The sequence below is a fragment of the Parabacteroides sp. ASF519 genome (assembly GCF_000364265.2).
In the GTDB taxonomy this organism is placed as follows: domain Bacteria; phylum Bacteroidota; class Bacteroidia; order Bacteroidales; family Tannerellaceae; genus Parabacteroides; species Parabacteroides goldsteinii.
Window position 1 is genome coordinate 6,632,063 of the sequence record NZ_AQFV02000006.1, and the last position, 57,671, is coordinate 6,689,733.

The following is a 57,671-nucleotide window of genomic DNA, read 5'->3' on the forward strand; positions in this document are numbered from 1 at the left end:
TACCGCAAGATCACAGGAATGAGCCTTCCGGCCGTTTAATACTCTTCCCTATATTTGCTTTCTTCTTTATCTTCCAGGATACTGAGATAGCTCTTATAGCGGGACTCGCTGATATAATGATCTTCAAGCGCTTGCAAAACAGCACACCCCGGTTCATGACGATGGCTACAGTTATTGAACCGGCAATCTTCGGAGAATTTGAATATCTCCGGAAAATAGTGGGAGATTTCAGCAGTCTCCATCTCTATCGTTCCAAAACCTTTGATTCCAGGGGTATCAATCAGGTAGCCTCCTTCCGGCAGCGGGATCATTTCAGAGAAAGTTGTCGTATGCATCCCTTTATTATGATATTCGGAGATATCGCCGGTCCGGAGATTAACGCCGGGAACTAACTTATTGATAATCGTTGATTTCCCAACTCCCGAATGGCCGGACAAAAGAGTTATCTTATCTTTCAACTCAGCCTTTAGCGCATCGAGACCTTCTTCCGTTTTAGCACATAGGGTAGAACAAGGATAACCGATCGTTGTGTACAAATTAATCAAGGCGTCGAGATATTCCTTATCTTCCCCTTTATAACGGTCGATTTTATTGAAAACCAACTTCACCGGCACACTATAAGCCTCAGCCGTGGCCAGAAAACGATCGATAAAAACAGTTGTAGTAATCGGATAATTGACAGTTACGATCAGCATGGCCTGATCGAGATTGGCCGCAATGATATGCGATTGTTTAGATAAGTTGGAAGCCCGCCGGATAATATAGTTCTTACGGTCTTCTATCCTGGTAATAAACGCCGTACCTTCATTATTGATATCGATATCAACCCGGTCACCGACAGAGACAGGATTTGTGCTGCGTATCTCCTTTAAACGGAAATTTCCTTTTACCTTACTTTCCACATCACGCCCGTCATCGGTGCGTACGGTATACCAGCTACCTGTATTCTTTATTACCAGTCCCTTCATATTAATTAAAAATTAAAAATTGAAAATTGAGAATTGAACAAACTACCGGACGATACGCGTCAAAGTAATTTTCAATTCTCAATTCTCAATTTTCAATTATTTATACTGTCATTATTTCTTTTTCTTTAGCAGCGTAGAGGTCATCTACTTTCTTTATAAATTTATCGTGCACCTTCTGAACTTCCGCTTCCGCATCTTTTGCCACATCTTCAGGAGTTCCGTCGGCTTTCACACTTTTCTTTATTGCCTCGATCGCATCGCGACGCGCATTACGAACACTGATTTTTGCCGTTTCGGCTTCCTGTTTGGATTGTTTAGCCAACGTGCGACGGCGTTCTTCTGTCAGAGGAGGAATCCCCAGACGGATTATTTCACCGTTATTTTCAGGAGTGATACCTACTTCCGAGTTCATGATTGCCTTTTCAATCTCTTTGATAAGCGGCTTTTCCCACGGAGTAATGATAATCGTTTTTGCATCCGGTGTATTTACCGAAGCCACGTTAGTCAGAGGAACAAGACCTCCGTAATAAGGAACCTTCACTCCGTCAAGGATCTTCGGATTAGCCTTTCCGGCACGGATATGAGCCAACTGTTCGTCAAGATAATCGATTGCGAACGTCATTTTCTCTTCTGCTGACTTTACATACTGCTTGATATCTGCCATAACTGATTGATATTTTGTTTTCTGTTTTTTTCGATAAACAAAAGTAGTAAAGTTTTTGAACCTAGCAAACAAATTACTTTTTTAGCACTATAATTCAACTGAAAGCGTAGCATAAACTTGCGGCCCCGAAGAAATCGACAAAGCAATCCAGAAAGAAAATTTGTATCATATATTATGATACTAAGATATCATATATTATAAAAATAAAATATCATATATTATGATACAGTTATATTACAATATATGATATTCTCATTACCTCATAAGGGATGCTTTATCACTTAAGCTTCGGACAAAGTAACATCAGATAGAGAACGCCTACACTCAGCACAATCACCGCCCCCAATTGCGAAGCCATTGCATCCGACAGGAAGCCCATGAAAAGAGGAAAGACAGTTCCTCCGAACAGCCCCATAATCATCAACCCGGATATCTCGTTCTTACGCTGGGGCATGGACTGGATTGCCTGCGAAAAGATGATCGAGAACACGTTCGAATTTCCGAATCCAATCAACCCTATACATATATATATGATCTCTTTGCCGTGGAACAAAGACAATCCGACCATTGCCAGCGCCATCATTGCAACGCTGAAGCCAAAGAATATCTTGGCCGACATGCGACTCAGAATAAAAGCACCCAGGAAACAACCGGCCGTACGGAAGATAAAATAAAGACTGGTGGCAAACGATGCATCATGTAATCCCATTCCCAAACGCTCCATCAGGATTTTCGGAGCCGTTGTATTCGTTCCGACATCAATGCCGACATGACACATGATGCCGATAAAACACAACAGAATAAAAGGCTTGCCCAGCAAGGCAAAGCATTCTCCGAATGTCGAAGGTTTCCCTTCCGGCTTCTCTTCGTCTATCTGCGTTGCTCCCAACAAAAGGATTGTAATAACTGCAACAACCATATAAACCGGGAAAAGCACCCGCCAGCCCAGGCCGAAAGAAGGAATCGCAGCCGTTGCGCCCCACATCGCGATATAAGGAGCCAGGAAAGAAGCGATAGCCTTTACAAACTGCCCAAAAGTCAGACTGCTGGCCAACTTATCCCCACTGATGATATTCGAGAGTAACGGATTCAAAGAAGTCTGCATCAAGGCATTACCGATACCCAGCAGAGAAAAGGAAATAAGCATCAGCATATAACCATCGCCAAAGATTGGGAGCAGCAAAGAGAAGAATGTAACGATCAGACTAAGTAATACAGTCTTCTTCCGTCCGATCCGGTTCATCAGCATTCCGGTTGGAACAGAGAAAATCAGAAACCAGAAGAATACAAGCGACGGAAAGATATTCGCCTCCGAATCTGTCAGATTCAAATCGGCCTTCACATAGTTGGAAGCAATCCCCACCAGATCCACAAATCCCATAGCGAAGAACGCCAGCATGACCGGGATCAACTTTATATATAAACCTTTTTCTTTCATGATCATTCTTTATTCGGATAAGGAGGCCATGCCCCTTCCTGTGTACAAACGAAAGCGGCCGTTTCGACAGCAAGCTGATGGGCTTCACGCAGGGATTTCCCTGTTAATATAGAATAGACAAACGCCCCGGAAAAAGAATCGCCTGCTCCTACCGTATCGACAACCTGTACTTTAGGAGTCGGGATAGTGGACTGCTCATCCGGCGAATAAATCGAACTGAAAGCGCTTCCGGCTGTCAGAATCACATATCTGAGGTTATATTTCCTCAACATCTTACGGCACACTTCCTCATCCGTACCTTCCAGATCACACATGCTGCGAAGCAATACCAGTTCCTCGTCATTCACCTTAAAGACATTTGCTTTATGCAACAACGCTTCAATCAGTTCCTTAGAGTAATACGATTGCCGGATATTGATATCGAAAAAGCGCAACGCATCTTCACGTGCATACGACAATAAAGACAGGATCGTTTCTCTCGACGCCTGCGAACGCAAAGCCAATGTGCCATAACAAATGGCATCCGCCCTCTTTACCAGGTCGATAGATTCCTGGGTTAGAGGAATATGGTCCCAGGCAACGCCTTCAATGATTGTGTAGGTCGGAATACCATCCTTCAGTTCCACCATCACACTTCCGGTCGGATATTCTACTGTTCCCAAGCTATTGGAGATATGGTTCTTTTCCAATTCCTGAACGATTTCCGTTCCTGACAAATCATTTCCTACTGCACTGACGGCATATCCCTCAGCTCCCATTTGTGTGGCGTGATATACAAAGTTGATCGGGGCACCTCCGGCACGCTTTCCGGTTGGCAGGACATCCCAAAGGAGTTCGCCGATACCGACTACTACAGGTTTATTCTTTTCCATGATATTTCAATTTTTAAAGTGCTAATTTATAAATATTCAACGAATTTACCCGGCAGGAACCATCCTTACTGTAAAAGTTCAGACAGTTGTAAGGTTCGTTCGGGAAAACAAGATTGGTCATAGCCACCTTTCCGCCATCGAGGAAGACTTCGACAGAGCATTTATCTACAAAAATCCGAAGCGTATGTTCCTGTGCCGGAGATAAGGGTCCCCAGGTCGCCAAAGCAAAATCGTCCACATAATTAATGGAGTTGGCGATACGGTTATCGTGCGCTTCCTTTTCATGCGGAACGCTATTCTTTCCAAAGTCCACGATACCGCTATGCACCCTGTCCATAACCAGCTTCTTCGCATTCAGGTCCAGATAAATATCCACATACTCACCTATCCCGTTCACCAGCTGAAAGCCTGCGATACTCGATTTACCGGTTGCTACATTCATATTTATCTCGAATGCGCCATCATTTCCGGCAAACAGCGTATCTATGCTGACAGCTTTATTCGCCTCAACCGTGAAAGCTGGAATCTCGCGTGTCTCTTTCCGGAGCGATTCCAGTTCCCTGACCGGATTCACTGCCATATACACCTCTTTCCCTTCGGAATACATAGTCAATTCGCGAGGCAAAGCATTGGCACTACGATACTGCTGCGTAGGAATAATATTCGCATACTGCCAATTGCTCATCCAGGGCACGGCAATGACACGGTCGCCGGTATTGGAAAAGCAGACTGTCGCATAATGGTCTTTTCCCCAGTCCATCCATTTGACTACTTCCGGTTTCGTATCGCAAACAAACTTTGTCCCGTCGAAATCCCCGATAAAATACTGCGTAGCCGACCCTCCGAACAAACAACCCGGATTGATATTGACAATCAGCGCCCATTTCTTGATATTCAAATCCCCATTTACCGGCAGTTGCACCATATCCGGGCATTCGAACTGACTCGGCTGCACACCGTACCCGTCACCGAAAGCACTCATATACGTCCAATCTTTTAAATCCCTGGAAGAATAAAACCGCATTTCCTTATCCGCCGACACAATCATCACCCACTTCTCTTCCGGAGCGTACCAGAACACTTTCGGGTCGCGGAAATCTTTCAGGCCGTCGAACGGGGTAAGGACAGGGTTCTTTTCGTATTTGGTAAACGTACGCCCGTTATCGTTACTATGAGCCATACATTGTATCTGTCCGTTCTTATCGCTGGCGGAAGTATAGAAGGAGACGATCGAACCGGCACCGTAACCGGCCGTATTATCCTTGTCCACAACGGAACTGCCGGAAAAGATATGCCCCATCGTATCACGGGCCAGGGCAACCGGAAGATGTTCCCAATGAACCAGGTCACGGCTTACGGAATGCCCCCAATGCATATTTCCCCATACCGAACCGTAAGGATTATACTGAAAGTAAAGATGATATTCGCCATCCTTATAAACCAGTCCGTTCGCATCATTCATCCAACCATACAACGGAGTATGGTGATAAAGAGGACGGAATTTATCACGGTTGGTCGTATCGAACGTGTCGGAGAGTTTCATCTCTTTCCAGCATACGGCATCCTTCGGCGTTTTGCGGATACGGACAACCGCCTCTTTTGCTCCGGCAGGCAGTTCGAAAGGGACGAAATAATCCGTTTCCTTTTTAGCCAGACGGATATCCATATCCGTATCCGCCGGATTCCCCGTCACAAGACACACCTGCCCTTCACCGGTATGTTCTTCCACCGGCAACAAGAGGTATTTGGCCGGATTCGTAATATGGACAAACGTTAGTGTATCGCCCTGCTGCTCCAAAGTAAATCCTTCTTTAGAGGCGGACTGGCAAGCGGCCAGGCTTACTGATACGGCACAGCCCATCAGGAAATTCTTACTGTTATTCAAAATCGTTGTTTTCATATGATAATAGATTAATTGTTAAAATGTAATGTTTGCACTAAATTCTACGGTGAAGGGACGGATATAGCTGCCGGCCATCCACTGCCCGTTATGCTTGGAGGCATCCTCCTTCTTATCCAGTTCGGCTCCCGAAATACTGCCACGTGCTCCGGTCTGGTTCAGGATATTCACGACTGTCGCTCCCAGGCTAAGATACTTATTTACTTTGTAATTAACACCTCCGAATGTTTCCCAACGACCATTAAAATAATAGGCATTGTTGATATTGGCATACGTCTTGCTGAAATAACGGGCGCTCAACCAAACCCGAAAGTCTTTATAGGTGTAACTCGGATCAATCTCCAGCAGGACTTTCGGTATTTCCGTCACGATATTGCCGGTAGCATTGATACCTGCGTAGCTGCCGTCCGAGAAATTCACGCCTGTTTCATACTTCTTATAAGTCGGATTCTGGTAAGTAAACAGGAAGTGCAGGTCGAAACCTCTGAACAACCTGGCAATCAGGTCAGTCGTCCACCCGATAGTTTTAATATCGTAGCTGAGCGGGGCTGCGTTGATATCTTTCGAGTTATTCGGATTGATCAGATTCAGGGTAGAGTTGTTGTTCGTCTTTCCGATATAAGAGAACAAAGACGTCAGGCTCAACCAGTTATTATTATAATAGATACCGGCACGTCCCAACGGAATGGATACTTTCTCCACATTCGGCAATTCGGACGGGGCAAAACTGGAGATGGCAGGATGCTGCGTATTATAAGTGAAATCGCCTGTAAAACCGAACTGCCCGGTCAGCTTGTAAGTCAGGGCAAACGTATAGACCTGATTGAACCAGTCATAATCGAAATCCTGCGGAGCGACGGTTCCGGTCTGTCCGTTCTTATTATAAGCCGCACCCAAATGATAGTTAGGGAAACGTCCCAATACGCTGTCATTCCTCAGATAGACCGCTGCATTCTGGCCGTGCATCTTCTGATATTCGAAGCGGGCACCGTAGTAGACATTGATTTTGTCGTTGATATCCCAATCGTGGGTAAAATAAAGGGCCAGTTTATTTTCATACCCTTTGTAATATTCGGAAGCATTCTTGTTGAAGTCGTAGTAAACGCCATCGGTATAACCTTCTTTCATCAGCCGGCTCGGATATTCTTCCACTGTATGGTCGTACATGGTGGTATTGGAGGCATAATCAATCTTATAATGCCACTGGTTCAACCCGATACGCCAGGTTCCGTTTTTATATTCGCGCGACAGTTCGGAAGTCAGGAAGGTTTCATCTATATTACCGCGATTCAGACAAGACATGCGGCTTTGTACATAGCCTTCATAAGGAGTCAGATTGCCTTCCAGGTCTTTCAGGGAATAGCCGTCTTCCGAAGTCTTCTTTTCCAGCGACATCGGCGTCTGATAGACATAAGAGCCGAGCGCATGGTCGTATTTGGCATTCACAATCCATTTCAGACCGTTATCCCATTTATAAGCATGATGCAGGCTAATCTGGTTGCCTTTATTCAGGGAGGCATCATAAAGGTTAGTCTTCTTCAATTCACCGGAACGCATATCCATATAAACCATCTCGCCCGTTGTCGGCAGGTAAGAGCTTGTACCCAGTTTAAAACCGGGAATCTCCTTCACACTTCCGTCGCCCACATACATAAAAGGGGCATTGGTCGCAGCATTCGAGGGCCAGCGGCTGTTGCTGTAATGATAAATAACCGATAATTCACCGCGGTCCTGATTATAACGTTTAGTGATAGCAGCTTTATAAATCTGTGTACGGTCCTGATTGGAAGCAAAACGCAACTTGAAAGTTCCCGGGTCGAAATCCTGATAAATACTTCCGCTGTAAAACCAACCTTTCCCGGCATTACCGCTGATATTCAGGTCGATTTGCTGCTTACCGAAATGATTTGTATTATAATTCAGTTTACCCCGGAATTTTTGCGTCCCGAGTTGCGTATGAGAGTTTACCGCATATCCAACAGTACCGGTTGTGATAGCCGTTTCCGAAATCTTCAATAATCCGACATGCCCCAGGCTGCCGTCACCGCGCCAATGGGTATTTACATTATGAGGATTGGAATTGTAGACGACAGGCAAACCATTTTCGAGGACATTAACATCACCACCGGGCAGTCCGATGGATATCTCGCGGGGACCATTCGCACTGGAGGCATTCAGCATCACATTGCGGCTGTTCGTTTCATTTGATTTTTCCTTATTCAGCTGAACGGTATCTTTTACCGCTTCCTGTGCATATGTTGCGGCTGACAAAGTACAGCCGGCAATTAATAAAAGGAAAGACTTCTTCATGGTAATCATGGCAACTGTTTTCATATAGAATGTTTTAATGTTGTTCTTGCTAACAAGTTTTCGGAAGCAAATGTAGAGGCACTGAAAACAATCGGATATAACAAAACGAGCCAATCCTGTCACATTCGTCACATACCCTGAAATTCATTCCAATAGTATAATATCCGTCAGATAAATGCGACAAATGTGATAGGAAAAAGAAGTTGTTTTTTTGAGGTCTCCTCAAAGCCTCCTTTGAGAGCTCGTTGAAGCAGGCTTTGAGACGTCCTCACAGCCTCTTGTGACCGGCACTCACAAAATGTTGCCTATTCTGATGTATTCTGATACTCTTTCGGGGTTTGGTTATAAACGGCCTTAAAGCATTTGGCAAAATAGGCGGGAGACGAAAAGCCTGTGCGGTAAGCAATCTCGTTGATATTGTATTGCTTTTGTTTCAGAAGAACGGCGGCCTTCTTTAAACGGTAGTTACGGAGAAAATCGACCGGGCTGGTTCCAGTCAGGTCTTTTATCTTACGGTGGAGATGGCCGCGCGACAAACCGAGCGTATCACTCAACTTCTCCACATTAAATTCAGAATCGGTATATATCTCTTCAATCTGTGTCAGGAACCGGCGAAGGAACAGGTCATCCATATTCTCCACCTTCTCCGGTTGCGCCATCAGCATATTACTGCTTTGCAGCTTTTTCAGAAATGCTTCGCGCAACTTTTTTTGTTCATCGAGGATACGGATTATACGGAGTTTTACAAAGTTCACATGGAAAGGCTTCTGGATATAACCGTCCGCCCCGCCCGATATGCCATACATACGCTGACGTTCATCCGACAAGGCCGTCAACAGGATAACGGGAATATGGCTGATGGCGATATCCGTTTTTATACTGCGGCAAAGTTCGAAGCCATTCATTTCCGGCATCATCACATCGGATAAGACAAGCGATATTTCATTTTCCTCCTGAAGAAGATTCAAAGCGACCTTTCCATTGGTAGCGGTAAATACGCGGAAGTTCTCCGATAATTCCTTTTCCAGGAACGCACGGACCTCATCATCGTCTTCAACAACCAAAACGGAATAAGGATATGTCTGTGCCAACAACGTTTTCTCTTCGGAATCATCCAGGTTCGAAGCATCATACGCCAAATGGGAAACAGGCAGTTCCGTGATATATTCGCCGTTCAGCTGCGTCTTATCTTTCCGAAGGCAAACGGAGAAAACGGTTCGCTGTCCGGGGACACTTTCCACTGTTACCTCTCCGTTATGCATCTTTACATATTCATGGACCAGATGCAAACCGATACCTGTCCCCACCCGGCTGTTCTCCGAATAGAAACGGTTGAAGAGATAAGGCAAATTCTCCGGTTGGATACCCGAGCCATTGTCTTCGACATGTATCGTCACCCATTCGTCCGACTCTTCCAGCGCTACCCCAATCTTTCCCCCTTCGGCCGTAAACTTAAATGCATTGGATAACAAATTCACCAAAACCTTCTCAATCATATCCGCATCTATCCAGATACGGCAGTTCTTCATGTCCGAGGCAAAAGTATAGGTAATATTGCGCACCTTCGCCATACTATTGAAATATGACTTCACCTCACTGCTGAACGAAACGATTTCCGTCTCACGTATCTTCAGTTTCTCCTGCTTATTCTCCACCTTCCGGAAATCCAATAGTTGGTTGATGACGCGGAGTAAACGCCCCGCATTCTTATGAATCAACTCCAGGTCTGAAAGGTAGGGGGAATCGTGCAATAAGTTAAGCAACCTGTCCAACGGCCCCAATATCAGTGTTAACGGAGTTCGTACTTCATGGGATATATTGGTAAAGAACTGGAGTTTGGAGGCTGTCACCTCTTCTATCTCCGCATTCAGGGATATCAGTTTACGGCGCTGTTCTTCCTCTTTCTTATTAATCTCACGCAGTTCGCGGTTTTTAAGCCGTATCTTACGGTTAATATAGAATACATAGACCGACAAAGAAATGAAGCCAACCATCAAAAGCGTGATAACACTCAATGAATCCCGGAGAAAATTAAAACGGTTCAGCAATTCATCCATACGGCTCCGCTGTGTCTCGATACGTTGTTGATAATTGCTCAACCGTTCAGATTGAAGCAACAAGGTCTGGGCAGCCGATTTATCAACCAAACCGCTCAACAAAGGAATATATTTATCCACCTTCTCCCCTCTAAGCAACTGCATGGCGGTCCGTATCACCTGTTCACCGCCCGTCGGATAAAGGAAAGAGACATTAATCCGTCCATCCGCCACCGCTTCCAGTCCGGCATTGGCCACGGCATCCATTCCTATAATATGTAACTCCTTACCACGCACCGGGTCTATTGCCTGAAAATGTTCACGGGCGGCAATAGCCATCATATCGTTATGAGCATAGACAAAGTCGATGGGTTGTGAAAAGTCTATCTCTTTCAGGCGTTTGGCTGCGACATCATACCGCCAGTCGCCTTCCACGGGGCGAAAGGTTAAATCCGTCCGTTCCTGCAAGGCATCCCGAAAACCATTGTGACGTTCCTGGGCGGGAGAAGAACCCATCATTCCCCAAATTTCAAGAATAGTGGCATGAGGCGGTAAATGTTTGGCAGCATATGTTCCGGCGGCAAAACCCAGATCATAATTATTCGCTCCGACAAAGGTGGTATATTGGTTCGTGTTTACTTTGCGGTCGGTGATAATCGTTGGGATGCCTGCACGGAATGCTTCTTCGGCCACATCTGTTATCGGCGCTGACTCGAAAGGTGAAATAATCAGGACATCGACCTTTTGTGCAATCAGTTCGCGTATCTGTTCGATTTGTCGGTCGTTATCATTATCGGCATCCTTAATAAGGACTTTAATACTATCATAATTGGATGCCTCAATCCCCACCTCCCGAATCATTTGCTGCCGCCAGGCATCATCCAGCATACATTGGGAAATTCCTATCACATATTTCTTTTCCCTATCGGCACGGTCGCAACCGGCAAGCAACAGGCATAAAAGGAATAATATGGATAGGAAGTGTTTCACATTTTTCTAATTATGTACCAACGTCCCAATATTCTCGCCGCTCATCACCTTCTTCAGATTCCCGTTGGTATCCATATCAAAGACAATGATAGGCAGATTGTTTTCTTTACACATGGTAGTCGCTGTCAGGTCCATCACTTTCAGGCCACGAGTGTATATTTCATCATAAGTAATATCTGAGAACTTAGTCGCAGTCGGGTCTTTTTCCGGATCGGCTGTGTAGATGCCATCCACACGTGTACCTTTCAGCATCACATCGGCTTCAATCTCGATACCTCTTAAAGAAGAACCTGTATCGGTCGTAAAGAACGGATTACCTGTTCCACCGGACATAATCACCACATTACCCTGTTCCAGCAATTCGATGGCACGCCATTTATTATAAAACTCACCGATCGGCTCCATCCGGATAGCAGTCAACACCTTTGCCTTTACTCCCTGTGCAACCAGCGCAGAACTCAAGGCCAAACTATTGATTACCGTTGCCAGCATCCCCATCTGATCACCTTTCACCCGATCGAACCCTTTAGACGCCCCACTCAGACCACGGAAGATATTACCTCCGCCTATGACAATGCCGATTTGGACACCCATCTCTGCAATCTCCTTGATCTGTGCTGCATACTCATTCAAACGAACTTCGTCGATACCATATTGTTTACCTCCCATCAGCGACTCACCGCTTAACTTCAGGAGAATTCTCTTGTATTGTGCCATCTTTCTGTTTTTTGATTTTTAATTGTTCTTCTGCAAAAATACAGTATTTCGATTAGCAAACAATATCGGAAGTCAATTAATCCGGTTTTATTTAATAAAACTGTATAGCCTATGTAGCAACTCTGTAATGCCGTCCCCCTACTTTTGCTACCGAAATGAAACACACTTTATTCCTTATTTTGAAAAACACTAAGAAAACAACCAAACCTTCTTCCTAACTTTAGCATTCCCCTCCCCTTTCAGCGGAAAGAGACAGGGGAATGTTACTTTACAATTTCATATATCTTTTTCACTTTTAAAGCCTGAACAATACAGCCTGACGCACTGTTTCATAAACAAAGAGACATTAAACAAAAAGAATCATTTAAAAATTAAGCAGTTATGAAAAATGTATTGATTGGTATTGCTGCCGGTATCGCTATCGGCTATGTGCTTCGCAAAATGGAAGACGACGGTAAATTCAAATGTATCCACGACGACATGAGCGAACTGGCCGACAGAGCAAAAAAGAAAATCAAAGATGTAGTCGACAAAGGTGTTAACGAAGCCGAATATATCGGTGACCGTGTCGAACATATCACCGACAAAGTCAAGAAAGGGGCAACAAATTAATAGCTATTCAAGGATTATCGCTACAATATGTCACCAATTCTGTCAAACATAGCTTAAACAAGTGACAAAAAGACAGAATTAGGCATTAAATCCAACTGGCACAAAGTTTGCTTATTGATAGCTGAACGAAGGGTTCGGAAAGAGCCCGGAGTTCAGTAAATTATTGAATGTGTAACTTAAAAATAGGAGATTTAATTATGATGCCGATCAGAAAAAATCAAAATTGGTTACCGAGTATCTTCAATGATTTCTTCGATAACGACTGGATGGAAAAAGCTAATTCAACAGCACCTGCTATCAATGTAATTGAAAGCGAAAAAGATTATAAGATTGAATTGGCTGCCCCGGGAATGACTAAGGAAGATTTCAATGTCCGTATCGACGATGACAACTGCCTGGTTGTTTCAATGGAAAAGAAAAACGAGAATAAAGACGAAAAGCATAACGGACGTTATCTACGTCGCGAATTCTCATATTCTAAATTCCAGCAGACAATGATATTGCCGGATGATGTTGACAAAGAAAAGATCAGCGCTAAAGTAGAACATGGCGTATTGACCGTAGATGTTCCTAAAAAAGTACCTGTAGAAACGGCCAAATTACAGAGAAACATTGAGATTAAATAAGTACCCTCATCATTAAATAATGATATCCCCCGACGGAATTTCCATCGGGGGATATTTTTTATCCGGCTTCTCTCTTCGCAGGGATACTGACAGATGAACTTTATTTTATTACTTTAGTATTAATACTACCACTTGTTCGCCCGTCGCAGGTTAATTGGCAGGTAGTAGAGACATTGCATACAATGTCTCTACCCGACCGCATGGTGGTAATTTTAGAATTATCTATTATTTTACGATTGCTTTTACAGCAGCTTCGCCTTCAACAGCCACAGTCACATAACCTGCCGGAGCAGAGATAGTAGCTTCGTTGGAAGTGATTACCGTATTAGCAATAGTCTGTCCAAGAACGTTGCTGATAACAACTTTCTTACCTTCAGCGCCTTTAACGATTACGGCTCCGTTAGTTGCAACTACTGATACTGTTGATGTAGCAATTGTTTCGTTATCTGTTGCCATATCATCTTCTGAACCTATCTCGATATTGAATACCAATGCATTATCACCACCGGTTCTTGCATTTTCAAATGTAGATGATTTTGAATCCGACAGAACCAAACAACCGTTCTGGCTCTTCAACCAAGCACCATTGATAGGAGCAACATCCAAATCGCTTGCTTTCTTGTCTGATTCAATCAGGAATGCAACATCCAAGTTTTCTGCTGTTGCAGCAGCTGCCTTATCCGGATTGATGTAACGGAATGACCAAGTATAATTCTTGTGAGCATCTTTCTTCAATTCAGATTTCAAATCAATGATATAGTCAGCGTCAATTTTAGCAGCTTTGTAAGCTGCCTTAATTTTTGCCGTATCCAAATCAGCATTAGCCAGTTCTTCGAAACCATTTGTCAAAACATACAAGCTATCACCAATATGCATAGCATCCACAAAACCGACACGAGTATAGTCACCAAACTGATATAACTTATCTGCATCTTTAGCCTTCAGAGAATCTGCGAAACTTACCAGATATTTAGCTCTTGTAAAGCCAGGTTTTGCAGGAATAGCGTGAGGACAAGTCCATTCTGTAATACCGTTCAGGTGTTCGTGATCCAGTTCACAAGGTTTAGCCGGTTCTGCAATTTTTTCACTCTGACTCACATAGATGAAATACTGCGGTTTGATCTTTCCATTAGGAGCATTATCAATTGTCGCTGTATCAACCACAAATGACAAACCAGCTTTCGGATTAACTTTATCTTCTCTTTCGATACCCAAATAGCAAACTCCTTCATTTTTGAATTTCTCATTGTTTTCATCCATCAGATATTCACCACGATAATATTCTTTGAACTTCAGAAGCTTAGCTGCATCTTCCTGGCCTTCTACAGCACCATCTAATGCAGTATTGAAACGACGATACAGAGGAGCGTTATTTTCTACAATTGCAAATGCAGAAGTTCTTGTTTCTTCCAGCACATTATCTTTCAAGATTACGCTCAGATCTTCATCAGCCGAACCAATCTTCGTTGAATCAGTTGCTGCGACATTGATGAATGCATAGTAAGGACGAGCTGCTTCTACAGATTCAGCTTTATAGAAATTATTTTCTTTCAGATAGAACTTCTTAGCTTTAGCTTCATCAGAAGTCATTTTGTATCTGCCCTCGCTATCTAATGTAATATAAAGATTACCCTTAGAAGTCTTCACATACGGAGTGTACATAACACGTTTCAACTGTTTCAAACCTGAAATTTTAGCTTTCAATGCATTATCCACAGTAATACCATAAGGAACTTCAGCTGTTTCTTTATTCATAAAGAATGACAATTCAGCATCTTTCACATACAGGATAGAATCCCCGTTCATACCGATGAATTTATCATCAGCATATGAATGCAGATAATTGAACTTGTAAGACATTACATCCAACACCTTGTTATCCAAGTTCAAATAACCTAATTTTTCATTACCTAATGCAGCAGCTGTTACAGGCTTGATATCCAGGGAGTCAATACTATGCAGACCACCTGCAACAAACTTGTAAGCACCACCTTCTTCCTGACGTAACTGAATGCTTTGTTTTACACCGGCAAATTCACGGTTAATAAGTGTTACAGTTGACAGCTCGGCAATTTCCGAAGTTTCTTCATGATCTTTTAAGATAACCCACTGGTAAGCCGGCATGTTCATCACTTCCTGCTCAGAAGCTTTTACAGTAACCCATTTCGGAGCATTAGTCCAAGCATTTACTCCATTATCTTTCTTCGTATTATAAATAGGAACAGCCAAATACTGGTCTTTATCATTCTTGATTACATAAACACCGTTATTTTCTGATGTACGGTTTGTTGTACCTTCACCCAAGAAGAAACGAACGTTTACAGGACCTGCATCTGCTAAAACAGTAATTTCACTTGTAGAAGTCAGTTTATTTAATGTAATAAGATGATTAACCGCATTTGTAGTTTGCCATTCAGAACCGGTTGCAGCATCAGCAGTACCTTTATCCATATAAGATTTAATGCTAACAGCAATACTGTCTGAAGTAGGATAATAATCAAACTTAAACATATAAGACTTGATATCACGGTTCTTAGCACCTGCACTCAAATAAGGAGCAGGAGTATGAGCTGTAGTTGTAAACTTATCACTTCCAAAACCAATTAGCTTCAGATTCTGGGAAGTACCATCAATATAAGCAGTATCTGCCAACAGATAAGTATCTTCATAAGGCTTATCATCCTTTGTTCCATCAACAATCTGTAGCAAAACATAACCATTTGCTTTTGTTATCTCAGGTACTAAACTAGCAGTTTCAGCATATAATTCAGAAGTATTATTCTCATTACCAATAATTGCCTCACTATTATTACCATTCCAAGCACGGAAAGTTTTGTCAGCAAAAACGTTTCCTAAAACACTATTATCACCTACTTTCAATTCCGGAGTTGCTCCCAGTTTGAAAGAATCACCTTCCGGATCAGTACCTAATTTGGTATTCAAGTCTTTTGCACTCAGAGTTACAGCACCTGCAGTAATAGGAGCCAGTCTCAAATGACGACCTTCCCATTTATCTCTGCTGGCATGAGCTTTTACCAAATAAACATCTTCTGAACTAGTATAACCATTGCCAGTTGCATTAGGAGTAGCAGTTGCGCCTGTTACCAAAGTAACAACAGAGTCTTTTGCAAAATAAGAAATTAAACCGCTTGTTCCGAACGGAGAAGACTGAGTTTCTGTTGAACTTTTCCATTTCCAGGAAGAAGCTGCTCCGTTCATTTTCACAAAACCATCTGCTGCTGCATAAGTTTTAGTTGCATCATACAAAGGAGCATCGCCAGGATTAACCATCAAAGGTATACCTGTTCCTTTATTTACAAATGTAAAATCAGGACCAGTAGCATTGTTGCTATAAGAATACTGAATAGACCACAGTGTTGAGTTTACATCTGTTACAGCAGTAACATCTTTCAGTTTCAGTGTGTAACCATTACCATCCGGTACCATAACAAGTACTTTGCCTGCAGTAGCGTCACCTAATTGATAAAACTTGTTAGTTTCAATCTTCGTTACATCACTTGTACCTTGGCTGATTGTTGCAGCCTGAGTAGAAGAGAACAAAGCCGAAGCCATACAAGCAATCGCCAAAGTAGAAAACTTTTTGTTCATAATCTAAATTTTAATATTAATAATAATGTTAATGAAATTGTTCTTATCCAACCTTTTACGTCCTTAGTCAAAGTATAATGACTAGAAAAAACGATCCTTTAATCTAGCCAGTATTTATAGACTATTTGATATTCGTAATCGAAAGCATTAATTTTGTACATACTTTGTTATTCTCTTGATAAGAAAGGAGATAGTTATGCAAAATTTATTTGGAAAAGAGTTGTGGTTTCAAAAGTTATAATTAATTTTGTTGACGTATTTAAAGGATCGTTTTTTTTAGTCACTACTTATTTTATATATAATTCTTATATTTCAATAGCTGAACCATATGTATATTATATTTCTTTCATAAAGAAAGTATATTATATTAATGTACACATGTACATTAATATATAGTTTTCACCGATTCAGTGTCAAAATAAAGAAAAAGATAATATAACACTATATATCAACATATTACAAGTGACGCTGAAATATTATTCGGCATCACCTATTTTTACATAGCAAAAATAAAGCTACTCTCTAATCTATCTCCTTTATACCGGCCTACAACAGTTAACCCATTATACTATAAGAACTAAAGCCTATTGTAGTAGACTTTAACCATCTTCTTTACTAGTATTAAATATGTAATCAGATAAGTACATAAATGTAAGTTCATATCTACATATATGTAAGGTATACCTTTCTTTTTTGTAAAGCATATATTTCATATTTAGAATAGGTATGAAAAGGACCTAATTGTACTATACTATATCCTTAAATATAATAGTGTGGCGACTTAAGCACCGAAGGAGCGATAAGCGACGCTATAAAACAACAATGGTGACGCTGAATAACACCTCAGCATCACCATCATAATTTACTCTTTCATAATGATATAAGCATCCGAAGTATAGCAAGTGACGCCACATTTCCGGAAACTTTATTTGTAACTACTCTTTAGGAATGAACATACTGATCCCTATCGGATAATGATCGGAAAGATAATCGTTGTCCGGACCGTTATAAATCTGTGCATCTACACAATCAGGACGCAGGCTGTCGGTTACAAATATGAAATCGATTCGCTCCTGCTGGCGGCGTAAAGCCTCTCCTTTCGGTGAACTGGTCAATATACGGGTAGGGTAAGAATAACGTTGGTTATCAGGAGTGAACATATAACAAATGTCATGCAATGAAGCTGCCATAAAAGTAGAAATCACAGCATAATTCTCCAGATGTTCATCCGTCCAGGAGGCATCGAAAGGGGAATGGGCATTCATGTCACCCATCAATAGGCAATTGGTTAACTGATTTTTATTGATGTAATCGATAATATTATCGGCCTCCTTTTTGCGTTTTAACCGATCATGAGGATTCAGATGCGTCACCAGGAAATCCATATTCAGAACTTTGCAATGTAACAGGCCGTGGCCATAACCGTCAATCTTTCTGTCGACAACCTTGATAGGCGTTTTCGAAGTGAGCCCGACCGGATAACCGTTTTCCTTTACAATTGCGGCATAAGGGTGACCGTAAGAAGCTGCCAGTTCTTTCAGTTTGGCCTCAGTGAAGCCGCAAAGTTCGTTCAAAGCCAGTACATCGGGGGATTGTTCTTTTACCCAGGCGGTAAAACGGGAGATACGATCCTTATCCGAACCGTTGCTGAAACCATCCATGATATTGTAGGAAATGATCTTTATCTTTTGACGGTCGGTGCGCCAGTCACGTTCATAGGAACTTGAAGTCTGAGCATTCAGACCGGAAATAAAGAATAATGCAAAAAAGAAAAGAATACATTTGTTATTAGATAACTGCTTCATTGTTATTTCTGATATTAGATTAATACTATGTTATTTAGAGAAGTGCCCCCCAAAGTGCTATTTTTAAGTGTTTACCACCGACACTTCCTTGAATGCATAGCGCCTCACTTCTCCGTTATCTGTTTTCAGAATCAGGTGTCCTGTGGGTTCTATTCCCAGGATACAAGCCTGGAAGACGCCTTGTTCATCCCGGTAAGGATGAAAGCCGTTACCGCGATACAGGGCTGCCATATAAGCACTCCGAATCTCTTCCTCCTTTTCCTGAAGCAGACCGAGGTAGCGGTCGTAAAGACGTTTCAGGAAACTGTTCAGGATTTCCTCCCGGTCATATTCCCGACCCGTTATCTGTACCAGTGAAACAGGGTTCAAAGCATCACTCAGAAACTCCCGCTGGTTTATATTAATACCGATGCCTATCACGGAACAATACAGGGAATGCCCCGTCAAGTCGTTCTCAATCAGCATGCCGCATATCTTTTGGTCATGCCAGTAAATGTCGTTCGGCCATTTCACCGTTATACCGTCCACATAAGCATCAAGCGTTTCCTTTACACTCAGTGCAGCTATCTGGGAGATTAAGAACTGGCGGTTAGCCGGAAGAAAATCCGGATACAGGATAATGCTAAACATCAGATTCTTTCCCGGTTCCGACTCCCAGGTGTTACCGACCTGGCCTCGTCCGGCTGTCTGATATTCTGTAACAACGATACTCCCTTCCGGTAAGGATTCTTTCCCTACCAGTCCGCGGAGATAATTATTTGTAGAGGTTGTTTCTTCGAGCCGGATAATACGCGGCTGTTCATTTTCTTCATTCATCGTATGCTTCTCTTATTTTCTTCGGTAGTTTGGCTATTACCTCACGATAGGAATGACGAATCCAGTGGCGGATATCGTCGTCGGACATGTCGCGTTCCAGATAAACTCCGTTCCAGTATTTCTTATTGAAATGATAAGCTCCTTCGACTGCTGCATAACGGTCGCGCAACTCTTCCGTATAATCCGGATTACATTTCAAAGCCAAATACGGTTCCTCTCCATCCAGAGGCAAAAGGGCAAACATCTTGTTCTCCACTTTAAAGACGAGCGAGACATCATCGAAAGGAAAACATTCGGTAACGTTTTTCAACGACAAACAATATTCACGGGCTTCTTCTATATTCATACGTTTTCTCAGTTTTCTATTTTATCGGGACGGAGCGTAGAAAGCATCGTCTATATGCTCGATCCGGAAACCATCCTTCTCTTTTACCAGGGTGATGATGTCGAAACGGACCGGCAAATCCAGGTTAAAATAACGGACATAGGCATCTGCCGCCGCTACAATACGCCTGATCTTTTTATTATCGACAGCTTCTTCGGGCGAAAGGAGATAATCTTCCGAGCGGGTTTTCACCTCTACGACAACCAGATCCTTCCCCTTGACGGCAACAATATCCAGTTCGTAATGATGCCATCTCCAGTTGGTATGCAAAATCGTGTAGCCCTGACGGATCAGATAATCGCGTGCCCTTGCTTCACCATCCCTGCCTAAATCGTTTTGTTCAGCCATCTTATTAATTTGCACAAATATACTGTTTTTCTTTTTTATTTGGGCTTTCACTTGTACATTTGCACAATATGGCATTAAAACGGAAATATTCACCACCCCAACCCAATCGCCCGAGGGTGCATAAGGTTACTTTTATGCTCAACGATGAAGAGCAGAAGGCTGTCGACCGCTATCTTGCCAGATATAATATCGAAAACAAATCCCGCTGGTACCGGGAAACAATCCTTTCACATATACTCAAGACACTGGAAGAGGATTATCCTACCCTCTTCAAAGAAACAGAAATGAGAAGATGAATCCATTTAACGACGAATATTTTATGAAACAGGCGTTGGTGGAAGCACGTGCTGCCGCCGACGAAGGAGAAGTGCCCGTAGGGGCCGTTGTTGTATGTAACAATCAGATTATTGCCCGTGCCCATAACCAGACAGAGCGGCTGAACGACCCGACCGCCCATGCGGAAATGCTAGCCATAACGGCAGCCGTAGGCGTACTGGGTGCCAAGTACCTGACTAATTGCAGTCTTTATGTAACGGTAGAACCCTGTATCATGTGTGCCGGCGCCATCGGATGGTCCCAACTCAGCACCATTGTATATGGGGCAAGCGACGAGAAAAGAGGCTTTCAGCAATATGCGCCGAAGGCTTTCCATCCCAAAGCGATAGTAAAAAAGGGAGTAATGGAGAAAGAGTGTGCGGAAGAGATGCAGAAATTCTTTAAGTCACGCAGATAAAGCAATCATCAACAAGATTAGCTCCTAAATAATACAATACTGCAAGCAGAAAGCCTCCCAATTTCAACTGGGTAGTGACACTACCCAATTCATATCCTTCTTTTTTAACTCAGCTATATTTTCGTGTTATTGATCAAAAGCTTACTACTTTACTTCTTCGAAATCGACATATTCGCCTTCGTCCTTAGTAAAGATCTTTTTGCGATTGGCGGCCGCATAATCTTCCTCAGCGGTATTATGCGACTGACGTTGTCCACCGGAGTAACTACTTGTCTGACGACGCTGTTCCCCTTTCTTTGCATTGCTGCTTCCGCTACCAAACAACATATTCTTAAATGTACGCAGGATAGAGAAACCCATCAGGAAGACTAACAGGATGAAGAAGAAAAACATTACAAACAAAAACTTAAACATAATATTATTCGTTACTTAGTTGGTTTATAAGAGAAACACATAGACCAGACCTCTTGTTTACTGCCTTTTGTTAAAAATAGACAAGAGGATATAGAGAAGAATTGTTCCCGCTATACCAAGCATACCGAAAAAGGCAACGAACAGGACTGCGCAACCCACTAATATATAGCGTCTTTCATTACCTTTCCATGCAACCGACTTGATCTTTAACGAGAACATAGGGATCTCAGACACAAGCAATAAGGAGGTAGCCAACGCTACCACCAGCGTAACCACTATAAATAAGACATTATTCGCCTGGCTCAAAGGAGACAATGAATATCCGACCGAAGCCCAGAATAACGCATGTGCCGGAACCGGCATACCGATAAATGAAGTTGTCTGCCGCTCATCAATATTGAATTTGGCAAGACGCAAACCGGAGAAAGCAGGAATCACAAAAGCCAGATAAGGAATATAACGTCCTATCTCGCCTAAAGGAAGGCTTGCCTGTCCCAGCATCGAGAATACGATCATACCGGGTGCCACTCCGAAACTCACCATATCCGACAATGAGTCCAACTCTTTTCCCATCGGAGAATAAGCCTTCAGCAAACGGGCGGCAAAGCCGTCGAGAAAATCGAACACGGCAGCAATGATGATCCATATGGCAGCCCATAAATAATTATCCTGCAAAGCCATCACAGTGGCGATGCATCCTGATACAAGACTCAGACAAGTGATTGTATTGGGGATATGCTTTCTTATATTCATTCTTTCGTATATTTTCCGGATTCTATTCGCACGGGCATTTGCTTAACCGTGCAATCGGTGTCTGGTTACCGGTCACCTTCTGATCCATCTCAATCAAGACTTCGGTTCCCACCGGCAAATAAACATCTACACGCGACCCGAATTTGATAAAACCCATCTGTTCATCCACGTGACATTTCTCTCCGACCTTGGCATACGTAACAATACGCCGGGCAAGTGCTCCCGCAATCTGACGTGCCAGTACATCCACCCCGTTCTTAGTCGTGATAACAACGGCTGAACGTTCGTTTTCAGTACTGCTCTTCGGCAAATAGGCCGCCATGAACCGTCCGTTATTATGAGAGACATGTTTCACGGTACCGTTTACCGGAAACCAGTTGGCATGTACGTTAAACACGGACATAAAGATAGATATCTGCAAACATTTCCGGTGAAGGATCTCATTTTCCATCACTTCCTCGATTGCTACGATCGTACCGTCGGCCGGTGCAATCACCAGACCTTCAGAGTCGTAAGGGAAACGACGAAACGGACTGCGGAAGAAATTCAGGATCAGCAGGAAAAGAATAGTCGAAACTGTCGCAACAGAATAGAACAGCACTCCCTTACCTACGGTATGGTATAATGCGACATTTACGACAAATAAAACCGTAAATAACGTAAGTAGCAGGCCTGTTCCTTCTTTATGTACTTTCATCCTTCTTCTTAAACTGCGTTTTTATTACAATTTGCAAAAGTATTCATTTTTACGGAATAACAAAACAAATAAGATGACAAATCGGTTGACTGCGGACAGATGCGAAGCCGGACTGTCAACCGGGAGTCATCAACTATCTACAGATTCGATAGTTCCCAGTTCCACATACCACAGGTAACCCTCTACCTTTTCATATCCCATCTGCCGGATCAGTTTCATATAATTCTTCACCTGGTTATGATATCTCTTATCCTGTATTTCACCGAATTTATAGTCGATCACCACGACTTTATCTTCCGATATCATAACCCGGTCGGGACGTTTGGACAATCCTTTTCCGAAAAGGATATCGACTTCATTCAGCACACGGGCCGTCCCGTCATACCAAGGATGTACTTCCGGCATTTCCAGCAATTCTTCCAGCCGGACAACCAGCGACTCTGCTTCATCCTTATTAATGACACCGGCCAAACGATAGCCTTCAACGGCTGCGGGGATATCCTTTTGTGTCCGTATCTGACTGAGCACCTCGTGCATCAGGGCACCGTGTTTACGACGGGCATTATCAAAGAAAAAGCCTTTGCCATGCAGACGAAGCTGTAAACGGTCGTCGGGAGAAATAGAGTTGATACGAGCCATCGCGATCTCCTCGGGACTCTGTCCATCCTGCTTGGCTGCCGCGGGATGCCACCAACTACCCAGTTCAAAGATCCCTTCTTTCGTATCAAAAGAAGAAGGCAATGAAACAAGCGTGTCTCCTTCCCGGGTATCCTTCACCTCCAGATACAAGCCTGCCCATAAAGCATCGGCCATGGAAGAGATCTTTTCAACTTCGCCGGTCTCTTCCTTTATCTTTTTCGGACGGGGAGCAAAAACGATCAGTTCGTCTTTGGAGCGGGTGAAAGCGACATATAATGTATTCAGATTATCAATGAAAGCATGCAATCGCTCACGGAAATAGTCTTCCGCAAAAATGGTATTCCCCAGCGACTGGCTATAGCGGACAGGAACCAGATGCAGCCGGTTGAACGGTTTGGTTTCCGGTTTACACCACAGGATAACCGGTTTGCTGGGCTTATGGTCTATCTCCCAGTCACCGAACGGGATAATGACGACCTTGAATCCGAGTCCTTTCGACTTATGGACGGTAAGGATACGGATGGCATTCTGCGCATCCGGGGTAGCGATTGTTTTACGGTATCCCGTCTCATCCCACCATTTCAGGAAGCGAGTCAGATCGGCACTTTCTTTTTGGGTATACTCCGATACCATATCGAGAAACGCCTGAACGAAGACCTGTTCGTTATTCTGAAATTCTCCGGAGAAAAGACGGAAAAGTCCTTCTGATATTTCATACAGCGACTGGCGGGAAAGAGTCTGCAACTCCGATGCAATCTCCGGCGGAAAAGCCAGGCCGGAAACGGTTACGGAATATGCCTCCGAGAGATTCTCGTCTTTCGTCGCTCCCTGTAAAATCCGGTAAGAGTACAAGGCTGTCTGTTCATTGATTTTATCTTCCGGATTTCTCAGATACCGCAACAGGGCAACCATAAAACGAACTGCCGGCGATCCGCTGACAAACAGGGCGTCGTCGGAGATTATGTCGTAATGATAACGGTCGGAAGGGTTTGCCTCCTTATAGGAAAGCAGCTTTTCAGCCACCATCGCCCCTTCCATATTGGTACGGACCAAAATGGCGATATCCTTCAGGACATAACCGTTATCCTGTAATTGTTCCACCACACCGGGCAGACGGTTCAGGGCTTCTTCTTTCCAGTCTTTATCTTCATCACCGGCAAGAAATTCTATTTTGACATGGCCGTCTTTCTGTTTGAACGGCGGCGGAACCTGTTGATAACTTTTCGTATAAGCCGACATGATCTTTGTCAGATAGGCGGCACGCTGTTCTTCACTCAGCGAAGAGGTCAGCAGGCTTTCGTTATATACGCTTTGCAAGACACCGGGGATAGCGGTAAAGAACGTATTATTAAATTCAACGATATTCCGGCAGCTGCGCCAGTTTTCCTTCAATGTTTCTTCCCGTACTTCTTCCTGCGAGAAATCGGTTTGCACCTGTTCATCCAGCAATTTCCAGTCGGAGTTGCGGAAGCGGTAGATACTTTGTTTTACGTCTCCCACAATCAGATTGGCCCGGTCGTGTGCCAGGCTTTCTTTGATCAGCGGACGGAAGTTGTTCCATTGCATGCCGCTGGTGTCCTGAAATTCATCAATCATATAATGATCGACGTGCGTACCGGTCTTTTCATAGATGAACGGGGCATCGCTGCCTCCGATCACTTTATTCAGCAGCTCGGTCGTATCGGCAATCAGCATGACATTCTTTTCCTCCCGATAGGAGGCGATCTGGCGGGAAACGTCGGTCAGGATACCCAGCGTATAATAATAACGTACGATTTCACGAGCCGTATTATAAGCGGTCAGATTAGAGAACAGGGCGATGATACGTTTGATACAATCATTCAGACCGTCTTCAAAAACACAACCGATGACCTGACGCATTCCTATCGGAGTTGTTTTGGTAAAACAGCCTTCCAGATTATCGGCTAGGCCGATAAAGGTGGCTGTCGGCTCTTTCATCTCACCTTTCGCCAGACGGTCCAGCAGGGTAAGCGGAGAACGGCTTCCTCCCTTAAAATCGGTTGTACGGATGGCATATTTATTGAGTAAGGCAAGACCGCTCTCGCCCAATCGCTTCGCTTCGGCTTCTACCGAACGGATAATACCAAAGAGTTCATTTTTATAGTTTTCGAGTGCTTCCTTATCCTCGATATCTTTGGCCACTTCTTCACTGGATGCCTTGTAGCTTTCCTTAAAAACTTCACGGCTCAGGGACATGATATCTTTACGGAGGTTCCATTCGCCTCCATTCTCTATCTTATCTTCGGCGAAACGAAGCAGCCAGCCTAACAGTTCCTTGCTTTCCGGCTTTTCAAGGTCAGCCAGCAGGTTATCGACAGCTGAAGTGAGCACCAGCTCCTGGTCCATTTCAATGCCATAGCCACCCTGCAAACCTATTTCACGGGTAAAAGCACGCATAGTCTGCTGGAAGAAACGGTCGATGGTGCTGATATTGAATGCAGAATAATCGTGCAGGATATCGGTTAATATCTTTTTTGCCTGTTTACGGACTTGTTCCTCGGTCAGTACATAGGTAGCCCGCAAAGATTCCACATAATCAGACTTACGACCGGAAGAGAGGTTGTAAAGTTCCTCCACAATACGGCTTTTCATCTCATCGGTAGCCTTATTGGTAAACGTCACCGCCAGGATACGGCGATAGGCTCCCGTCCCGCCAAACAGCAAGGTCAGATATTCACCGGTCAGCTTATGGGTTTTTCCGGCTCCCGCCGAAGCTCTGTAAACAGTCAGCATAGTTTTAATTATTAATGAGAGGTTTTAATATTGAATCTCCTCAAATAATCCGGCTCTTTACATAGCCTTCCTTTTGGAGGATTTCGAGTACTTTCTGACGCAAATCTCCCTGTACGATGATTTCTCCGTCCTTAGCGGAACCGCCTACCCCGCATTTTACCTTCAGGAATTTACCTAAAGCCTCCATATCCTCTGTCGTACCACGGAATCCGGTCACCAATGTAACGGCTTTACCACCCCGGTTCCGCTTGTCCAGCGAGATACGCAATTGTTGTTTCTCTTTGGGAAGTGTATCTTCTTCTACCTCATTCCCTGTATTATATTGAAAATCCGGATTGGTGGAATACATCACCCCCAAACGGTCTTTCCAGTCATTATTCTTCATAATTCATTACATTTTATTTGGTTCAAAACTACAAATTAACAGCGGGATAAGCAAAAGAACGGAGAATAATACATATCTTTGCTTGAAACAGACTGATTTTCATAACTATTTTAATTATCACACTAGTTCGTATGAAAAGACTTTTTTTCATATTATCCCTTATACTACTGATTGATCGTTCCATGTATGCCCTGCCGGACGATAAGGACGATTATATTTTAGTTATCCATTCCATCAACTTTAACGAAGTATGGACGCAAGGTATTTACGAAGCAATCAATAAGACTTTTACCCAGGAACATATAACAGTGCTTGGCGAGGAGTTATCTATCCCTGCTATAAAAGATACGACAGATGTAAATGAGAAACTGGAAATATTACGTAATAAATACCCCACCCCTCCCAAAGTCGTTGTTTGCATAGGCGATCCGGCCTGGTTGCTGTGCCGTCCCCTTTTCGATAATGAATGGAAAAATGTACCTTCCATCATCTGCCATTCGCAGGAACTGGTCCCGATAAAAATAGAATATTTACTGAAAAGAGACCTGGAAACTATCGAACATATGGCTCTTACGGAAGATGAGATAAAAGGATACAATACAACCAGACTGATCCAGCCCCTTTTCGTAAAAGAGACCATTGAAACAATAAAGAAGCTACAGCCTGAACTGAAAAAAATAATCTTTATTTGCGACAACCGCTACATTAGTTTATATACCAAACAGGAGCTTTCAAAAACAATACAGGCAAATTATCCCGAGTTAAAACTGGAAGTGTTGTCCACTCCAGCCCTCTCTACCGAAAATCTGTTGGACAGCTTAAGTATATATGACCAGAAAGCAGGTATCATCTATTACTCCTGGTTTGTCTTCAAGAGCTCCAAAGAGAATCATTACCTGATCGATAACATGCAAAAGATGACCAACAGTTTTTCCCTGCCACCAGTCTATCTTCTGGCAGACCTGAACATCGAGACTGGTAATTTTGCCGGGGGACATTATATCTCGGAAAATGATTTCAGCGAATCTGTTATTACCACCGTCCGGTTAATATGGCAAGGAACTGCAGCCCGGGATATCCAAACCCATATCGGAGGGGAACCGCACACCTATCTCAATTACCAGCATCTGCTCAATCACGGCATCGAACCGTCCCGCTTTCCACCCAACGCCATTTATTATCAGCAGCCACCGACATTCTTTCAGAAATATAAAATACATCTGTTCAGTGCATTTGCAATCATTATCCTGCTGGCAACAATTGCCGTCCTGCGCTTCCGGCTTTATATCCAAAAACTGAAACAGGAAGACGAACGTCGCGAAAAGGAAAAAGCGGAAGAGGCTAACCGGCTGAAATCTGCGTTTCTGGCAAACATGAGCCACGAAATACGCACTCCGCTCAATGCCATCGTCGGCTTCTCCAACCTGATCGCCCATTCGGAAAGTCCAGAAGACACTGCCGAATTCTGTAATATCATCGAAACCAATAACGAGCTATTGCTCCAACTGGTCAACGACATACTGGATTTATCAAAGATAGAGGCCGGTCAATTGGATTTTACCTTCTCCAACATCAATGTTTCTTCGTTATTCACCACACTGGCACAGACATTCAAAAGCCGGACAAAAGAAGAAGTAACACTGGAATGTTCAACCCCCGTACATCCCTGTTTTATCTATTCGGAAAAGACACGCCTGACACAGGTCATAACCAATTTTCTGACCAATGCCTGCAAATTCACTTTCAGAGGAACTATAAGAATAGGATATGAAGAAATAGAAGGCGGCCTGCGTTTCTATGTTTCCGACACCGGCAAAGGTATTTCCAAAGAAAACCTTCCGCACGTGTTCGAACGTTTTGCCAAATTTGACAATTTCATACAAGGTACAGGACTGGGATTATCTATCTGCCTGACAATTGTAAAACGTCTGAACGGAGAGATCGGAGTCGAATCGGAAGAGGGGAAAGGAAGTACCTTCTGGTTCACCATCCCCTGCGAAGTTCATCATAAAGACATTATCATTTCTGAATCAAGACAGTAGCATAAGCGGCTATCCCTTCCTGGCGTCCGGTGAAGCCCAGCTTTTCCGTGGTAGTCGCTTTGATGGATATATCCTCTGCATCTACTCCCATCACTTCGGCCAATGTCTGTTTCATCAGCGGGATATGCGGATTCAATTTCGGTTTTTCAGCTGCGATCGTTGCATCTATATTACCTAACGTATAGCCGGCATCACGAAGCAACTCCATTGTTTCATAGAGTAAAACTTTACTGTCAATACCTTCATACTCTTCAGCCGTATCAGGGAAATGATAACCGATATCACGCATATTGGCAGCCCCCAGCAAAGCATCACAAATGGCATGTATCAACACATCCGCATCGCTATGCCCTTGCAACCCCATTGAATGTTCGATTCGAATCCCTCCTAACCATAACTCACGGTCAGCGACAAACGCATGCACATCATAGCCGAAACCAACCCGTATCTTCATAATTTTCAGTTCTTAATATTCAATCTTCAATTATCTGAACAGGTTCTTTATCCCGTCCATATCAAACGACAGTGTGAAACGGAGTGTCTGGTCCAACGGGTTACTCTGAACGGTACTTACCAGATAGGCTGCATCCAACTGGAATACACTCATGCGGAAACCGGCTCCGACTGAGAAATACTGACGGTTACCCTTATTGGCATTCTCATAAAAATAACCTCCACGAAGAAAAAACTGCTCGTTATAACTATACTCGGCACCGATCGAGACCATCACTTCCTGCAATTCACCTTTGAAACCGTCAGGCGAATCACCGAAAGATTTGAAGATACCGGAGATACCGGATACATTATTATATTCTTCTTTTTTCTTATCGTATTCGGCTTTCTCTTCATCCGTATACCCTTCCTGCAAATAAGGCAGACTCGGAACCAGATACTTACTCAAATCCAGATACAAACCGATCCGGTTATAATCATCGATCGGATACAGCAAACCGGTACCCAGACGAAGTGTTGTCGGAATAAATTCATTATGCTCTCCCCCGTCATAAGAGATTTTAGTACCAATATTAGACACATTGAAACCGAAACTCCACAAACATTCACTGTTACCCAGAATCACATATTTCTCCAGATAACCCGCAATATCCGCAGCAAAGGCATTACCGGGCACGCGGCTTTCATCAGCCGGGTCGGTTCCCATATCCGAACGGATATAACGCATGGCCACAGCCATCGAAAAAGATTCAGACAATTTACGGCTATAACTTACATCGAAAGCCATTTCATACGGACTAACGGAATAATTACCTGTCGACTCTCCGGTAATAGGATTATAGGGTACATCTCCCAACGAGAAATAACGCAAGGAAGCACCGACAGCCTGCAAATCGCTATCTCCGATTTTATAGTAACCGGACAGATTCGCCAAAGCCACATCATTGACCAACTTACGCAACCAGGGAGTATATGATAAAGAAACGCCTGCCTTACTATACATAAACGCATATTTAGCAGGGTTCCAATATTGAGAGTTTATATCGGGAGTAGTCGACGCCCCGTTATCACCCATACCACCACCACGTGCATCAGGTGCAATTGATAGCGAAGGCACTGCAGTATTAACCGGAGCAAATGTATTTTTCTTCTGAGCCCACACGGATAATACAGCCAAAAGGCTGAATACTACTATAAATGTACTGATTCTTAATTCTTTTATCATACTATATCTGTTAAAAACGCGGTAAATAAAATTTACCCTACCAACATATAAACTGATTTTATATTACTTTATTGTGCGAGGATTATTAATTTCTTTGCGTCTGTTGCCTCTTTGGAGCCACTCGAGCTGATCGCCGCACGATAAATATACACCCCGGGACGAAGGCGTCCTCCCCGGTTATTCGTCAGATCCCAGGTTACCGTATAGGACTTGAACAGTTCGGAAGCGCCGGTCTCCTGATGCTTCCATTGCAGACGCCCCATCATATCGTACACCATGATACCGACTGTCAACTGGCTTTCCGGACGATTATGGAACAAATGGAACTCCACCTGTTCACGTGCCGGACTGGGCGATGCCGTCAACTCCAACAGATAAGGCTTCAATCCCTCGACTACCTCAAATTCAAATTCATATGTCGTCGAATTGTTCTGTATATCCCAGACTTTAAACTCTGCGGTATGGATTCCCGGCGTTAAGGCAGGGATCAGGTATTTCGCGATCCCTTCTCCGTCACTTCCCGGAATCAGTTCATAATAACTGTTCAGATTAAAGCTGAACGAAGGATCGCCGTCGATAATCAGCATCATATCATGACCGATGCTGCTACCCGTTATATTCACGCCACTCTTATCCCAAAGACGCGCCACAAAGAACGGGGTTGTATTGACCTGGTCGCCACTGACGAATGTCGAATCGTTCAGGTATAAAGCACGGATTTCAGGACCATCATAATCGTCTTCCGCGTTATCATCGGTTCCCCCGACCCGATAATTCAGATAAGCACCCTGTGCCTCCAGATTATTTGTCTCATCCGATGCGTAGAGATTCATCTTACCGAACTCATTCGAATAAGAAATATCCTTCGGCACAGTAAACGTGAAACTGAACTTTCCGGCACGGACTGAATCATTGCCGATAAAAAGTATATTCGAATAATCTGTATATTTGAATTTCGTTCCGGTCTTATTATTATCCAATGTCTCATAAGATAGGCGGCTGTCCATGACGGTCGGGTTCAGCAGACCATTAAAGCCGGTTGCAATATTTCCTCCCGGATCCAATACTTCACCTTCCACCGTTATCTTCTGCAATGCTTTAAAATCGATCGGTTCGTCCGTTACCGGATTCCCGTTTATAGCAGTCACCCGCATCCGGTACTCCGGATAAGCCAGCTTTAATGCGGGATCGCCGATCAAAGCGAATCCCAACTTATAGCGGCTGGAACCCAATGCCTGTTTGGTCGCTTTCATCACCTCACCCAACGTTAGCCGGCGTCCGTTCTTTTTCTCGAACAAGTTACGGATCAAGTTGTCATTAATAGAAAAGTTAGGACTGGAATAAGCCACACGAGTCGTAGTAAACAAACCGATGCCACCACTTACCTTATTCAGGAATACCTGCTCGCCGGCAGAAGTAACCGGAGCATCAAAACGGCAGAAGTCACAAGTCGCCGTAATCCACACAGGCAGACGGGTATAAGTAGACTTCGTTATATCACTTTCTGTCAATACCTTTTCATCACTCCAGGATACAGTATTACCATGACCTGTATAATTGATCAGCAACAATCCGTTCTTAAGCTGTTTCTGAAGATTCGTCTTTACATCGGGATAGGTACTTAAACCTCCGGAAAAGTCCTTTTTATAAGAATCAAAATAAATCTTATTTACCATGAACTCCGGATGACTGGTATTTATATATTCGCCCAGATCATCAGCCTGTTGAGCATGCTGTATCATGTAACCGTCCGCATTACTTCCGTCATCTGCGACAAAGCAGACGTTATTCTTCCACGATCCGGTCTCTTTATTATCCATATAGTTGATAACCTTATCCACCATATCGGTCGCCTCAGTCAATGTCCGGACAGGGAAACGTCCGATACCGATATCCACTCTGGCTGACACTAACCCCTTTCCGTTATTGCTGTCATCCAGAAAACCGAAATAGTCATCTACCACATATGATTTATCATCCAAAGATTCCTCAGTCTGATAAGTCAGCAGCATATTGTTCTTTGCCACATTCTGCCAACTTGAAGTAATGAAGCGATTGTCAAATGCCCCGTCACCGAAAAGAAGCAGATATTTGGGAGCATCGGCCTCCGAAGTCTGCCGGTCATAAAACATCTTCATAAAACGACGGTAGGCTGTCGCATCCGGGGTTCCACTGGAAAATTCATTATAAATAGCATCCGGAGAAACGACCTGGACAGTCAACCCGTCGCGGGTACGATGTGCTTCGGCCAGACGTTCTGCCTGCGAAGCCAAACCTGACTGGGCGATAATAACCATATCTGTCTGCGGCAAAGCATGCAAATCCTGATTCGCCACATCGCCTATCACTTCGGGGGACGGCAATGTCTGGTTTCGCTGCACCAGGGCAAATTCCCTCAACGTTCCTGCCGGAATAGAGAAAGACAATTCGCTTCCGCTCAATTCCGTTTCCATCCGTTTCGGGTTCAACTTATCGGTCACATCAAAGACCAACGTATTCGCATTCGCATTCTGAATAACGAAACGGGAAGCGTTATTTACCGAAGCCAGGCTACGGAAAAAAGTACAGGCGCCATAGGGTTGCAGTTCACGTTTCATCTGCAAACGGATAAAGTCCAGATGTACGTTCTTATGCCCTAACTGTCCGTATCTTACATTTACTTTTACATTTGTACTTTTGTCGCCTTTCCAATCGACGACCTCATATACCGAACGTGCCATAGTATACGTTTCACTACCACCCGTACTGCTATAAGAGATACTCCTTTCCAACACTTTGTTTCCATCCACGCTCATGGTCACACTTCCGTTACCACTTGTCGGCTTGGCGATAAAACGCAACGTTACCTTACCGTCATCATTGGTTATACCGGTTATACCGTTAAATGAAAAATCCCTTGAAAGGGTCATATCCATCGCTTCTCCAAAAAGCTCACGTCCTGAATTATTAACGGAAACAAGGTCTTTTTCATGCAGAAGATAATCATCATAAGTTGTCACTTTCAAAGAAGCACCGGCAGCAGACGCCACAGATTCCATTTCTTTTGTACCCGTCGCATCCGTCAGGAAGTAATAACCGTAATTGGAATAGGGGTTATTGGTATGAATAAAACTTCCCGTACTTTTATCATAATCCCATTTGATAACCCCGCAACCATAGAATAGCAGATAATCGTCACCACGCCAGACCGGCACGGCAGGAACATCATCGATATAAGGAGTCGAGAAATCTTCATCCAACATACAACCGCCATACCCATGTACGGAAACCTTGGCAGGATCAGAGAACCCCATTCCACGCAGGTCGGCATATGTCAGTTTATAAAATCCTCTGTCTTCAACCTGTACCTTCACCCATTTGCCGGACGACAATGCGGAACTGGCTGCATATTTGCTACCATCCGCCCAGGCAGAAGTAAAAAAGCAGATACTTATTATTAATGTATATAGTACTCGTAGCATAGTCATTCATTTCCCGTTATCTCACGTGGAAATCCAAAAGCTTCCGCTCGCCGATATAGCCCTGCAAATGATCATCGATCTTAACCGGTCCTACACCCACCGGCGTACCTGTAAAAATCAAATCTCCTATCTTCAGGGTAAAGAAACGGCTCACATAAGCGATAATCTTGTCTACCGGAAAAAGCATATCCGAGGTATTTCCCTCCTGCACTTTCTGACCGTTTATATCCAGATGGAACGGGATACGGTTGATATCCCCTACTCTGTCCAATGGCACAAACGCCCCGATAACAGCCGAATTATCAAATGCTTTACTGATCTCCCAGGGTAATCCTTTCGCACGCAACTCTCTTTGCAGATCACGGGCGGTAAAATCAATACCGACTGTTACTTCATTATAGTAACGATGCGCAAAACGTTCGGCGATGTTCTTACCCAGCCGGTCTATCTTCACGACAATCTCCGTTTCATAATGTATCTCCGATGAAAAATCGGGAATGAAAAACGGTTTTCCATCCTTCAACAGGGAGGAATCGGATTTCATAAAGATAGTAGGCTCCGATAATTCTAACGAATGATGCAGCTCTTTATTGTGTTCTGCATAATTCATTCCTACTGCTATAATCTTCATTTCAGTGATTAATTGAGTTCAAGCGATTAAACATGACAGCCAGATGGGCATACATGGAAGTGTTCTGTACCACAATATGTTCCGGGACACGGATACGGAACGGGGTAAAATTCCATAAGGCTTTGATTCCTCCGGCAATGATCTGTTCGGTCACCTCCTGCGCTTTATCGACAGGCACGGTAATAACACCGATCGTCGCCCCGAATTCTTTCTGCTTGGCAGGAAAATCATCCAAATGAAATACAGGAATGCCATTGACAACCGCTCCGGCCAGTTCCTTGCGGACATCAAATCCGGCAACGATCTCCAGACCGTACTGATTCAACCCGGTGTCCTGCAATAAAGCAGCTCCCAGGCTACCAACACCAAATAAAAAGGCCTTGTGCTGCGCGGTAAAACCTAAAAAATCCTCCAACACATCCACAAGGGCACAAATATCATAGCCTACCCTGGTTTTCCCCGAAATATTTACAAACGAAAGATCTTTCGCCACCTGGCTGGGATCTACATTAATTTCTTTAGCAATCTGGGTAGATGATACAAACGTCTCTCCCTTACCTTTCATCAGTTTCAGAAAAGCAAGATACCAGGGCAATCTCCGGAGTGTCGGCTCCGGAATTTTCCAGGCTTGTTTCAAGTCATCATTAGCCATTATTTTGTACTTTATTAATGTAGCTCACAAAAGTACAATTTTTTTCTTTCCTTTTTAGTTTATAGCCGATTTTATATGTTTGGACATTACCGCATCCAATGAGCCTACATAATAAAAAGGAACATTGATCAAATGGATTGATTTTCAGACACAAATATACTGATTTGTTTCAAAACATAGGCAAAGGCACTCGCTTTTTGTTTCAAAACATAGGCAAAACACTTCACTTTTTGTTCCAAAATATAGGCAAAAAGGCTGCATACTCCAAAACGGGAATGCAGCCTTTCGTATAAAGGGTAGATTTTCGTACTTAGATTCTTTCCAACGTAGCGACAATGAAGTCCCACACTTTTTGCACTGTCGCGATGTTCACCCTTTCATCCGGTGAGTGTGGGTGCTCCAGATCCGGACCGATAGAAATCATATCCATTGTAGGATAAGATTCCTGGATGATGCCGCATTCCAGTCCGGCATGCATGACCTTTACCGAAGGTTTCTTTCCGAACAATTCCTCGTATGTCTGCTGCATTACGTTCAGAATCGGAGAATTGATGTTCGGCTGCCATCCGCCATAAGAACCGCCGTATTCCACCTTAGCTCCTGCCAAAGCAAATATACTTTCCAGGCTTGAACAAACAGAGGCCTTACGGCTCTCCGATGAACTGCGGACCAATATCTTTATTTCAATCAATTCATTGGATGACTTGACGATGGCCAGGTTGGAAGAAGATTCCACCGTTCCGGGGAAATCACTCAACATGCTGATCACACCATTCTGGCAACCTTCGATCGCATTGATAATATCATCCTGAATCTCTTCCGGAATCAGTGTGCCGGGCAGATCAGTCATATCGGCAACAAAGCTGATATTATTCTCAATGCCTTTATATTCCTCCCGGAACATATCTTGATAATCGCTCACCAGCTCCCATAAAGCCTCCACATTATCACCGGGAATGGTAACAACGGCAAATGCCTCACGCGGAATCGCATTACGCAACGAACCGCCTTCGATAGATGACAAACGAGCCCCATAGTCGCAAACGGCCTCTTTCAGGAAACGGAACATTAATTTATTGGCATTGGCACGTCCCAAATGGATATCCACACCCGAGTGACCGCCTTTCAATCCTGTCAGGCTCAGCTTTACAGCCACATCACCTTCAGGAATATAAGTATCTTCTTTAAACTGGATCGAAATATTCAGGTCTGCACCGCCGGCACAACCGACAAACAATTCGCCTTCTTCTTCCGAATCGCAGTTAATCAATGTTTCTCCTTTCAGGAAACCGGGCTTCAAACCGAAAGCGCCATCCATTCCTTCTTCTTCATCGATCGTGAAAAGAGCTTCTATCGGTCCGTGCTTGATAGTCGTATCAGAAAGCACTGCCATAGCCAACGAAGCACCGATGCCATTGTCGGCACCCAATGTCGTTTCACGGGCTGTTACCCAGTCGCCATCTATATAAGCATCAATCGGGTCAGTCAGAAAATCATGTTTCACAGAAGAATTTTTCTGGGGAACCATATCCAGGTGAGATTGCAGGATTACTGTTTTGCGGCCTTCCATTCCGGGAGTGGCCGGTTTACGGATCAGAACGTTTCCTGCTCCATCCCGCAAAGTTTCCAATCCCAATCCTTTTCCAAAAGCTTCTACAAAACGAGTGACTGCTTCCATGTGTCCTGTCGGACGGGGGATTTGTGTGAGGTCATAGAAATAACCCCAGACATGCTGCGGGGAAAGATTCTTGATTTCTGCTGACATAGACTTAATGTTTAATTTTAAAAACTCTTATTTTATACATATAGTATCTATTCTGAAACAACGGCGGGTGTCTCTTTGTTCGTAAGCGGCAGAGCCACAATGCCGAACAGGCCGCACAACACCGTCCATACCGTCTGCACCGTATGAACCACCAGGGCAAAAGCGGCAGCATCATTTTCGTTGACACCAAAGCAGACCAGCGTAGCGATCACCATGAAATGCCAGGCACCTATTCCCGCCTGTACAGGGACGGCAACCCCGATGCTACTCATGGTAAAAGCAATCAGTCCGACCGTTATTCCCAGATCACGGGTAAAGTCGAATGCATAGAACGTTATATAGAAATAACAGAAATAGCCACCCCATATCATCAATGTCTGTGCCACGAAACGTCCTTTCTGCTTCAGCAGCCAGATGCTCTTCATTCCGTCCCATACATTCAGCAACAACGCCTTTGCTTTCTGCACCAGCGTAAAGTTACTCATATATTTGAAAACAAACCAAATTCCGACCACTAAAATTACTGCACCGACGTAAATCCATATCGAATCGAACATTTTCTGGAAACCTTCCAGCAGCGCGGGGTTCTTCGCAAAGAAGCTGACAAAGAAGTCGAAATTGAAAATAAAAATCAACAAAGTAATCAATCCCACTACGATCGTATCGCTCACACGGTCGATCAGCAAGGTTCCCAGCAACTTGGTAAACGGGATCTTATCATACTTGGTGATAATACCGCAACGCCAGACTTCGCCGACACGCGGCAGCACCATATTCACGGCATAGTTTCCCAGCACGGCATAAATGATATTACTCATTTTAAAGCGCTCGCCCAATGAGGAAATCAACAACCCCCAACGCAATCCGCGAACCACATTGGCAAACAGGCCGAACAGTAAAGAAACCAATATGATATCATATCTTACCCCCTCACGGATGACACGCCATATCTCGGTGACATCCATATGACTATATAAAAACCAAAGCAGCAAACAGCCAAAAGCTAAGGGTAAAAATATCTTGACAAACGTTTGTAGGATACTCTTAAAATTCATTCTACGTAGGATACTTTAAATTATTTGTTGTATTTTTGTGCACCCGCAAAGATAAGCATTATATTTTAATACGAACATTTTACACCAAAGAACTGGATGAGATTAGTTAAGCCAAAGAAAGCATTAGGACAGCATTTCCTGAAGGATTTACAAATCGCTCAGCGTATTGCCGATACGTTGTCGGACTACAAAGATTTACCGGTTCTGGAGATCGGTCCCGGCATGGGAGTGCTTACCCAATACCTGCTGGAAGCGGGCCATGACCTGACCGTGGTGGAACTGGATATGGAATCGGTAGATTACCTGGAACAAAACTTTCCGGCGCTCGAAGGGCGTATCCTGGCAGAAGATTTCCTGCGGCTGGACCTTTCCAAACTTTTCCCCGGCCAGTTCTGTGTGATCGGGAATTATCCTTACAATATTTCCAGCCAGATATTCTTTAAAGTCCTCGATTTTAAGGAACACGTGCCCTGCTGTTCGGGGATGATCCAGAAAGAAGTGGCCGAACGTCTGGCAGCCGGACCGGGCAGCAAGACCTACGGTATCCTCAGCGTCCTGTTGCAAGCCTGGTATACGGTAGAATATCTCTTTACTGTCAGTGAATTCGTATTCGACCCGCCTCCAAAAGTGAAAAGCGCAGTCATCCGCATGGTACGGAACGACCGGAAAGAGCTGGGATGCGACGAGAAATTATTCAAAACGGTAGTCAAGACCTCTTTCAACCAACGTCGTAAGACACTCCGGAACTCGATGAAACCACTGCTGGGAAAGGATTGTCCGGACTACGCACTGCCGGTTTTCGACAAACGGCCCGAGCAGCTCTCGGTTGAACAGTTCGTCGAACTGACACTAATTGCAGACCGGTGGCTGAAGCAGACGGGGACTATACAGAAGGAATAAAAACGGGGTTACAAACAACATGACCTATGATTGAACTGACGAAAGACTATATCGACAACCTGAAAAGTATCATCGCAGAAAAAGATGATGCCAAAGCACAGGCTTTACTTCACGATTTATATCCGGCAGATATTGCCGAACTATACCAGGAGTTGAATCTTGGGGAAGCAATCTATCTGTATTTGCTGATGGACGGCGACAAAGCCGCCGACGTCCTGATGGAACTGGATGAAGAGGACCGCCATAAATTACTGAAAGAACTACCCAACGAACTGATCGCCAAACGCTTCGTCGACAATATGGAAACCGACGACGCGGTAGACCTGATGCGTGAGTTGGACGAAGATACACAGGAAGAGATCCTTTCGCACATTGAAGACGTTGAACAGGCCGGCGACATCGTCGACCTGCTGAAATATGATGAAGATACCGCCGGTGGTTTGATGGGTACGGAAATGATCGTGGTCAACGAGAACTGGAGTATGCCTCAATGTATCGATGAAATGCGCAAGCAGGCGGAAGATATGGACGAAATCTATTATGTATATGTCATAGACGACGACGAACGGCTGAAAGGCGTACTTCCCCTACAGCGACTGATCACCAACCCGTCCGTCTCGAAGATCAAGCATGTCATGAAGAAAGAGCCGATCTCGGTCCGCGAAAGCGACAGTATCGAAGAGGTTGCCGAAACGATCGAAAAGTATGACCTGGTAGCCTTGCCGGTAGTAGACAGTATCGGTCGCCTGGTCGGGCGCATCACCATCGACGACGTAATGGATGAAGTCCGCGAACAGCACGAACGTGATTACCAGTTGGCATCCGGTATCTCGCAGGACGTGGAAACTTCGGATAATGTATTTACACAGACGGCCGCCCGCCTCCCCTGGTTGCTGATCGGTATGATCGGCGGACTGGCAAACTCAGTTATCCTCGGGGGGTTCGAAGGTAATCTGGCGAGTAATCCCAAAATGGCCTTGTTTATTCCCCTGATCGGCGGAACGGGAGGGAATGTCGGCATACAGTCGTCCGCCATCGTGGTACAGGGTCTGGCCAACAACTCATTGAAACAGGATAACATTCTTCCGCAGATATTAAAGGAAGGGATTGTTTCGTTGATCAATGCCAGCATCATCAGTCTGGTCGTATTCATATATAACTTCTTTATGCTGGGCGACAAAGGGATAACGGCTTCCGTCTCCCTGAGCTTGTTTGCCGTCGTTATGTTCGCCAGTATCTTCGGTACGCTTGTCCCGATGACGCTCGACCGCCTGAAGATCGATCCGGCATTGGCAACCGGACCGTTTATTACCATCACGAACGACATTATCGGGATGATGATTTATATGTTCATCTCTTCCGCATTGACATAAGGGGCGGTTCGGTAGGGGCGGTTCGCGAACCGCCCCTACGGGGATCATCCTTGTTTCTTTCTTCCCAACAGGAATCCCAGTAGATCCATAATAAATTGCAGGATCGTTTTCACCTTGTTTGTCTTCTCGCTCATACGCTGTCATTATTAAGATTATACACTATGGGAACCAGCGACTGTGCAATGCTCTCCAACATCTTGCAATAGGCCGCCCGGTTATCCCCGTTCACTTCACTGATATACCTGCTGTAAGCAATCTCACGGGCATACGCCCGGGGATAATGACTCACAGCTGCCGCCTGCTTATAGACCGTCGCTATCAGGCGGGCAAAATCCAGGAAACTGTTTTCAGGACTGTCGTAACGGCGAAACAGCAGACCGTCCGGCTTATCCAGATCAGTCTTGCCGCCATGCCAGTAAGCATTGGCAACACCATACCCCGTCAGTCCGAAAAAGTTATTGTAGCAGGTAGCCAGGGAACTCTCTCCCCAGCCGGTTTCGATAGCAGACTGAGCCAGGATCACTACCGGGTTCAATCCGTACAACTCACCCGCCATACGTGCGGCGGGGAGGTACTTACGGGTAAATGAATACTTATCCATACACAAAGGTTACAGAGATCATTCAATTTCAGGACGATCACTTCCACCGTCCGGTGTGGCAGGTTTCGATTCTTCGAGCTTGAAACGCTCGCTCTTGGCCGTCAGGATCAACTCACGCAACTTAGGACCGGGACGGAAGCGAAGGCGGGCGCGATACAACATATTCGAAGAGAACTCCTCAGCAGTCACACTCCCCGAACTGGTCTGCAACAGCTGGAAAGTACCCAGCTCGCCACACTGCACCACCTCCCCGCGGGCCAGGAACAGGAGCAGGAATTTGATCACACGGTCTATCACCACCTTCACATCACCGCTCGAAGCAGTGGAACTCTCTGCCACGATTTCGCACAACTCATCGAAGGAACACGTCCCCGTCGCCCGGGTCTGCGCATAGTAGAGTTTCTCTTTCCCCACCTCTACATTTTTACTAAGGTTCTTCCTCTGAACCAAATGAAACTGTAATGCCATACTTTATTCTTTTTAGTTGATTATTAATTACATATCAAAGATACGGCAAGCGCCTACCCACTTTGTAGACAGCGGTGACGTGGTGTGACGAAACGACATTTTATTTCCGATAAATATTGTAAAACCGCATTGAAATAATTTGACAAATCCATTGATTATTCGTATCTTAGATAGCACAAAAGCAATCTAACAATGAAACAAACAACCTTCGAAATACGAGCCTACGGAGTAGGTGAGCTGGCCGAGCTTTACAGCCCTCATATGAGTCACAGAGGAGCGATTATGCAACTTTGGCGGTGGATCAATTATCATGGCGTACTGAAAGCGAAACTGCTTGAACTGGGCTTCCGTCCCGGTATACGAAGCTTTACGCCCCGCCAGGTAGAATGTATTGTCGAACATCTGGGAGAGCCTTGAAGAAAAAGATAAGTGCCGCAGCTGTTTTTACCGGCTGCCGCACCCATTTCCGGTGGCTGCCGCAGTAAAATAAAATAGCTGCGGCAGCCAATCTGTCCGGGGGGCGGATGGGGGCGGCAAAAAGAGGGTTTTGAAAACTTTATAATAAGACGTTCCTTGTTCCTTCTACGATCAGATCGTAGAAGGAACAAGGAACACACTATACAGAAGTTTCCCAAAATGCCTTTTTGCCGCCCCCATCCGCCCCCGATCCTTAAAACGGAAGTGTTGGCTCAGGAGGTTCTTCCCCGTTATTATCCTCTCCGTCAGGCTGTTCCTCTCCATCTACCGGATCATACCCGAATCCCTTACGGCGGGCTTCTATCTGGTCATTCGTCAGTTCAATGACGGCAAAAAGACGCTTTCCATGTCGCTTTTGCGACTCAAAACCGGCACCTTTTAACACTTTTCCCAGTTGATTTACGCTCATTGTGGTCACGGAATAGCGTGTTCGTTCCGCTATTTGGGACATGATTTCGCTGGTGGAGAGCAAAATATACGCCTCGAAACGCACCGGTTTACGAAAATACGTGAAAAGCAATTCCGCTTCGGGACTCGATTGCTGGAAAGGTTCGTTGTTCTCGTTTATCTCCGTAATATCCTGGTCGGCAAACCAATAACGGAACCCCTGTTTATAAAGCGCCAGCGCCTGAGCATAAATGGCGGTATGGTCTATCCCGGAAGTATAATCGATGCGGAGCGTTTCAAAACAAAGGAAACGGCGCGAACCGGTACGGTCGGTCAGTATCTGGCTGTCGTTCACCGTAGCGGCAAACGAAGCACGGCGCACGAACGTCTCCGCATTGCGGGCATACGGACGACGTTCAAGGATAGAGTCTTTCGTGATCAACGCCTTCAACTGGTTCAACTCCACGCGGCTCTGTCCCGACAGTTCATCGAGGATGATCAGGAAACAATCGCTCATCAGCAACGACGAATCTTTTGCCGTAGGATCGAGATTGCCCGAATAGACATAGTTTCTAAGTGCGGGAGGCACCAGGTTACGCAACCAGGTAGTCTTGCCCAATCCCTGCGCTCCGCTCAGCAACAAGACCGTATGGTTTGCCTTCTGCTCGTTGATGGCACAGGCCACAACGGCCACCAGCCATTTCTTCAGGCACTTCCCCCAATATTCGGGGCAGGTGGTGTCGACAGTGGCGGCCAACTGCCCGATAGCGTCTGTCTTTCCGTCCCAGGCTGGCAGATTTTCAAAATAAGACCGGAATGGATTGTATTCGGGACTGAAATCGGAATGAATCACCGAACGCAGGTCAGACACACGGCAAAACACATCCGCTTTCTGCAAGGCACACCAGACAGAGTTTTCCCAATAATCGGTGACAGGCTGATAAACATCGTGTTTCGTCAGGCTCCGATACTCCACTATACGCCGGACGATATTGCGGCGAAGCTTGAAACTTTTGTTCAGAAACTCCTGTATCTGAACGACAAAACTATCCCCACGATGCGAACGAAGCGCCGTTTTCCCCGCACCATGCTCCTCCGTATGCATATAAGCGCTATCCACAGCTTGCAGACACTCTTCGGCCGGCAGGTCGGTAAAGGTTTTACAGGCATACTTCACAACTTCTTCTTTGGCCACTCCCAGACGGTTGCAGTTGGCGGCAAAGAGATGGACGTAATTGTTGCGGTTGCCCTCGGCATAAGCATACTTTCGGGTTGTCTGCTTACGGGCGGAAGAAATCAGTTGCATGACATCTTTTCCGATAACGACCTCTATCGGTGGCAGATCGCCGGGCCAAGTGCCCTCCCCTCTCAGCCAGGGTTCGAAACGGGGGGAAAGATAAAGTTGCGGATCGTACGAAACAATACAGAGACGCCCGGCATCGCTTCCCGAAGTATCGGCTTTAGTACCCAGCAGGCGTTGATACCAGTCTTTCACCCGCTTGTAGATAGCCGGATGACTCTGAGGCACCAGTTCAAGCCCGACCACCGGGTAGACAATGACTTTGATGCCATGCCCGCGCGGACTGATCCAGCAGGCCACCGTATAGACAGCCTCACGCACCAGAGCGAGCAGGTGGGGTAAATCCTCTTTTTTCAAGTCATCAAAATCGAGGATAATCAATGGATTGTAGGCTGTCATATATTCTACAAGGCGTTGCCCGCGATAGGTCGCGGAAATTGTTATAGCCGGCAATGCTTTTTTCTGCATATCGGCCGCTTCGAGATCACCCTTGTCCATACAGGCACGGATACGGTTAATAGACGTGGCATATTTGCCATTCCGGATATCAGAAAGGACGTCTATCAGGTTGACGTCGCCCATACAGGTTTTAAACCGGGCAAACACAGTTACTTTTATCATACCAGTTCGTTTAAAATTGAGGTTATTATTACTGCTTTCAAGGTCGGCAATTCTTTACAAAGGGGCCCGTTATTTTCTCTTTTATTATGATAAACACGGGCCCTGTAAATTCAAGCTCTTATCCGGGGAGATCGTCATCCCGGTGATTGTCGAGATATTCCTGTACGACATTCGTCAGTCTGCCCAACGCCAGGTAGTCTTTCTCCGGATCATAGCGTATATGAAAGACCGAGTCGAGCGAACGGAGGAAGGGTTGCACATCGTGCCGTCCGTTCACCGTCCATTTGCGGCTCATCAGCAAAGGGCCGATCAGTTCCACGAAATCGGCCGTCAGTCCGTTGAAGACGATAGGTTCTTCCGCTATCATATCTTCTTCCCAAACGGCATGTTCCAGCAGGTGTGCCAGTTTGTTACATTGTTTTTTCACTTCCCGAAGTTCGCCTTCGAGCTGCTCGCAGCGGAGCCTCAATTCTTGTGCCGCCTCTGTCAAAAGGCCGGCTTCCAGTTTTTTTTCATTTGGATTGTTTTTTATTAGTGATTGACTGGTTGTTGGTTCAGAATTTATCAGAAGTGAACTATCTAATTATTGACTGGTTGTAACTGGCTCCCCTCTTGAGAGGGGGAAGGGGGTGTGTCATAGTTTCGCCCTATAACTAGCTTTAACACACCCCTTATCCCCTCTCAAGAGGGGAATTGGTTACTCCCGGCACTATTAAGCAGATAGTTCATATTTTTCTAACAACGAAGCCCCGAAGGAAATCCCCCGGGGCTTGTTTTTGTCTGTCTTCGCTCTTCACAGAGATCGAACAGAAGAACTTTATTTCATTACTTTAGTATTAATATTGACCACTCGTTCGCCCTCACGGGGTAATTATCATTGTCCGAAGACAAGACACGCAGTCAAAATCTATTGATTATAAATAGTTTCTTATTTTACGATTGCTTTAACAGCAGCTTCGCCTTCGATAGCTACTACAACTACACCTGTAGGAGTAGTGATCTGAGCTTCGTTGGATGCAACTACTGTGTTAGCGATAGTCTGACCAAGTACGTTAGTGATTACCACGTTCTTGCCGGCAGCGCCCTTAACGATTACTGCACCGTTGGTAGCTACAACCTGGATAGAAGAGTTTGCAATACCTTCGTTGGCAGTTGCTTCTTCGTCGGTTGTTTCGAAATAGAATATACCGGACTGACCGATTCTTTCGCTAATATCGCTGGCAGCTCCTTCATGGTCGCCTGTTGATGTGCTATATTTAGCCAATACAGGAATGCCATTTTCAGATTTAATCCATGCACCATAGAATGAACCAATCTGCGATACACCCTTCATATAAGATTCCAACAAGAACGGTTCGCTCAATTCAACTGTACCTTCGTTGTCTGATCTTGTCTTACGCAAAGAGAATGTATGATTTGTATTTACATCTCCGGCAATTGAATGACGAGTTACATATTCATTCTTGCCGTCTACGTCAAGATTTGCCAAGAACTTAGGATCCAGAACAAAGCCTTTAGCCACATAAGTAGCCTGAGATTCAACACCGTTGTCCTTCACTGTCATCAAGTCTTTCAATGTGTAACCGTTATTTACAACATAGAAGTATTCATTGTCGCCATCTACCTGGTGGATACCTTCTACAAAGCCCAGACGAGTATAGCTATTGTATTTATACAAGTCTGCATCATGCATCATGTTGTTGTTTGCCGAAGAAATAGAGTCTTCCAGGTTAACAAGGAACCAACCGGCTGTATAACCGTTGTATTTTTCAAAATGAACTTCGCCATCATCTTCTGCTTCATTTTCCAATTCCCAGTAACCGTGGAGTCTGGATGAGTGGTCGCAAATGTATCCGTCAGAAATTGAGTCTACACGCACACCAAACAGATAACGCTGCATGTTAGGATTGTCTTTAACAACTTCGTCCACATATAATGTAGGTTTAGTTGTCAGACCTTTGCTTTCAAGACCCAAATAATGGAAGTCAGGATTGATGTCCTGGATTAACTGTACTTTGTTTGCATCATTGCCATCTTCAAACAGATAGTTCTTTTCTGCCAACTGCTGGAAGAATTTGATATTACTGTTCAGGTCGATATTATAATCACCAGCGATGTTGATATACTGGTTAACCGGATTACCGCTGAAATAGAATGCATCAGATACATCATTCGGCTGATCTTCCAGGTTGTTGTCGCGCAACATACGCATTTCAGAACCGGCTTCTACAGCGGCTTTCATCCAACCGTTCGTTTTTTCCAATGCAGTATAGCTAGCCCACTTGGTCTTATCGGCTTTGTCAGCAAATTTCGCAGGTTTATTGATATCCACCAATACATAGCAAGTATCAACCGGATTTGCACCATCCATGTGGATCTGATCAGCTTTCAGATAGAACACACCTAATTTCTTGTAATAGTTATCCATTTCTGACAACTTCATAGCTTTGTAATAATAACGTCCGTCATTATCACGAACAGAAGCCAAGAACAGTTCGTCATTATCAATCAGGTTATCGTCTTTTACCTTGATCAGATATGCTTTACGTTTCAGTTGATCCAATACAAGATCTTCATCCACTGCATTGCCCTCTTTGCAATCAACGATTTCTTTTAAAATTGCTCCGAATTCATTTTCAATAACACCCTGGTCAGTAGCTAAAGTAGCTTCAGCAATTTCGAAGATTGTTGCATCACCCTCTTCTACTGCGATATTATTGTCTTTCACATGTTTCAAAACAGCATCAACGTAACCATTGTTCCAGTTGATTTGGAAATTGTTTTCAACACCGTCGTTCAATACGTCTTTGTCAAACCATTTGTAACCGTGAGTTGAAGTATAAGCGATTTCTTCTTCTACTTCCTGAATGTCCATAATATCAACTACACGCAATGAGTTTTCTTTCAACCAACCAATATTTGATTCATATCCTGCACTATAGTCACCACTACGATCGATGAAGCGGTAAGCATCGATCTCGTTACCTTCTGCATCAAGTCCTTCTACTTTGTAAAGCTGTCCTTCGAACACAACACCCGGATATTCACGGTTCTGGATCTGTACGTAATTAGCCAGACCTTCTTCCGGACAACCCAGCTGCTTAACTACCCACATTGTAGCCGGCATCAACGAATAATCCTGATTCTTGGCTTTCGTGTCATACATCAACTTGCTTTCCATATTGTGTACGATACTCATACCTACATTGCGATTTCTTTCGTCAGCGTCTTTATTAGCCAAATTGATATAATACAATCCATCGGGAACAGTCGTACGAGTCAGATTTGCAAACGGACGATTGATAGTCAGTTTAACAAACTGCGTATTTGTATTATCATAAATCACTGTCAATACATCCTTACCAGAAACGTCGTCAATAGCCAAAGAGACTGTTCTTGAACCTGTTTTCGGGTTAACGAAGTCATTAACCAATGTATTTGCTTTTGAATACTGCATAGTAGCAAAAGACTTCGTACATTCAGAATCTTTCCAGTCTTTGCCATCTTCAAACGGAGCCTGTACGGCTGCATTCAACGGTTCCAACACGATACTGTCGTTTGTCGGGAAGTAAGTAGCACGGAAATAATAACGGGCTTTCATGAAAGCGTTATCTTCAGCCTTCCAGTTTTTCAATGCAAACTTAACTGCCGGAGAGCTCAAACTCTGATTTGATTTGTAATAAATAGCCGTATCAGCCAGCAGATAGGTACCTTTATGTTCTTTATCCTTACAGTCGAGCACTTTAAAGTTCAAGTTAAAGGAAGAATCCTTAACTGCATTAAAGTCCAAATCTGTACCATCATTAAAGCTCAGTCCGTTTACAGCAGCGTTCTTAACCTTCTTCAGGTCAACTTCTGCCAATTCTGCAGCATCTTCCACCGCTGTAAATTCCAGTTCATCTTCAGCCTTTTCGTTTCCTAAATAACCCAGGAAGTTGTCTGCACCTTCCATATTTTTTAATAACTTAAAGAAGAAAGACTTGTTGTTACCTTTATCATCAGCATCCATACGAGTATTGAACTGCTGAGCCGTCATATGGAATGGGTAAGCTACAACCGGTTTGATTGCCAAAGCTTCAGTAACGCTGCTAATATCATTACTTGACATTTTGACAACTTGAGCTTTGACCAATTTGCTATTCGCCTGATTTGCAAGGAATTTAAAACCATCACTGCTTAACTTAGTACGCAATGCGTCACCATTGTCAGTAGTCTTTTCATAAGCCAGATACATTACTTCTTCATATTTCTGGTTATGCAAAGATGCATACAATTTAGTATAATCTTTCTTCTCATTTCTGTTAAAGTCATACCAAGCCCAAACTTTCGTACCGTCTCTCATTTCAGAAACAGCAGCATTGTTTATAACAGAATGATCGAAAGTCAATTCCAATCCGGTTTCTTTGTTTACCAATGTCCAATGTCCACCGGTAGCTTCATCTTTTTTACCATACGTAAGTTTCCAAAGGGATGCATTCAACGGAGCATCGGCTTTTGCCACTGTACGCAGGTAAATCTTACCTGTTAGATAATCACGTTCCTGAATCAGGACATCGGCAATACCTGCAGTCTCTTTATTCTCAACTTCCAACTGATACCACAAACCATCTTCAACAACTTTTACATCTTTAGTAAATGTAGCATTGTTGTAAAGAGTTTCGCCATCAACAACAGAAGTCAATGCGTTATTCCAATTCGCCGACTTTGTCTCAAATGTACGATAGGCAGCCTGCGGATCTGAAGGTGTAGTATACTTCCAGTTTGTTTCCGTAAACTGAGCAGAAGCACTACCTGTCACCAGCGCAAGCGCCATAAGCGTAGAAAACTTTTTGTTCATAATCTTTCGTTTAATATTAATAATAGTGTTATTTAAAAAGTCTTTTAACCTCAGATCAGGAACGTTTCTAAGAGCAGATGACTAGAGAAAACGTTCCTTTTTTCTAGTCATTGTTTTTTGCCCATTTTGTCTTTGTGGTCAAAAGGATGATTTTCGTACTAGTTTTGCTATTCTGTTGATAAGAAAGGATATAGGAAAGGAAAAAATATTTTGAAAAAGATTGGAGGATTAAAAGAATGTAGTAACTTTGCTGGCGAGAAAAAAGGAACGTTAAAATTAGTCATTCACTTTTTATAATACATCCCTTATTATTCAACAGTTTATTTATTATTTTATCCTCTCATCATATACATAAATATGTCCCCACGCGCATTTCATAATACACTGTGTTCCAACACCTACTTTTTCAGTTTTTTGCCGAGAATTGTTAAAAGATAGGATTTAGCCTGTTTTAGGGGGAATAAGCGGGGGATTTTCATTCATACAAAAAAGGCTATCGTTTGAAACGACAGCCCCATCATTATTTTTAGAACGGTTTTTACAGATTATTGATTTCTTCTCCAGGTTTATTCATATTCTTTTGATCCAAAGGCTACAGTATAAACATTTCTTCCAATACATCAATCAGGCTTTCTCTTTCATCTTCGTTCAATACACCTGCTTGCTTTCCTATCCTCAATTTATCGACAGTCCGAATCTGGTCGGTGGCTATCATACCCTCTTTTCCGTCTAAAGTACACTTCACCCGCCAAGGATAAGGAGTGAGTGTCGATGTCAAGGGAATAATTATAACCGTATTCAAATGGCGGTTCAACTCATCCGGTGATACGACAACTGCCGGCCTAATTTTATTAATCTCACTTCCTTTTGTCGGGTTAAAGTCGACCCAATAGATACCAAATCTTTCTACCATTCCAGTCCCTCCATCTTCTCATTCTCTAATATATCCGGCATAATCAGGTTATCATCTCCGGCTGCATGCATCTGTGATGCGGCAGCTTCCCAATTCCTACGCGGGACAGGCTTGATAATAATACTGTTGTTCCTATGTGTGATTGTTACCGGATCTTTAGCCGACAAATTCAGGCGCTTTAGAATACTAGCTGGTAATATAACGCCCATACTGTTTCCGATTTGTACGATATTTCTTTCCATACTACCACATGTTATAACATTTATACTACACAAATATAGTAATAAAGATACCGAGTTATAACATAGCCCTGTTAAAGGTTGTTATCTAGCAGACTCATTCAACAAGTATTTATGTTAAATTACTATGTTGTAGAACATATTTCCTGCAAAGCTGTTATCTTTGCAGTGTCTATTTAAACAGTAAAGAGATATGCTAAAACAAGCATTTTACATTCTGTTCTTCTATTTTACCGGAGAGTTTATCAGCTCCTTTATCGACGGTTTCATTCCGGGAAGCGTGATCGGTATGATATTGTTATTCCTGGCATTGGTCTTTAAGCTGGTAAAGCCTGCCAACGTAAAAAAACTATCCACGATCCTCACTGAAAACATGGGGCTGTTCTTCCTTCCCGCAGGCGTCGGGCTTATGACGTCGCTGGGAGTCATATCACAATATTGGGCAGTTATTCTTACTGCCTCCGTGGTCAGTACGATCCTGGTGATAGCGAGTGTCGCACTTATCCAACAAAAACTCGGCAAGGAGGTCGGAAGCAATGAATAACCTCGCGCAATCGGAAGTATTTTCACTCACATTGGTGATCGGTACTTATATGGCGGCATTAGCTTTGTATAAGAAAACCCGTATCAGCCTGCTGCACCCGCTGTTGACATCTATCCTCGTTATTATTGCCGTACTGAAAATGATGGGAATCGAATATGAGTCTTTCCAGCGGGGAAGCCATCTGATCCATTTCTTGCTGGGACCATCGGTTGTCGCATTGGGATTTGTCTTATACGAACAGATGCAATACCTGAAAGGGAATGTGATCTCTATCCTCACCTCCGTATTCGTCGGAGCCATTATCGGCATCGTGAGCGTGATCGTGATCGGCGACCTGATGGGAGCCGACCAGGCATTGATCGCCACCCTCCAACCGAAATCCGTTACAACTCCTATCGCTATGGGTATTGCCGAAAAGGCCGGAGGAATGCCTTCGTTAACAGCCGTTATCGTTGTAGCAGTAGGTATATTCGGCAGTATTGTCGGCCCGTTCGTGATGAAAGTATTAGGTATTGAAAGCCGGATCGCCAAAGGGCTGGCATTGGGAGCATCATCACATGGACTGGGAACTTCCGTTGCCATACAGATCGGAGCTGTCGAAGGTGCACTGAGCGGACTGGCTATCGGCTTGATGGGAATTATGACCGCCATTCTGGTCCCGGTAATCAGTTTTATCATTTCCCTGTTTTAGGATAACACCTTCTTCTGTGCCTTCTGAAATCATATCAGACTGATTTGCAACCTATTTCTGAATAAAAACATAGGCATATATTGGTACTTTAAGAGGAAAACACTACTTTTGTACCCGAAAATGACCGAAGACAATTCAAAAAAACATTATAAATAAAAATATTCATATGATTAATTCACAAGACATTAAAAAAGGGACTTGTATACGTTTGGACGGTAAACTCTATTTCTGTGTAGACTTTCTTCACGTAAAACCGGGAAAAGGTAACACAATTATGCGTACTACATTGAAAGACGTAGTAAAAGGAGGCCAGATCGAACGCCGCTTCAATATCGGTGAAAAACTGGAAGATGTACGTGTAGAACGTCGTCCTTACCAATATACTTATGCAGAAGGCGAACATTACCACTTCATGAATCAGGAAACATTCGATGACGTAATCATCGACAAAGACTTGATTAACGGAGTAGATTTCATGATCGAAGGTCAGATTGTGGAAGTTGTTTCCGATGCATCTACAGATACTGTTCTTTTTGCTGACATGCCTACCAAAGTACAGTTGAAAGTAACTTATACAGAACCGGGTGTAAAAGGCGATACTGCTACAAACACATTGAAACCGGCTACCGTGGAATCTGGTGCAGAAGTTCGTGTTCCGTTATTCATCAATGAAGGTGAAATCATCGAAATCAACACAACAGACGGTTCTTACGTAGGACGTATCCGTGAATAATATTTATATATTGTAAGGGCGGTTTTATGGACTGCCCTTCTATTTTTTCTTATCCAAAACATATTGCTATGAAAATAAAAGAATGGGCAGAGGAAGACCGCCCGCGCGAAAAAATGTTACTCAAAGGTGTCGCCTCTCTCAGTGATGCCGAACTTTTAGCCATCCTCATTAGTTCGGGTAACAGCAATGAAACAGCCGTACAATTGTCGCAGCGTATCCTCAACACGGCAGACAATAATCTGAATGCATTGGCAAAACTGACAATCCGGGAACTGATCTCCGGCTTCAAAGGTATTGGTGAAGCGAAAGCGATCACAATATGCGCTGCACTCGAGCTCGGCAAACGCCGCAACCTGTCCGATCCGGTCCTGAGCCAGTCGATCCGAAGTAGCCACGACGCCTACTCTTTGTTTCACCCCTTGCTCTGCGATTTACCTCACGAAGAATTATGGATTGCCCTGACAAACCGGGCCGGAAAAGTGACCGGCAAAACCCGGATCAGCCAGGGAGGAACGGCCGAAACCTCCGCCGACCTGCGCATCATACTGAAAACAGCTATCAACGCACTGGCTGCCGGTATTATTCTCTGCCATAATCATCCTTCGGGAAACACTCACCCGAGTTCGCAGGATGACTCCCTGACCAAACGCCTGCATAAGGCCGCCGAATTACTTGAAATAAACTTATTAGACCATATTATCCTTGCCGACGGCAGCTACTTCAGCTATGCAGACGAAGGACGACTGGGGTTGTAAACATTTTATCTTTTCTATGGTTTACTATATAGAAGATATTAATGTATATTTGCATTCAAATTAAAAGAAGATGAACAACGAATTCCTCCAAACAGAAGAAGCGATTGTCGCCATGCTGAAAACGGTATATGATCCGGAAATACCGGTCAACGTATTCGATCTCGGCCTGATTTACAAAGTAGATATAGACGACGAAAAGAACGTCCGCATAGATATGACCCTGACGGCTCCGAATTGCCCGGCCGCCGATTTTATTCTGGAAGATGTCCGCATGAAAGTGGAATCGGTAGATGGGGTGAACAACGTGGAAGTCAACCTCGTATTCGAACCGGAATGGGATAAGGATATGATGTCGGAAGAAGCGAAACTCGAACTAGGTTTCCTATGAATACATCCCGGAAGAAAATATATTTTGCCTCGGACGCCCATCTGGGCGCCCGTTTTCATAAAGACCCGCTGGCCGTTGAGAAAAAGTTGGTGCGTTGGCTCGAGAGCATCAAAGACGAAGCTATGGCAATCTATTTTCTGGGAGATATGTTCGACTACTGGTACGAATATAAATATGTAGTACCCAAAGGATTTACCCGTTTCCTCGGCAAGCTGGCCGAATTATCGGACAGCGGCATCGAAATCCATATTTTTATCGGTAACCACGACATCTGGATGTTCGATTACCTGCCCAATGAAATCGGTGCAGTGATCCATCGGGACGTATTGACGACCGATCTGCTGGGCAAGCGTTTCTTTCTCGGCCATGGCGACGAAGTGGACTACCGCAGCAAAGCCTTCCGCTTTATCCGTGCCCTTTTCCGTAACAAATTCTGCCAGTGGCTTTATGCCGGCATTCATCCCCGCTGGACTTTCGGTTTTGCCCTCGGCTGGTCACTGAGCAGCCGTAAAAGCGGACTGGAAAAAGAAAATGCACTCGAATATAAAGGTGAGTCAGCTGAATATCTGGTTCTATTCGCTAAAGACTATCTGAAAACACATCCGGACATCAATTTCTTTATTTTCGGGCATCGTCATATCATGCTCGACCTGATGCTTTCACGCACCTCCCGCCTGCTGATCGCCGGCGACTGGATGACACTCTTTTCTTATATCGTATGGGATGGCGAAAATCTGTTCCTTGAACAGTTCGAACTAATTGAAGATTAAAAAAACTGCCCCAACCGGTGTCAGAGCAGTCTAAACACTAATCCTGTGTTTTGTAAGCTGTGAGGATTAGTTATTATTAACCGGATGCAAGTTACACAGTTTTCTCTAATTATAGACAAAAACAAGAGGATTATTTTTCCGAAGTCTTACCGGATAGCACAAAATCGCGTATCAGGCCAATGATTACCAACAAATAAAAAATAGTCATCGGTACTCCCAGATAATGAATCAATGTCTCGTTGAGCGAAGTACAAAGTGCATAAGAAAAGAAAGAGACAATAGGAATCCCCACTGCATAATAGAATTTCCGGGGGAAATACAACATATAAACAACAGCCAGCAAATCACCCGCATACATATATCGTTCATGCATTCCTGGCAAAATAAAAGGAAAAATCACAGCCGAAAGCAATGCCAACCGGACCAAATACTCGTTCGTCAAATTAACCGGACGTTTCCAGGCCAGATATCCACCTCCTATTAACGCGAACAAAAAAGTAAACAGTATTCCTATCCATTTTACCGGTTCGTAGTAATCATTGCTGATCCACATATAAATATTGGGAAACTGTAAAGAAAGTTCCTCATAATGCGATGACTGTTTTACAAACACAGACAATAAATCCATCAACGGCCGACCGGCTATATAAGAAGGAAAAACCGATACCAGATAAACAGCAGGAATCAACAAAAAATAATACCATTTAATCCTGTTCCTCAGCAACAAAACAAAGAAAAAAGGAAAGAGAAGTACAGCCTGTAATTTAAAGGAAAAAGAAATCCCCAGAAACAAAACGGAAAGAAGCGAGCGCTTCTTCATCACAAAATAAATACTTCCCAACAGGAAAGAGGCATAAATAGAGTCGCATTGAGCCCAGTAGGAACTATTAATCAGGACTGTCGGAAGAAGTGGCACCACGGCAAACGCACACCATCTCACCCAATTTTCCTTATATTTCTGATAAGCAATCGCCCCCACAAACCAAGCAGCCACATACTCAAAGAGAACAGACAACAATTTAATCCCCACTAAAGGAGCTACCCCAAGCTTAGCTATCAGTAATAAAAAATACAGATAAGCCGGTGTGTAATTAGCAAACGGATAACGGAAAGCCTCAAAATAACCGTTCGACTTGATAAATTCCACCCACGGCAGAAGGAAAAAAGTATAATCCCCCGGTTGAGGGTAAAAAGGAAGCATACATAATTTTACTACTATGCCGAACAAAATCAACAAAGCCAGAAACTTTTTGTTTCTGAAAAGAGAAAACAAAAAAGAGATAATTTTCTGCATAATAGTAGTCTTTAATGAAAAGACCGGAGAAAAGCTTTTACACCCTTCCTCGGTCTTTATCAATTACCAATATTTATTTACCTAATATATCCATTGTATCGGAAGCGATCATATATTCTTCGTCAGTCGGCACAACGATAATTGTAACCTTACTGTCCGGAGTGCTGATCACCATTTCTTCGCCACGCATACCTTCGTTCTTTTCAACGTCGATCTTCATGCCCATGAATTCCATGTTTTCACATACAACACGACGAGTAGCCCATTGGTTTTCACCTACGCCGCCAGTCCATACCAGGATATCGCAACCACCCATAGCAGCAGCATATGCACCGATATATTTCTTGATGCGGTAGTTATAGATATTCAATGCCATGATAGCGCGTTTATCTCCTTCGGCAACAGCTGCTTCGATTTCACGCATATCGGAAGAAATACCGGAAAGTCCCTGTACACCGCTCTGTTTGTTGATCAGATCGGACAAACCTTTGGCATCCAGTTTTTCCTTATCCATGATGAATGTAAGTGCGCCGGCATCTACATCACCACAACGGGTTCCCATCAGTAAACCTTCTACCGGAGTCAGTCCCATAGAAGTATCTATACTCTTACCGTTTTTAACAGCAGCGATAGAACCACCGTTACCTACGTGAGCTGTAATGATACGCTGTTCTTCGTAAGGAACACCCAGGATATCGCAAGCACGTTTTGATACATAGCGATGACTGGTTCCGTGGAAGCCATAACGACGGATACCATATTTCTTATACAGAGAATAAGGCAGACCGTACATATAAGCATAATCCGGCATTGTCTGATGGAAAGCAGTGTCGAACACACCCACCTGACGGATTCCCGGGATCAATGCGCTCATAGCACGGATACCTTTCAGGTTTGGCGGATTATGAAGCGGTGCCAGATCAATACACTCAACCATCTTACCGATCACTTCCGGAGTAATTTCCACACTACTGCTGAATGCTTCACCACCGTGTACCACACGATGACCTACAGCATCGATTTCGTTAAACGACTTGATACAGCCGTATTTATCGTCAGTCAGCACACTCAGGATGAACTCGATAGCTGCATTGTGTTCAGGCATTTCCTTTTCGAGAATCACTTTCTTGCCATCCGGCTGAGTGAATTTCAGGAAAGAACCCGGCAAACCCAGCTTCTCTACGCCGCCCTGTGCCAGCACTTCGTGTGTGTCCATATTGAACAGCTTGTACTTAACAGACGAGCTTCCGCAATTTAATACTAATATCTTCATATCTTTCTTGTTGTGTCTTTTTTACTTTTTAGCAGCTTTTAAGCCGATAGACTGATTGCTGGCGATAGCAACCATCTTATAAATATCATCTACTGAACAACCGCGTGACAGGTCGTTAACAGGAGCAGCCATACCCTGAAGGATCGGGCCTACAGCTTCTGCGTCACCCAGACGCTGAACCAGTTTATAAGCAATATTACCTACTTCCAGTGTCGGGAATACCAGTACGTTAGCCTTTCCTGCCACTTCGCTGCCCGGAGCCTTCAATGAAGCAACCGATTCTACCAAAGCTGCATCCGACTGCAATTCGCCGTCGATCTTCAGTTCCGGAGCCATTTCTTTCGCCAGACGGGTAGCCTCAACTACTTTGTCTACCATTTCGTGAGAAGCACTGCCTTTCGTAGAGAAGCTCAACATGGCCACACGCGGTTCAACACCAACGATATCGCGGGCTGTTGCTGCTGTTGCTACAGCGATACTTGCCAGTTCCGGAGCAGTAGGATTCGGCATTACGGCACAGTCGGCAAAAACCAAAAGACCTTCTTTTCCGTATTCCGGTTTCTTTGTAAACATAAGGAATGCACCTGATACGCAACTCATGCCCGGAGCAGTCTTGATGATCTGCAAAGCAGGACGAAGCACGTTACCTGTCGTATTCTGCGCACCGGCAATTTCACCGTCGGCATCACCGGCCTTGATCATCAGGCAGGCAAGGAATAAAGGATCTTCTACCATAACGGCTGCCTTTTCAGGAGTCATACCTTTTTTCTGGCGCAATTGGAAAAGCAGGTCGGCGTAAGCGGCTTTCTTTTCATGATTTTTGGGGTCAACAATAGTAGCCTGTCCGATGTGGTTCAGACCGTAGTTTGCTGCCAAAGAAGAAATCTCGGCAGGATTTCCGATCAAAATGATGTCAGCAACTCCATCGGCCAATAAACGGTCGGCGGCTTTTAATGTTCTTTCTTCTGTTCCTTCGGGAAGAACAATGCGCTGCTTGTCAGCTTTAGCGCGTGCAATAATCTCTTGCATTAAATCCATAGCGGAAGATATTTTTATAGAATTTAGTAATTGCTACTGTTTGCGGGTACAAAAGTAGACAAAATGCAACATAGAGTTTGCAAAAAGTGCAAAAGAATTGCATCCCGACCTGCCACTTTCAGAACATTTAACAGTAATTCACTACTTCACGCTCTCCGGAAAGGATTTGCTGGAGTTCTTCGGCTGAGATATTGATTGCCAACTTGCCGTTATGAGCCACAGATATCTTGCCGCGTTCCTCCGATACGATAATAATCAAAGCATCCGTATCCAGCGACATTCCCAGTGCCGAACGATGGCGCAAACCCAGGTCT

The 57,671-nt window shown here is 44.1% G+C and carries 51 protein-coding genes (2 of these 51 running past the window's edge); 15 read left to right on the forward strand and 36 right to left on the reverse strand.

From position 1 onward, the window contains the following. Positions 1–39 carry the 3' portion of a dGTP triphosphohydrolase gene (gene dgt / locus C825_RS26695; protein WP_010800811.1) on the forward strand. 1,287 nt of this gene lie to the left of the window's left edge, so the window shows 39 of its 1,326 coding nt (coding positions 1,288–1,326); the start codon falls outside the window, past its left edge; the stop codon is at positions 37–39. On the opposite strand, the gene rsgA is transcribed toward dgt, so the two are convergent. The 8 genes from rsgA to pyrH form a co-directional block, all read right to left on the reverse strand. After that, complete coding sequence (gene rsgA, locus C825_RS26700; RefSeq protein WP_010800812.1) at positions 36–968, reverse strand: ribosome small subunit-dependent GTPase A; 933 nt, start codon at positions 966–968, stop codon at positions 36–38. The genes dgt and rsgA overlap by 4 nt on opposite strands. A gap of 100 nt (positions 969–1,068) precedes the next feature. Then, positions 1,069–1,632: a ribosome recycling factor gene (gene frr, locus C825_RS26705; RefSeq protein ID WP_009859937.1), complete on the reverse strand. Its 564-nt coding sequence runs from the start codon at positions 1,630–1,632 to the stop codon at positions 1,069–1,071. 277 nt (positions 1,633–1,909) lie between these two features. Continuing rightward, positions 1,910–3,076, reverse strand: coding sequence for an MFS transporter (locus C825_RS26710; protein WP_010800813.1), 1,167 nt, complete (start codon positions 3,074–3,076; stop codon positions 1,910–1,912). Beyond that, a complete protein-coding gene (locus C825_RS26715) occupies positions 3,073–3,942 on the reverse strand; it encodes a carbohydrate kinase family protein (RefSeq protein ID WP_010800814.1) in 870 nt (289 codons plus the stop codon). The genes C825_RS26710 and C825_RS26715 overlap by 4 nt, the downstream gene beginning before the upstream one ends. Positions 3,943–3,955: 13 nt before the next feature. Continuing rightward, positions 3,956–5,842 carry a glycoside hydrolase family 32 protein gene (locus tag C825_RS26720; protein ID WP_010800815.1) on the reverse strand — a complete coding sequence of 629 codons (1,887 nt, stop codon included), beginning with the start codon at positions 5,840–5,842 and terminating at the stop codon, positions 3,956–3,958. Positions 5,843–5,860: 18 nt separating this feature from the next. Further along, positions 5,861–8,176, reverse strand: coding sequence for a TonB-dependent receptor (locus C825_RS26725; RefSeq protein WP_010800816.1), 2,316 nt, complete (start codon positions 8,174–8,176; stop codon positions 5,861–5,863). Between the two features lie 281 nt (positions 8,177–8,457). Then, on the reverse strand, positions 8,458–11,178 hold the full coding sequence (locus C825_RS26730) for a substrate-binding domain-containing protein (protein ID WP_010800817.1): 2,721 nt from the start codon (positions 11,176–11,178) through the stop codon (positions 8,458–8,460). 6 nt (positions 11,179–11,184) lie between these two features. Next, a complete protein-coding gene (gene pyrH, locus C825_RS26735; RefSeq protein WP_005867363.1) occupies positions 11,185–11,895 on the reverse strand; it encodes a UMP kinase in 711 nt (236 codons plus the stop codon). Between the two features lie 381 nt (positions 11,896–12,276). On the opposite strand from pyrH, the gene C825_RS26740 reads away from it, so the two are divergent. Further along, positions 12,277–12,507, forward strand: a complete 231-nt coding sequence (locus tag C825_RS26740) for a hypothetical protein (protein ID WP_009859943.1) — start codon at positions 12,277–12,279, stop codon at positions 12,505–12,507. A 197-nt stretch (positions 12,508–12,704) separates the two neighbouring features. After that, complete coding sequence (locus C825_RS26745) at positions 12,705–13,133, forward strand: Hsp20/alpha crystallin family protein (RefSeq protein WP_010800818.1); 429 nt, start codon at positions 12,705–12,707, stop codon at positions 13,131–13,133. 225 nt (positions 13,134–13,358) lie between these two features. On the opposite strand, the gene C825_RS26750 is transcribed toward C825_RS26745, so the two are convergent. The 5 genes from C825_RS26750 to C825_RS26770 all read right to left on the reverse strand — a co-directional run bounded on the left by C825_RS26750 (position 13,359) and on the right by C825_RS26770 (position 20,096). Next, complete coding sequence (locus tag C825_RS26750; protein WP_010800819.1) at positions 13,359–16,742, reverse strand: DUF6383 domain-containing protein; 3,384 nt, start codon at positions 16,740–16,742, stop codon at positions 13,359–13,361. Between the two features lie 935 nt (positions 16,743–17,677). Continuing rightward, positions 17,678–18,547, reverse strand: coding sequence for an endonuclease/exonuclease/phosphatase family protein (locus C825_RS26755; RefSeq protein WP_010800821.1), 870 nt, complete (start codon positions 18,545–18,547; stop codon positions 17,678–17,680). 63 nt (positions 18,548–18,610) lie between these two features. Then, a complete protein-coding gene (locus C825_RS26760) occupies positions 18,611–19,363 on the reverse strand; it encodes a biotin--[acetyl-CoA-carboxylase] ligase (RefSeq protein ID WP_010800822.1) in 753 nt (250 codons plus the stop codon). Beyond that, positions 19,356–19,709 carry an MmcQ/YjbR family DNA-binding protein gene (locus tag C825_RS26765; RefSeq protein WP_009859948.1) on the reverse strand — a complete coding sequence of 118 codons (354 nt, stop codon included), beginning with the start codon at positions 19,707–19,709 and terminating at the stop codon, positions 19,356–19,358. The genes C825_RS26760 and C825_RS26765 overlap by 8 nt, the downstream gene beginning before the upstream one ends. Before the next feature lie 21 nt (positions 19,710–19,730). Further along, complete coding sequence (locus tag C825_RS26770; RefSeq protein WP_010800823.1) at positions 19,731–20,096, reverse strand: YraN family protein; 366 nt, start codon at positions 20,094–20,096, stop codon at positions 19,731–19,733. Between the two features lie 68 nt (positions 20,097–20,164). On the opposite strand from C825_RS26770, the gene C825_RS26775 reads away from it, so the two are divergent. Both C825_RS26775 and C825_RS26780 read left to right on the forward strand, forming a co-directional pair. Further along, positions 20,165–20,392, forward strand: coding sequence for a hypothetical protein (locus C825_RS26775; RefSeq protein WP_009859950.1), 228 nt, complete (start codon positions 20,165–20,167; stop codon positions 20,390–20,392). Beyond that, a complete protein-coding gene (locus C825_RS26780; RefSeq protein ID WP_044215086.1) occupies positions 20,389–20,829 on the forward strand; it encodes a nucleoside deaminase in 441 nt (146 codons plus the stop codon). The genes C825_RS26775 and C825_RS26780 overlap by 4 nt, the downstream gene beginning before the upstream one ends. A 144-nt stretch (positions 20,830–20,973) precedes the next feature. Here the strand turns inward: C825_RS26780 and C825_RS26785 are convergent, their stop codons facing one another. The 5 genes from C825_RS26785 to C825_RS26805 form a co-directional block, all read right to left on the reverse strand. After that, the gene (locus C825_RS26785; RefSeq protein WP_009859952.1) at positions 20,974–21,243 is read right to left on the reverse strand and encodes a DUF4834 family protein; all 270 of its coding nucleotides are present in this window, start codon (positions 21,241–21,243) and stop codon (positions 20,974–20,976) included. Positions 21,244–21,300: 57 nt separating this feature from the next. Then, positions 21,301–21,996 (reverse strand): CDP-diacylglycerol--serine O-phosphatidyltransferase, encoded by a 696-nt coding sequence (gene pssA, locus C825_RS26790; RefSeq protein WP_009859953.1) that lies wholly within the window; start codon positions 21,994–21,996, stop codon positions 21,301–21,303. A gap of 22 nt (positions 21,997–22,018) precedes the next feature. Beyond that, positions 22,019–22,693, reverse strand: a complete 675-nt coding sequence (locus C825_RS26795) for a phosphatidylserine decarboxylase family protein (RefSeq protein ID WP_009859954.1) — start codon at positions 22,691–22,693, stop codon at positions 22,019–22,021. Positions 22,694–22,822: 129 nt separating this feature from the next. After that, positions 22,823–26,086 (reverse strand): UvrD-helicase domain-containing protein, encoded by a 3,264-nt coding sequence (locus C825_RS26800; RefSeq protein WP_010800825.1) that lies wholly within the window; start codon positions 26,084–26,086, stop codon positions 22,823–22,825. 40 nt (positions 26,087–26,126) lie between these two features. Beyond that, positions 26,127–26,471 carry a translation initiation factor gene (locus C825_RS26805; RefSeq protein WP_010800826.1) on the reverse strand — a complete coding sequence of 115 codons (345 nt, stop codon included), beginning with the start codon at positions 26,469–26,471 and terminating at the stop codon, positions 26,127–26,129. A gap of 131 nt (positions 26,472–26,602) precedes the next feature. Here C825_RS26805 and C825_RS26810 point away from each other — a divergent pair, with 131 nt between their 5' ends. Next, positions 26,603–28,513: a sensor histidine kinase gene (locus C825_RS26810; protein ID WP_010800827.1), complete on the forward strand. Its 1,911-nt coding sequence runs from the start codon at positions 26,603–26,605 to the stop codon at positions 28,511–28,513. Here C825_RS26810 and ispF read toward each other — a convergent pair. From ispF to C825_RS26845, 7 genes are all read right to left on the reverse strand, one after another. Further along, positions 28,491–28,967, reverse strand: a complete 477-nt coding sequence (gene ispF / locus C825_RS26815) for a 2-C-methyl-D-erythritol 2,4-cyclodiphosphate synthase (protein ID WP_009859958.1) — start codon at positions 28,965–28,967, stop codon at positions 28,491–28,493. The two genes, C825_RS26810 and ispF, sit on opposite strands and share 23 nt — an antisense overlap. A gap of 30 nt (positions 28,968–28,997) precedes the next feature. After that, complete coding sequence (gene porV, locus C825_RS26820; protein WP_010800828.1) at positions 28,998–30,191, reverse strand: type IX secretion system outer membrane channel protein PorV; 1,194 nt, start codon at positions 30,189–30,191, stop codon at positions 28,998–29,000. Positions 30,192–30,259: 68 nt separating this feature from the next. Continuing rightward, entirely contained in the window at positions 30,260–33,652 is a 3,393-nt protein-coding gene (gene porU / locus C825_RS26825; protein ID WP_044215085.1) for a type IX secretion system sortase PorU, read from the reverse strand. A 16-nt stretch (positions 33,653–33,668) separates the two neighbouring features. Continuing rightward, a complete protein-coding gene (locus C825_RS26830; RefSeq protein ID WP_009859961.1) occupies positions 33,669–34,283 on the reverse strand; it encodes a fumarylacetoacetate hydrolase family protein in 615 nt (204 codons plus the stop codon). A gap of 1 nt (position 34,284) precedes the next feature. Then, positions 34,285–34,935, reverse strand: coding sequence for a redox-sensing transcriptional repressor Rex (locus C825_RS26835; RefSeq protein ID WP_010800830.1), 651 nt, complete (start codon positions 34,933–34,935; stop codon positions 34,285–34,287). A gap of 310 nt (positions 34,936–35,245) precedes the next feature. Beyond that, positions 35,246–36,700: an aminoacyl-histidine dipeptidase gene (locus tag C825_RS26840; protein WP_010800831.1), complete on the reverse strand. Its 1,455-nt coding sequence runs from the start codon at positions 36,698–36,700 to the stop codon at positions 35,246–35,248. 47 nt (positions 36,701–36,747) lie between these two features. After that, positions 36,748–37,755: a lysylphosphatidylglycerol synthase transmembrane domain-containing protein gene (locus C825_RS26845; RefSeq protein WP_010800832.1), complete on the reverse strand. Its 1,008-nt coding sequence runs from the start codon at positions 37,753–37,755 to the stop codon at positions 36,748–36,750. A gap of 96 nt (positions 37,756–37,851) precedes the next feature. Here C825_RS26845 and rsmA point away from each other — a divergent pair, with 96 nt between their 5' ends. Together rsmA and mgtE are read left to right on the forward strand one after the other, a co-directional pair. Beyond that, positions 37,852–38,655, forward strand: a complete 804-nt coding sequence (gene rsmA / locus C825_RS26850) for a 16S rRNA (adenine(1518)-N(6)/adenine(1519)-N(6))-dimethyltransferase RsmA (protein WP_010800833.1) — start codon at positions 37,852–37,854, stop codon at positions 38,653–38,655. A gap of 26 nt (positions 38,656–38,681) precedes the next feature. Next, positions 38,682–40,028 carry a magnesium transporter gene (gene mgtE, locus C825_RS26855; protein ID WP_010800834.1) on the forward strand — a complete coding sequence of 449 codons (1,347 nt, stop codon included), beginning with the start codon at positions 38,682–38,684 and terminating at the stop codon, positions 40,026–40,028. Positions 40,029–40,158: 130 nt separating this feature from the next. Here mgtE and C825_RS26860 read toward each other — a convergent pair whose 3' ends face one another. After that, positions 40,159–40,629, reverse strand: a complete 471-nt coding sequence (locus C825_RS26860; RefSeq protein WP_009859968.1) for a glucosaminidase domain-containing protein — start codon at positions 40,627–40,629, stop codon at positions 40,159–40,161. Positions 40,630–40,647: 18 nt separating this feature from the next. Next, positions 40,648–41,097: an HU family DNA-binding protein gene (locus C825_RS26865; protein ID WP_009859969.1), complete on the reverse strand. Its 450-nt coding sequence runs from the start codon at positions 41,095–41,097 to the stop codon at positions 40,648–40,650. A 192-nt stretch (positions 41,098–41,289) separates the two neighbouring features. Here C825_RS26865 and C825_RS26870 point away from each other — a divergent pair, with 192 nt between their 5' ends. Beyond that, on the forward strand, positions 41,290–41,514 hold the full coding sequence (locus C825_RS26870; protein ID WP_009859970.1) for a DUF4248 domain-containing protein: 225 nt from the start codon (positions 41,290–41,292) through the stop codon (positions 41,512–41,514). Between the two features lie 253 nt (positions 41,515–41,767). Here C825_RS26870 and C825_RS26875 read toward each other — a convergent pair whose 3' ends face one another. From C825_RS26875 to C825_RS26895, 5 genes are all read right to left on the reverse strand, one after another. Next, positions 41,768–43,882 carry a VapE domain-containing protein gene (locus C825_RS26875; protein WP_010800835.1) on the reverse strand — a complete coding sequence of 705 codons (2,115 nt, stop codon included), beginning with the start codon at positions 43,880–43,882 and terminating at the stop codon, positions 41,768–41,770. A gap of 118 nt (positions 43,883–44,000) precedes the next feature. Continuing rightward, positions 44,001–44,372, reverse strand: coding sequence for a hypothetical protein (locus C825_RS26880; protein ID WP_009859972.1), 372 nt, complete (start codon positions 44,370–44,372; stop codon positions 44,001–44,003). 438 nt (positions 44,373–44,810) lie between these two features. Further along, a complete protein-coding gene (locus C825_RS26885; RefSeq protein ID WP_010800836.1) occupies positions 44,811–48,719 on the reverse strand; it encodes a DUF6383 domain-containing protein in 3,909 nt (1,302 codons plus the stop codon). 592 nt (positions 48,720–49,311) lie between these two features. After that, positions 49,312–49,632 carry a type II toxin-antitoxin system PemK/MazF family toxin gene (locus tag C825_RS26890; RefSeq protein WP_009859974.1) on the reverse strand — a complete coding sequence of 107 codons (321 nt, stop codon included), beginning with the start codon at positions 49,630–49,632 and terminating at the stop codon, positions 49,312–49,314. Beyond that, on the reverse strand, positions 49,626–49,874 hold the full coding sequence (locus C825_RS26895; protein WP_010800837.1) for an AbrB/MazE/SpoVT family DNA-binding domain-containing protein: 249 nt from the start codon (positions 49,872–49,874) through the stop codon (positions 49,626–49,628). The genes C825_RS26890 and C825_RS26895 overlap by 7 nt, the downstream gene beginning before the upstream one ends. Before the next feature lie 190 nt (positions 49,875–50,064). On the opposite strand from C825_RS26895, the gene C825_RS26900 reads away from it, so the two are divergent. The 6 genes from C825_RS26900 to C825_RS26925 all read left to right on the forward strand — a co-directional run bounded on the left by C825_RS26900 (position 50,065) and on the right by C825_RS26925 (position 53,752). Continuing rightward, positions 50,065–50,415 carry a CidA/LrgA family protein gene (locus tag C825_RS26900; RefSeq protein ID WP_009859976.1) on the forward strand — a complete coding sequence of 117 codons (351 nt, stop codon included), beginning with the start codon at positions 50,065–50,067 and terminating at the stop codon, positions 50,413–50,415. Continuing rightward, positions 50,408–51,106, forward strand: a complete 699-nt coding sequence (locus C825_RS26905) for an LrgB family protein (RefSeq protein ID WP_009859977.1) — start codon at positions 50,408–50,410, stop codon at positions 51,104–51,106. Before C825_RS26900 ends, C825_RS26905 begins: the two co-directional genes overlap by 8 nt. 166 nt (positions 51,107–51,272) lie before the next feature. Beyond that, on the forward strand, positions 51,273–51,839 hold the full coding sequence (gene efp, locus C825_RS26910; protein WP_009859978.1) for an elongation factor P: 567 nt from the start codon (positions 51,273–51,275) through the stop codon (positions 51,837–51,839). A 68-nt stretch (positions 51,840–51,907) separates the two neighbouring features. Beyond that, positions 51,908–52,594, forward strand: coding sequence for a RadC family protein (gene radC / locus C825_RS26915; protein WP_044215134.1), 687 nt, complete (start codon positions 51,908–51,910; stop codon positions 52,592–52,594). Positions 52,595–52,664: 70 nt separating this feature from the next. Next, a complete protein-coding gene (locus tag C825_RS26920) occupies positions 52,665–52,982 on the forward strand; it encodes an SUF system Fe-S cluster assembly protein (protein WP_009859980.1) in 318 nt (105 codons plus the stop codon). Further along, a complete protein-coding gene (locus C825_RS26925; RefSeq protein WP_010800839.1) occupies positions 52,979–53,752 on the forward strand; it encodes a UDP-2,3-diacylglucosamine diphosphatase in 774 nt (257 codons plus the stop codon). Before C825_RS26920 ends, C825_RS26925 begins: the two co-directional genes overlap by 4 nt. A gap of 130 nt (positions 53,753–53,882) precedes the next feature. Here the strand turns inward: C825_RS26925 and C825_RS26930 are convergent, their stop codons facing one another. The 4 genes from C825_RS26930 to cdaA all read right to left on the reverse strand — a co-directional run. Further along, positions 53,883–55,046, reverse strand: a complete 1,164-nt coding sequence (locus tag C825_RS26930; protein WP_010800840.1) for a putative hexosyltransferase — start codon at positions 55,044–55,046, stop codon at positions 53,883–53,885. Positions 55,047–55,119: 73 nt separating this feature from the next. Continuing rightward, positions 55,120–56,319: an acetate/propionate family kinase gene (locus tag C825_RS26935; RefSeq protein WP_009859983.1), complete on the reverse strand. Its 1,200-nt coding sequence runs from the start codon at positions 56,317–56,319 to the stop codon at positions 55,120–55,122. A 21-nt stretch (positions 56,320–56,340) separates the two neighbouring features. Further along, positions 56,341–57,357, reverse strand: coding sequence for a phosphate acetyltransferase (pta, locus tag C825_RS26940; protein WP_009859984.1), 1,017 nt, complete (start codon positions 57,355–57,357; stop codon positions 56,341–56,343). Between the two features lie 127 nt (positions 57,358–57,484). Further along, on the reverse strand, positions 57,485–57,671 hold the 3' end of the coding sequence (gene cdaA, locus C825_RS26945; protein WP_044215084.1) for a diadenylate cyclase CdaA. It continues 599 nt past the right edge of the window; the window shows 187 of its 786 coding nt (coding positions 600–786); its start codon lies off the right edge, out of view; it ends in the stop codon at positions 57,485–57,487.

Bases quoted from the DNA above. Each gene is read 5' to 3' on its own strand.
- rsgA (WP_010800812.1), bottom strand. From the start codon at position 968: ATGAAGGGACTGGTAATAAAGAATACAGGTAGCTGGTATACCGTACGC.
- frr (WP_009859937.1), bottom strand. From the start codon at position 1,632: ATGGCAGATATCAAGCAGTATGTAAAGTCAGCAGAAGAGAAAATGACG.
- C825_RS26710 (WP_010800813.1), bottom strand. From the start codon at position 3,076: ATGATCATGAAAGAAAAAGGTTTATATATAAAGTTGATCCCGGTCATG.
- C825_RS26715 (WP_010800814.1), bottom strand. From the start codon at position 3,942: ATGGAAAAGAATAAACCTGTAGTAGTCGGTATCGGCGAACTCCTTTGG.
- C825_RS26720 (WP_010800815.1), bottom strand. From the start codon at position 5,842: ATGAAAACAACGATTTTGAATAACAGTAAGAATTTCCTGATGGGCTGT.
- C825_RS26725 (WP_010800816.1), bottom strand. From the start codon at position 8,176: ATGAAAACAGTTGCCATGATTACCATGAAGAAGTCTTTCCTTTTATTA.
- pyrH (WP_005867363.1), bottom strand. From the start codon at position 11,895: ATGGCACAATACAAGAGAATTCTCCTGAAGTTAAGCGGTGAGTCGCTG.
- C825_RS26740 (WP_009859943.1), top strand. From the start codon at position 12,277: ATGAAAAATGTATTGATTGGTATTGCTGCCGGTATCGCTATCGGCTAT.
- C825_RS26745 (WP_010800818.1), top strand. From the start codon at position 12,705: ATGATGCCGATCAGAAAAAATCAAAATTGGTTACCGAGTATCTTCAAT.
- C825_RS26750 (WP_010800819.1), bottom strand. From the start codon at position 16,742: ATGAACAAAAAGTTTTCTACTTTGGCGATTGCTTGTATGGCTTCGGCT.
- C825_RS26755 (WP_010800821.1), bottom strand. From the start codon at position 18,547: ATGAAGCAGTTATCTAATAACAAATGTATTCTTTTCTTTTTTGCATTA.
- C825_RS26760 (WP_010800822.1), bottom strand. From the start codon at position 19,363: ATGAATGAAGAAAATGAACAGCCGCGTATTATCCGGCTCGAAGAAACA.
- C825_RS26765 (WP_009859948.1), bottom strand. From the start codon at position 19,709: ATGAATATAGAAGAAGCCCGTGAATATTGTTTGTCGTTGAAAAACGTT.
- C825_RS26770 (WP_010800823.1), bottom strand. From the start codon at position 20,096: ATGGCTGAACAAAACGATTTAGGCAGGGATGGTGAAGCAAGGGCACGC.
- C825_RS26775 (WP_009859950.1), top strand. From the start codon at position 20,165: ATGGCATTAAAACGGAAATATTCACCACCCCAACCCAATCGCCCGAGG.
- C825_RS26780 (WP_044215086.1), top strand. From the start codon at position 20,389: ATGAATCCATTTAACGACGAATATTTTATGAAACAGGCGTTGGTGGAA.
- C825_RS26785 (WP_009859952.1), bottom strand. From the start codon at position 21,243: ATGTTTAAGTTTTTGTTTGTAATGTTTTTCTTCTTCATCCTGTTAGTC.
- pssA (WP_009859953.1), bottom strand. From the start codon at position 21,996: ATGAATATAAGAAAGCATATCCCCAATACAATCACTTGTCTGAGTCTT.
- C825_RS26795 (WP_009859954.1), bottom strand. From the start codon at position 22,693: ATGAAAGTACATAAAGAAGGAACAGGCCTGCTACTTACGTTATTTACG.
- C825_RS26800 (WP_010800825.1), bottom strand. From the start codon at position 26,086: ATGCTGACTGTTTACAGAGCTTCGGCGGGAGCCGGAAAAACCCATAAG.
- C825_RS26805 (WP_010800826.1), bottom strand. From the start codon at position 26,471: ATGAAGAATAATGACTGGAAAGACCGTTTGGGGGTGATGTATTCCACC.
- C825_RS26810 (WP_010800827.1), top strand. From the start codon at position 26,603: ATGAAAAGACTTTTTTTCATATTATCCCTTATACTACTGATTGATCGT.
- ispF (WP_009859958.1), bottom strand. From the start codon at position 28,967: ATGAAGATACGGGTTGGTTTCGGCTATGATGTGCATGCGTTTGTCGCT.
- porV (WP_010800828.1), bottom strand. From the start codon at position 30,191: ATGATAAAAGAATTAAGAATCAGTACATTTATAGTAGTATTCAGCCTT.
- porU (WP_044215085.1), bottom strand. From the start codon at position 33,652: ATGCTACGAGTACTATATACATTAATAATAAGTATCTGCTTTTTTACT.
- C825_RS26830 (WP_009859961.1), bottom strand. From the start codon at position 34,283: ATGAAGATTATAGCAGTAGGAATGAATTATGCAGAACACAATAAAGAG.
- C825_RS26835 (WP_010800830.1), bottom strand. From the start codon at position 34,935: ATGGCTAATGATGACTTGAAACAAGCCTGGAAAATTCCGGAGCCGACA.
- C825_RS26840 (WP_010800831.1), bottom strand. From the start codon at position 36,700: ATGTCAGCAGAAATCAAGAATCTTTCCCCGCAGCATGTCTGGGGTTAT.
- C825_RS26845 (WP_010800832.1), bottom strand. From the start codon at position 37,755: ATGAATTTTAAGAGTATCCTACAAACGTTTGTCAAGATATTTTTACCC.
- rsmA (WP_010800833.1), top strand. From the start codon at position 37,852: ATGAGATTAGTTAAGCCAAAGAAAGCATTAGGACAGCATTTCCTGAAG.
- mgtE (WP_010800834.1), top strand. From the start codon at position 38,682: ATGATTGAACTGACGAAAGACTATATCGACAACCTGAAAAGTATCATC.
- C825_RS26860 (WP_009859968.1), bottom strand. From the start codon at position 40,629: ATGGATAAGTATTCATTTACCCGTAAGTACCTCCCCGCCGCACGTATG.
- C825_RS26865 (WP_009859969.1), bottom strand. From the start codon at position 41,097: ATGGCATTACAGTTTCATTTGGTTCAGAGGAAGAACCTTAGTAAAAAT.
- C825_RS26870 (WP_009859970.1), top strand. From the start codon at position 41,290: ATGAAACAAACAACCTTCGAAATACGAGCCTACGGAGTAGGTGAGCTG.
- C825_RS26875 (WP_010800835.1), bottom strand. From the start codon at position 43,882: ATGATAAAAGTAACTGTGTTTGCCCGGTTTAAAACCTGTATGGGCGAC.
- C825_RS26885 (WP_010800836.1), bottom strand. From the start codon at position 48,719: ATGAACAAAAAGTTTTCTACGCTTATGGCGCTTGCGCTGGTGACAGGT.
- C825_RS26890 (WP_009859974.1), bottom strand. From the start codon at position 49,632: ATGGTAGAAAGATTTGGTATCTATTGGGTCGACTTTAACCCGACAAAA.
- C825_RS26895 (WP_010800837.1), bottom strand. From the start codon at position 49,874: ATGGAAAGAAATATCGTACAAATCGGAAACAGTATGGGCGTTATATTA.
- C825_RS26900 (WP_009859976.1), top strand. From the start codon at position 50,065: ATGCTAAAACAAGCATTTTACATTCTGTTCTTCTATTTTACCGGAGAG.
- C825_RS26905 (WP_009859977.1), top strand. From the start codon at position 50,408: ATGAATAACCTCGCGCAATCGGAAGTATTTTCACTCACATTGGTGATC.
- efp (WP_009859978.1), top strand. From the start codon at position 51,273: ATGATTAATTCACAAGACATTAAAAAAGGGACTTGTATACGTTTGGAC.
- radC (WP_044215134.1), top strand. From the start codon at position 51,908: ATGAAAATAAAAGAATGGGCAGAGGAAGACCGCCCGCGCGAAAAAATG.
- C825_RS26920 (WP_009859980.1), top strand. From the start codon at position 52,665: ATGAACAACGAATTCCTCCAAACAGAAGAAGCGATTGTCGCCATGCTG.
- C825_RS26925 (WP_010800839.1), top strand. From the start codon at position 52,979: ATGAATACATCCCGGAAGAAAATATATTTTGCCTCGGACGCCCATCTG.
- C825_RS26930 (WP_010800840.1), bottom strand. From the start codon at position 55,046: ATGCAGAAAATTATCTCTTTTTTGTTTTCTCTTTTCAGAAACAAAAAG.
- C825_RS26935 (WP_009859983.1), bottom strand. From the start codon at position 56,319: ATGAAGATATTAGTATTAAATTGCGGAAGCTCGTCTGTTAAGTACAAG.
- pta (WP_009859984.1), bottom strand. From the start codon at position 57,357: ATGGATTTAATGCAAGAGATTATTGCACGCGCTAAAGCTGACAAGCAG.